At 61.1% G+C, this 51,592-nt stretch carries 42 protein-coding genes and 1 pseudogene (1 of these 43 running past the window's edge); 19 read left to right on the top strand and 24 right to left on the bottom strand.

Features of this window, described 5'->3' with window-relative positions; translation table 11 throughout:
* Nucleotides 1–387 precede the first annotated feature (387 nt).
* A complete protein-coding gene (locus CO671_RS19615; RefSeq protein WP_097607299.1) occupies nucleotides 388–2,427 on the top strand; it encodes a methyl-accepting chemotaxis protein in 2,040 nt (679 codons plus the stop codon).
* Nucleotides 2,428–2,537: 110 nt separating this feature from the next.
* On the opposite strand, the gene CO671_RS19610 is transcribed toward CO671_RS19615, so the two are convergent.
* Nucleotides 2,538–3,317 carry an alpha/beta hydrolase gene (locus CO671_RS19610; protein WP_097607298.1) on the bottom strand — a complete coding sequence of 260 codons (780 nt, stop codon included), beginning with the start codon at nucleotides 3,315–3,317 and terminating at the stop codon, nucleotides 2,538–2,540.
* Nucleotides 3,318–3,449: 132 nt separating this feature from the next.
* Between CO671_RS19610 and CO671_RS19605 the strand changes: the two genes are divergently transcribed.
* Nucleotides 3,450–4,337 carry a LysR substrate-binding domain-containing protein gene (locus CO671_RS19605; RefSeq protein ID WP_097607297.1) on the top strand — a complete coding sequence of 296 codons (888 nt, stop codon included), beginning with the start codon at nucleotides 3,450–3,452 and terminating at the stop codon, nucleotides 4,335–4,337.
* Nucleotides 4,338–4,352: 15 nt separating this feature from the next.
* Here CO671_RS19605 and CO671_RS19600 read toward each other — a convergent pair whose 3' ends face one another.
* Nucleotides 4,353–5,276 (bottom strand): LysR family transcriptional regulator, encoded by a 924-nt coding sequence (locus CO671_RS19600; protein ID WP_097607307.1) that lies wholly within the window; start codon nucleotides 5,274–5,276, stop codon nucleotides 4,353–4,355.
* A gap of 126 nt (nucleotides 5,277–5,402) precedes the next feature.
* Here CO671_RS19600 and CO671_RS19595 point away from each other — a divergent pair, with 126 nt between their 5' ends.
* The gene (locus CO671_RS19595; RefSeq protein ID WP_097607296.1) at nucleotides 5,403–6,287 is read left to right on the top strand and encodes an alpha/beta fold hydrolase; all 885 of its coding nucleotides are present in this window, start codon (nucleotides 5,403–5,405) and stop codon (nucleotides 6,285–6,287) included.
* Nucleotides 6,288–6,370: 83 nt separating this feature from the next.
* On the opposite strand, the gene CO671_RS19590 is transcribed toward CO671_RS19595, so the two are convergent.
* Nucleotides 6,371–7,366, bottom strand: a complete 996-nt coding sequence (locus CO671_RS19590; RefSeq protein WP_097607295.1) for a LacI family DNA-binding transcriptional regulator — start codon at nucleotides 7,364–7,366, stop codon at nucleotides 6,371–6,373.
* Between the two features lie 173 nt (nucleotides 7,367–7,539).
* Between CO671_RS19590 and CO671_RS19585 the strand changes: the two genes are divergently transcribed.
* The 6 genes from CO671_RS19585 (at nucleotide 7,540) to CO671_RS19560 (ending at nucleotide 12,885) form a co-directional block, all read left to right on the top strand.
* A complete protein-coding gene (locus CO671_RS19585) occupies nucleotides 7,540–8,481 on the top strand; it encodes a sugar ABC transporter substrate-binding protein (RefSeq protein ID WP_097607294.1) in 942 nt (313 codons plus the stop codon).
* Nucleotides 8,482–8,603: 122 nt separating this feature from the next.
* Nucleotides 8,604–9,725 (top strand): ABC transporter permease, encoded by a 1,122-nt coding sequence (locus CO671_RS19580; protein WP_097607293.1) that lies wholly within the window; start codon nucleotides 8,604–8,606, stop codon nucleotides 9,723–9,725.
* Nucleotides 9,726–9,727: 2 nt separating this feature from the next.
* Nucleotides 9,728–10,522, top strand: a complete 795-nt coding sequence (locus tag CO671_RS19575) for an ATP-binding cassette domain-containing protein (protein ID WP_097607292.1) — start codon at nucleotides 9,728–9,730, stop codon at nucleotides 10,520–10,522.
* Between the two features lie 81 nt (nucleotides 10,523–10,603).
* The gene (locus CO671_RS19570) at nucleotides 10,604–11,407 is read left to right on the top strand and encodes a TIM barrel protein (RefSeq protein WP_097607291.1); all 804 of its coding nucleotides are present in this window, start codon (nucleotides 10,604–10,606) and stop codon (nucleotides 11,405–11,407) included.
* Between the two features lie 42 nt (nucleotides 11,408–11,449).
* Nucleotides 11,450–12,442: an inositol 2-dehydrogenase gene (gene iolG, locus CO671_RS19565; protein WP_097607290.1), complete on the top strand. Its 993-nt coding sequence runs from the start codon at nucleotides 11,450–11,452 to the stop codon at nucleotides 12,440–12,442.
* A gap of 107 nt (nucleotides 12,443–12,549) precedes the next feature.
* Nucleotides 12,550–12,885 (top strand): hypothetical protein, encoded by a 336-nt coding sequence (locus tag CO671_RS19560; protein WP_097607289.1) that lies wholly within the window; start codon nucleotides 12,550–12,552, stop codon nucleotides 12,883–12,885.
* A 124-nt stretch (nucleotides 12,886–13,009) separates the two neighbouring features.
* On the opposite strand, the gene CO671_RS19555 is transcribed toward CO671_RS19560, so the two are convergent.
* Nucleotides 13,010–13,639 (bottom strand): TetR/AcrR family transcriptional regulator, encoded by a 630-nt coding sequence (locus CO671_RS19555; RefSeq protein WP_097607288.1) that lies wholly within the window; start codon nucleotides 13,637–13,639, stop codon nucleotides 13,010–13,012.
* A gap of 187 nt (nucleotides 13,640–13,826) precedes the next feature.
* Between CO671_RS19555 and CO671_RS19550 the strand changes: the two genes are divergently transcribed.
* On the top strand, nucleotides 13,827–16,286 hold the full coding sequence (locus tag CO671_RS19550) for a beta-glucosidase (RefSeq protein WP_097607287.1): 2,460 nt from the start codon (nucleotides 13,827–13,829) through the stop codon (nucleotides 16,284–16,286).
* Nucleotides 16,287–16,347: 61 nt separating this feature from the next.
* Here CO671_RS19550 and CO671_RS19545 read toward each other — a convergent pair whose 3' ends face one another.
* From CO671_RS19545 to CO671_RS19505, 9 genes are all read right to left on the bottom strand, one after another.
* On the bottom strand, nucleotides 16,348–16,884 hold the full coding sequence (locus CO671_RS19545) for an OmpA family protein (protein ID WP_010031899.1): 537 nt from the start codon (nucleotides 16,882–16,884) through the stop codon (nucleotides 16,348–16,350).
* 13 nt (nucleotides 16,885–16,897) lie between these two features.
* On the bottom strand, nucleotides 16,898–17,572 hold the full coding sequence (locus tag CO671_RS19540; protein ID WP_097607286.1) for a L,D-transpeptidase: 675 nt from the start codon (nucleotides 17,570–17,572) through the stop codon (nucleotides 16,898–16,900).
* Between the two features lie 282 nt (nucleotides 17,573–17,854).
* Entirely contained in the window at nucleotides 17,855–18,859 is a 1,005-nt protein-coding gene (locus tag CO671_RS19535) for an ABC transporter ATP-binding protein (protein WP_097607306.1), read from the bottom strand.
* Nucleotides 18,859–19,836, bottom strand: coding sequence for an ABC transporter ATP-binding protein (locus CO671_RS19530; protein ID WP_097607285.1), 978 nt, complete (start codon nucleotides 19,834–19,836; stop codon nucleotides 18,859–18,861). Before CO671_RS19530 ends, CO671_RS19535 begins: the two co-directional genes overlap by 1 nt.
* Nucleotides 19,833–20,747 (bottom strand): ABC transporter permease, encoded by a 915-nt coding sequence (locus tag CO671_RS19525; RefSeq protein ID WP_097607284.1) that lies wholly within the window; start codon nucleotides 20,745–20,747, stop codon nucleotides 19,833–19,835. Before CO671_RS19525 ends, CO671_RS19530 begins: the two co-directional genes overlap by 4 nt.
* A 4-nt stretch (nucleotides 20,748–20,751) precedes the next feature.
* Nucleotides 20,752–21,726, bottom strand: a complete 975-nt coding sequence (locus CO671_RS19520; RefSeq protein ID WP_097607283.1) for an ABC transporter permease — start codon at nucleotides 21,724–21,726, stop codon at nucleotides 20,752–20,754.
* An 11-nt stretch (nucleotides 21,727–21,737) separates the two neighbouring features.
* Nucleotides 21,738–23,348: a gamma-glutamyltransferase gene (gene ggt, locus CO671_RS19515; RefSeq protein ID WP_097607282.1), complete on the bottom strand. Its 1,611-nt coding sequence runs from the start codon at nucleotides 23,346–23,348 to the stop codon at nucleotides 21,738–21,740.
* Entirely contained in the window at nucleotides 23,345–24,199 is an 855-nt protein-coding gene (locus CO671_RS19510; RefSeq protein WP_097607281.1) for a hydrolase, read from the bottom strand. The genes ggt and CO671_RS19510 overlap by 4 nt, the downstream gene beginning before the upstream one ends.
* 143 nt (nucleotides 24,200–24,342) lie before the next feature.
* Entirely contained in the window at nucleotides 24,343–25,917 is a 1,575-nt protein-coding gene (locus CO671_RS19505) for an ABC transporter substrate-binding protein (protein WP_097607280.1), read from the bottom strand.
* 192 nt (nucleotides 25,918–26,109) lie between these two features.
* On the opposite strand from CO671_RS19505, the gene CO671_RS19500 reads away from it, so the two are divergent.
* The 3 genes from CO671_RS19500 (at nucleotide 26,110) to fhuF (ending at nucleotide 30,328) form a co-directional block, all read left to right on the top strand.
* Nucleotides 26,110–26,874, top strand: a complete 765-nt coding sequence (locus tag CO671_RS19500; protein WP_010033788.1) for an IclR family transcriptional regulator — start codon at nucleotides 26,110–26,112, stop codon at nucleotides 26,872–26,874.
* Nucleotides 26,875–27,366: 492 nt separating this feature from the next.
* Nucleotides 27,367–29,538, top strand: coding sequence for a TonB-dependent siderophore receptor (locus CO671_RS19490; RefSeq protein ID WP_097607278.1), 2,172 nt, complete (start codon nucleotides 27,367–27,369; stop codon nucleotides 29,536–29,538).
* Between the two features lie 4 nt (nucleotides 29,539–29,542).
* Nucleotides 29,543–30,328, top strand: coding sequence for a siderophore-iron reductase FhuF (fhuF, locus tag CO671_RS19485; protein ID WP_097607277.1), 786 nt, complete (start codon nucleotides 29,543–29,545; stop codon nucleotides 30,326–30,328).
* A gap of 33 nt (nucleotides 30,329–30,361) precedes the next feature.
* Here fhuF and fhuB read toward each other — a convergent pair whose 3' ends face one another.
* The 3 genes from fhuB to CO671_RS19470 are packed head-to-tail and all read right to left on the bottom strand — an operon-like array spanning nucleotide 30,362 to nucleotide 33,680.
* Nucleotides 30,362–32,326 (bottom strand): Fe(3+)-hydroxamate ABC transporter permease FhuB, encoded by a 1,965-nt coding sequence (gene fhuB, locus CO671_RS19480; protein ID WP_097607276.1) that lies wholly within the window; start codon nucleotides 32,324–32,326, stop codon nucleotides 30,362–30,364.
* Nucleotides 32,326–33,156 (bottom strand): iron-siderophore ABC transporter substrate-binding protein, encoded by an 831-nt coding sequence (locus tag CO671_RS19475; RefSeq protein WP_097607275.1) that lies wholly within the window; start codon nucleotides 33,154–33,156, stop codon nucleotides 32,326–32,328. The genes fhuB and CO671_RS19475 overlap by 1 nt, the downstream gene beginning before the upstream one ends.
* A gap of 32 nt (nucleotides 33,157–33,188) precedes the next feature.
* Nucleotides 33,189–33,680 (bottom strand): GNAT family N-acetyltransferase, encoded by a 492-nt coding sequence (locus tag CO671_RS19470; RefSeq protein WP_097607274.1) that lies wholly within the window; start codon nucleotides 33,678–33,680, stop codon nucleotides 33,189–33,191.
* Nucleotides 33,681–33,844: 164 nt separating this feature from the next.
* Here CO671_RS19470 and CO671_RS19465 point away from each other — a divergent pair, with 164 nt between their 5' ends.
* Nucleotides 33,845–34,501, top strand: coding sequence for a sigma-70 family RNA polymerase sigma factor (locus CO671_RS19465; protein WP_096764119.1), 657 nt, complete (start codon nucleotides 33,845–33,847; stop codon nucleotides 34,499–34,501).
* Here the strand turns inward: CO671_RS19465 and CO671_RS19460 are convergent.
* From CO671_RS19460 to CO671_RS19450, 3 genes are read right to left on the bottom strand one after another with little or no spacing between them, the layout of a single operon-like run.
* Nucleotides 34,392–35,579, bottom strand: coding sequence for a PLP-dependent transferase (locus CO671_RS19460; protein ID WP_097607273.1), 1,188 nt, complete (start codon nucleotides 35,577–35,579; stop codon nucleotides 34,392–34,394). The genes CO671_RS19465 and CO671_RS19460 overlap by 110 nt on opposite strands.
* Nucleotides 35,580–35,589: 10 nt before the next feature.
* Nucleotides 35,590–37,008, bottom strand: a complete 1,419-nt coding sequence (locus CO671_RS19455) for an MATE family efflux transporter (RefSeq protein WP_097607272.1) — start codon at nucleotides 37,006–37,008, stop codon at nucleotides 35,590–35,592.
* On the bottom strand, nucleotides 37,005–37,991 hold the full coding sequence (locus CO671_RS19450; RefSeq protein WP_170965012.1) for a GNAT family N-acetyltransferase: 987 nt from the start codon (nucleotides 37,989–37,991) through the stop codon (nucleotides 37,005–37,007). Before CO671_RS19450 ends, CO671_RS19455 begins: the two co-directional genes overlap by 4 nt.
* 194 nt (nucleotides 37,992–38,185) lie before the next feature.
* On the opposite strand from CO671_RS19450, the gene CO671_RS19445 reads away from it, so the two are divergent.
* Genes CO671_RS19445 through CO671_RS19435 form a run of 3 tightly spaced genes read left to right on the top strand, consistent with a single transcriptional unit; the run spans nucleotide 38,186 to nucleotide 43,770 of the window.
* Nucleotides 38,186–38,404: an MbtH family NRPS accessory protein gene (locus tag CO671_RS19445; RefSeq protein ID WP_096764123.1), complete on the top strand. Its 219-nt coding sequence runs from the start codon at nucleotides 38,186–38,188 to the stop codon at nucleotides 38,402–38,404.
* Nucleotides 38,405–38,422: 18 nt separating this feature from the next.
* Entirely contained in the window at nucleotides 38,423–42,415 is a 3,993-nt protein-coding gene (locus tag CO671_RS19440) for a non-ribosomal peptide synthetase (protein ID WP_097607271.1), read from the top strand.
* Nucleotides 42,412–43,770, top strand: a complete 1,359-nt coding sequence (locus tag CO671_RS19435; RefSeq protein WP_097607270.1) for a SidA/IucD/PvdA family monooxygenase — start codon at nucleotides 42,412–42,414, stop codon at nucleotides 43,768–43,770. Before CO671_RS19440 ends, CO671_RS19435 begins: the two co-directional genes overlap by 4 nt.
* Here CO671_RS19435 and CO671_RS19430 read toward each other — a convergent pair.
* Genes CO671_RS19430 through CO671_RS19415 form a run of 4 tightly spaced genes read right to left on the bottom strand, consistent with a single transcriptional unit; the run spans nucleotide 43,743 to nucleotide 47,581 of the window.
* Complete coding sequence (locus CO671_RS19430; protein WP_097607269.1) at nucleotides 43,743–44,462, bottom strand: 4'-phosphopantetheinyl transferase superfamily protein; 720 nt, start codon at nucleotides 44,460–44,462, stop codon at nucleotides 43,743–43,745. The genes CO671_RS19435 and CO671_RS19430 overlap by 28 nt on opposite strands.
* Before the next feature lie 46 nt (nucleotides 44,463–44,508).
* A complete protein-coding gene (locus tag CO671_RS19425; protein WP_097607268.1) occupies nucleotides 44,509–45,306 on the bottom strand; it encodes an ABC transporter ATP-binding protein in 798 nt (265 codons plus the stop codon).
* An 11-nt stretch (nucleotides 45,307–45,317) separates the two neighbouring features.
* Nucleotides 45,318–46,211, bottom strand: coding sequence for a nitrate ABC transporter permease (gene ntrB, locus CO671_RS19420; RefSeq protein WP_097607267.1), 894 nt, complete (start codon nucleotides 46,209–46,211; stop codon nucleotides 45,318–45,320).
* A 56-nt stretch (nucleotides 46,212–46,267) separates the two neighbouring features.
* Complete coding sequence (locus CO671_RS19415) at nucleotides 46,268–47,581, bottom strand: CmpA/NrtA family ABC transporter substrate-binding protein (RefSeq protein WP_097607266.1); 1,314 nt, start codon at nucleotides 47,579–47,581, stop codon at nucleotides 46,268–46,270.
* A gap of 625 nt (nucleotides 47,582–48,206) precedes the next feature.
* Here CO671_RS19415 and CO671_RS19410 point away from each other — a divergent pair.
* Nucleotides 48,207–48,856 (top strand): annotated as a pseudogene (locus CO671_RS19410) (alpha/beta fold hydrolase).
* 100 nt (nucleotides 48,857–48,956) lie between these two features.
* Entirely contained in the window at nucleotides 48,957–50,723 is a 1,767-nt protein-coding gene (locus tag CO671_RS19405) for an EAL domain-containing protein (RefSeq protein ID WP_097607265.1), read from the top strand.
* 70 nt (nucleotides 50,724–50,793) lie between these two features.
* Here the strand turns inward: CO671_RS19405 and CO671_RS19400 are convergent, their stop codons facing one another.
* On the bottom strand, nucleotides 50,794–51,592 hold the end of the coding sequence (locus tag CO671_RS19400) for a thiamine pyrophosphate-dependent enzyme (protein ID WP_097607264.1). The gene runs 857 nt beyond the window's last position; the window shows 799 of its 1,656 coding nt (coding positions 858–1,656); its start codon lies off the right edge, out of view; it ends in the stop codon at nucleotides 50,794–50,796.

Below are 51,592 nucleotides of genomic sequence, written 5' to 3'. Positions count from 1 at the left end.
CTAAATTAAAGAGTTAGAGCATGATGTCGTCCGAAAACCGCTCACACTTTTCGGCATCATGCTCTAGCCGATGCTGGCGTTCACGTCTTCCGATCCGCCCCGTCACTCAAACCAGCCCGTCCGATCGGGCTGGTTCCCAGGCCTATCCGTTTCCGGCGCTTGATATCCCGATCGCGCATCCAAGTTCCCGGCGCGGTGAAGGTGGAACTTTTTATTATATGTTCATCGACTGTTAGTGGACCCAGGCCACGGCAAAAGGGCAGCCTTCGAAAGCGAAGGTGCTCTCAAAAGCCGGGCGCACAAACGGCGGTCGAATGAAGTCGATCACCCATTCCGTGGCGGGCAGGGGATATGAGGACTCCTGCTGCGCTCAGCAGGAACCGACACATGCCCGCAAGCATCTTTTCGTGCATCAGCACCAAACTGGCCACGCTTTCCGCCATCGGCATTTTCCTGGTGGCTGTCATGCTTCTTACCGTCTGGCAGGGCGGCCAGCATGTATACGAAAGCGCGAAATATCAGGAGGGCCAGCTGGTCGTTTCCCGTGATCTGGTCGATGCCAAGGCGTCATGGCGCGGCATGCAGATCGGGGTGCGCGATCTGCGTCTCGCCGCCTCCGCCGACGAGATTGCCAAGGCCGCCGATTATCTTGCGGCCCGCCACCACTCGGTGATCAGATACCTCGACGATGCCATGGGCGGGCTGCGACTGCAGGTCAACAGGGACCGGATCGTGAAGCTCAAAACGCTGGCCGAGAGCCTTTTCAACGCCACCGGCGACATGGTCGACATCGCCAAGGCGAAGCTCGCCCTCAAAGCTGGTGACACGTCCCTCGACGCAAAGGAGAGGGACGCTCAGGCAAGGCTGACGGCGCTTTCGGATGAGGCGGCCAAGCTGATCGACGAAGGAGTGGATTCGGCAAAGGCGATGGCAACAAAGTCTGGCGAGGAGGCGGATACCGCCGCCGTTCTGGTTCTCTTTCTCAATCTCGGCATCGGCCTTTTGACCATCGCCACGCTGATCGGTGCTGCCGTCTTCGGCGCCCGGGTGATCGCAAGGCCGATCGGCCGGATCACCGCGAGCATGAACGATCTCGCCGGCGGCAATCTCGACGCCGACATTCCCTTCGCCGACCGAGGCGATGAAATCGGGCAGATGGCCCGTGCCGTCGAAGTCTTCAAACAGAACGGCGCCAAGGTGCGCGAACTCGATGCCGCCGGCGCGAACAAGCGGGCCAAGGTCATCGAAATGCAGAAGAGCGTCGACGCGGTCATCACGGCGGCGGCAGCAGGCGACTTCACCCAGCGCGCGCCTGAAGAGTTCGGCTATCCCGATCTCAATCGCATCGTCATCGGCCTCAATCAACTCGTCGCCTCGGTCGACCGCGGCGTTGCGGAAACCGGCCGGGTCGTTTCGGCGCTCGCAAATGGCGACCTGACCGAGAATATGCGCGGCGAGTTCCAGGGTTCTTTCGCGGGGCTGCAGAATAACGTCAACACAACGATGACCAACCTGCGCTCCGTTCTTGGCGAAGTGCGGGCGGCCGTCGACCTGATCAATGGGGGCGCCGGCGAGATGCGGACCGCTTCCGGAGATCTGTCACAGCGCACCGAGCAACAGGCGGCGTCGCTGGAGGAAACCTCGTCCGCTTTGGAGGAGATCACCGTCGCCGTGAAGCATTCGACCGCGCGGGCATTGGAAGCCAGCCACATGGTCGATGAAGCGAAGAAAGGCACCGGCCAGTCGAGCGACGTCGTCAGCCAGGCGGTTTCGGCGATGGGCCGGATCGAGCAGGCCTCGGGTGAAATCAGCAAGATCATCAGCGTTATCGACGAGATCGCCTTCCAGACCAATCTTCTGGCGCTGAATGCCGGTGTCGAGGCGGCGCGTGCCGGTGAAGCCGGCAAGGGCTTTGCCGTCGTGGCGCAGGAGGTGCGTGAACTGGCGCAGCGCTCGGCCAACGCCGCCAAGGACATCAAAGTGCTGATCAACCGTTCCAGCGACGAAGTCCATTCCGGCGTGAAGCTGGTGACGGCGACGGGCGAGGCGCTTGGCCACATCCAGGATCATGTGGTGAAGATCGACGAGCATGTCCGCTCCATCGCAACGGCCGCCAGAGAGCAATCGACCGGTCTTTCCGAGGTCTCGACCGCCGTCAATCAGATGGATCAGGTGACGCAGCAGAACGCGGCGATGGTCGAGGAATCGACTGCCGCGGCCAACCGGCTGGCGGAAGAGGCGGCTAAGCTCGCCCGACTGATCGCCCGTTTCAAGCTGGATGCCGCGCAGATGGCGCCACGCGCCGCCACCCCGCAAAGCAGACCCGTCGTCTCGCCGGCGCGCGCGCTCGGCCAGAAGCTCGCCGGCGCCTTTGGCGGCCGCGCCGCGACGGCGACGGCCGCGGCTGCTTCATGGGAGGAGTTTTGATAGCTGGATCCTGCTCCAGCCGACGAGCGCAGGCAGCCTTTTGTGCCTGCGCTCGTTCCGGTAATATGATTGGAAAGCGGCGCGCCCAGTGCTGAGCGCAGCAGGTGCTGCTACTTCGACAGGTCTGCCGTTGCCGCGAGAATAACTTTCGCAACGTCGGCCGGCTGCGACAGTTGCGGCGTGTGTCCTGCCGGCAAGCTCACGACGTGAGCCGAGATTTTCTTTGCCATCGCCTTCTGCAGGTCGGGCTGAATCATGTGGTCCTGCTCGCTGACGATGTACCATGAAGGCTTCGTCTTCCAGGCGGCATCGCTGACGTTCTCCTCGAAGTTCCTGCCGCGCACGGGACCTTGCGTCGCCGCCATCAGCCTCGTCTCATCGGCCGGAAGATCCTGGGCGAGGTGCTTTGCGACCCCTTCGAGACTGAGCGTCAGGAAACCCTCCTTGTCTGCGATGATGTGGGCAAAGCCCGAGGGAGCCGGATAATCCTTCGTCAGATCCGCAACCGATTGCCCTTCGGACGGAGCGAACGCGGCAACATAGACCAGCGATTTGACATGCTCGTGCCCGCCGGCTTCCGAAATCACGACGCCGCCCCAGGAATGGCCGACCAGAACGACGGGGCCGGTTTGCGTGTCGAGTGCGCGCCGTGTCGCGGCGACGTCATCGGCCAGTGAAGTCAGTGGATTCTGCACGGAAACGACCGTCAGTCCTTCCGCTTGAAGAAGTGGAATAACCTTGTTCCAAGCCGAACCATCGGCAAATGCGCCATGCACAAGCACGACGGTCGGCCTTTGGCTCTCCGACGTACCGACGGGTGCGGCGTTTGAGGCTAAAGCGGTGCTGCCCAAAGCAGCGGCCAGAACTGCTTTTTTCGCTAGAGATGACATCAAATACTCCTGTGACGTTGAGCCAACCGCAGGTTCTGCGGAGGATGGCGGTGAGATGGGAGCATCTGTACGTCTGAAATAAATTGGGATAAATAGTCATATAAAATCTATATTCCAAACGAATTGGCTCAAATGGACAGATTGGCTTCCATGCAGGTTTTCATAAAAGCCGTTGAAACCGGCTCCATATCGGCGGCCGCTGAACTACTCAATTTGTCATCGCAGCTGGCGGGCAAGCAGCTGAGGGCGCTGGAGGATGGTTTGGGGATCAAGCTGTTGAACCGCACCACGCGCAGGCAAAGCCTCACCGACAGCGGTCGCATATTCTATGAACACGCGAAGAACATCCTGGCGGAGATGGAGGCAGCCGAGGCGCTGATCGCTGAAACCCGCTCGATCCCGCGAGGACGGCTTCGCATCAGCGCACCGATCACCTTCGGCAGCCACGCGTTGGCACCTGAACTACCGGAATATCTGAAACAGCACCCCGAAGTGTCGTTGGACCTCAGCCTCACCAACCGGACAGTAGATCTTGTGGAGGAGGGTTTCGATGTCGCCTTCCGGACCGGTGAGCTCCCGGACAGCCGATTGCTGGCGAGAGGCCTTTCACCTCTTCGCCTGGTTCTGTGCGCGGCGCCGGCCTATCTCAAATCGGCGGAAAAACTGAACAGACCGGAGGATCTGCAACGGCATGAATGCCTGGTGTTCTCGCACACCTCACTTCGCACGCAATGGTCGTTCGAGGGGCCACATGGTCTTGTGTCGGTGCCGATCACAGGCCGATTTTCGACAGACAGTGGTGAGGCCCTTCGTGCCGCCGCAGTGGCAGGTATGGGCGTGCTCCTGCAGCCGCACGAACTCGTGGTCCGAGAGATCGAAGCTGGACGGTTGGTGAGGCTCTTGCCGGACTACGAGCCGCCCGCTCGACCTTTGCACGCGCTGTATGCTCCCGACAGACGAATGACACCGAAGCTACGGAGTTTTATAGATTTTGCGCTGAAGAAATTCGGCGCGGGGTAGCGGAGGACATCCGGATCACCGTGACCAGTGTGCTGCCGGGCGAAAAGCCTCGGGCCGGGCGGCAAAATTCTCGACGACGAAATCCACGAAAGCGCGGACTTTCGGCGAAAGCTGGCGATTGGAAGGCCAGACGAGCGAGAGCGAACCGAAGGGCGCCATGAAGGCGGTGAGGACGGGAACCAAGTTACCCGCTCGGATATGGGGCTGCGCGACATAGACGGGCAGATGCGCGAGCCCGAGGCCGTCCTGTGCCGCCCGCAGCCCGGCATCCGTATTGTTGAACGTCAGGCTTTTCGGCAAAAGCAGCCGCTCGTATGGGTCGCGGAATGACCATGGCGCGATGCGGCCGCTGGATGGATATTTGAAGTGAATGCAGGCGTGCCCTGAGAGGTCGTTCGGCGTCTGCGGCCGTCCGCGACGATCGAGATAATCGGCACTTCCGCAAACGACGAAATGCTGCTCGCCGAGATGGCGGGCGATCAATCGGGCATCGGCAAGTTCGCCGCTGCGCACGACGGCATCCAGGCCCTCGGCGACCAAGTCTACGACCCTGTCTTCGAAATCGATGTCCAGTTCGATCTCCGGAAATCGCGCGGCGAACATCGGCAGGATCGGCATCAGCAGGTGGTGTCCGACGATATGCGGGACGCTGACCCGGAGGCGTCCTGTCGGCCGCTGCCGGCTTCGCAGGATACCTGCCTCTGCGTCTTGCATATCGTCGATGATGCGCTTGTAGCGCTCGTAGAGGACCGCCCCTTCCTCGGTCAGGCTGATGCTGCGCGTCGTGCGGTTGAAGAGCCGCACCCCCAAGCGGCCTTCGAGGCGCGCGATCGATTTTCCGATCGCCGACGGCGAAATTCCGGCGACGCGCGCGGCTCCGACATAACTCTGCTGTTCGGCAGCGTAGACAAGAGCGAAAAGGCCCGCGAGACCATCCATGGCAAACACCTGATTGGAGACATTTTGTCCGGTATCTAATTCCATGAGCCGACGTTGATCAATATTGCGTAGGAAATATCCTTTGTCCGTGAGTGACGTCTGGCCTGATCGACAGGAGTTAACGGCATGCGGGACTACGCAAAAGAACGACCGGAGCACACGGCGAGATACATCGGGGAAATCGACTTGTTTCTGGAAATATTTCGTGGAAGCGCCGGTTCGGAGCGGCCCGCTCGGCCGCCTTTGCTCTTCGTCCACGGCGCCTTCACCGGCAGCTGGATGTGGAGCAAGTACGTTCCTCACTTCATGTCAGCCGGATGGAGCGCCTACTGTATCAACCTGCGCGGCCACTACAAAAGCCGATCGGTCGATTTTACCAAAGTCACCTTCGAGGACTATCTGGACGACATCCGGCAGGCCATTTCCGAAATCGTTGAAGAATGCGCGGTCCCGCCTGTTGTAATCGGCTTCAGCATGGGAGGAATCCTCAGCCAGAAACTGGCGGAAAGCGTGGAGATTGCCGGGCTGGTGTTGATCGATTCCAGCATTTGCAGGCAGGTGCATGACGAGGTGCCCTATCAGGAGCTTGCGCCACGAATGCCTGGCCTTGTCGTGCCGGCGCCCGCGCGCGACGACCAAGGCAGCGCCGATGAAACGCTCGAAGATATCGCGTTCCAGCGGAAATATCTGTCCATGGAATCCGGCAAGGCATTCGCTGCATTTTCCTTTCATTTCGGAGCGAAGGGAATTTCCATCGAAGGCGGCGAGATCACCTGCCCGGCCCTGGTGATCTCAGCCGTCAACAATGAAGCCGACGATCGTCGGGGCCGGGCGATGGCACGGCTTATTGGCGGTGAGTATCTGGGTCTTCGGGGGACGACGCATACCGGCTTGCTCGTCGGGCAAAGGTATCGCGAAGCTGTAAGCCACATCATCGAATGGTTGGCACGCTTGGAAGATTGTTCCAGTCAGCCCTCCAAGCCAAGGCCCGCCGGTAGCCAGCCGACATAGGCTTCCAGGCGCGACAATACCGGAGCTTCGGGCCGTTCATGCTCCGATAAGTCGTATCTGGCGCGGCTCCCGTCAACCGCCGATCAGGCGGATAGTCTGGGAACGAGATGCCCTGGCAAGGTGACTGTTTCGACGGCGCGGGCTCCGATAATCATCTCTACGATCGTGTTGATCATTTCATAAGTGGGCTGCTCGTAAGTCGTCAGGCCATAGGCGGGCGCCGCGCCGAGCTCGATATTGTCGAAGCCGACCACCGCAAGGTCTTGCGGAACGCGGCAACCAAATTCACTGCGGGCCGTGGCCATGGCTCCTAACGCCAGAATGTCATTTTCACACATCAATACATCGACCCGTGAGGACGAGGGGGTCGCGCTTAGATAGGCTCGCACCGCCTCGGCGCCCGCATCGGCACTGTACCGGTCTGCGTTCAGCTCTACCACGCTCCCCACGCCCTTCCGTCGCCAGAAATTCGCGTAGTGATGGCGCCTGCCGAGTGCCGTCGACAGGGTTCTTGCTCCCGTCATAAAACCCGGACGGCGATACCCCTTGTCGAACAGGTAATCGACCATTTGGCTGAGGGCGAGTTCAGCATCGCAGGCGACTGCAGGGACACCGGGAATCTGGCTGTCTCTTGCAAGAACGAACATCGGCGGAAAACCTGGGCCGAGGCGTCGATCGCCGAGAGTTTCCTCGCGAAATGCCGTACCGAACAGAATCACGGCGTCGAATTGCCGTTGGTCGGCATTGATCAGCGCGTGAACGTGATCGAAATGCCGATTGATATTGATCAGTACCGTCAATAGTCCCTCCGCCTGCAAGCGCTCGGTGAGCATTTCCAGAACCGGAAGCTTGTGCGGATTGGCGAAGTCGTCGACGAAAACCGCCACTTGATGCGTGATGTTTGTCGCGAGGCTGCGGGCAAGAAGGTTCGGCGAATAGTTCAGCGCCTCGGCGGCCTGAAGCACTTTTTGCCGGCTGGCGTCGGTGATGGATGCACCTGGTGTAAACGCACGGATAACTGTCCATTTCGATACGCCGGCGGCTTCCGCCACCTCTTTCGCTGTCGCCCGTTTGCGCATGCCTATCTCCTGCCGACTGGAATGAATATTCCACAAAAAAATAAAAATGGAATGGATGCTTGATTTTTGCCGACAATAAAGTAACTTGTTGGAGTTTGCTACCGGTAGCAAAGGAGTTGCAACCGGTAGCAATCGCGGGTCCGCATGACGCGGACTGTTTTTGGGAGGGTTAAATGAAATTTGGTTTGAAATCGCTTCTCGCGGGGGCCGCGGTCGCGTTCATGTGCTCTTCAGCAATCGTCAACGCAGCGGACATTCGCATCGTTGCCGTCACCCATGGCCAGGCCAATGATCCGTTCTGGTCCGTGGTTAAGAACGGGGTCAACGCAGCTGCCAAGGATATCGGCGTCGGCGTCGACTATCGGGCGCCGGAAACCTTCGACATGGTGTCAATGGGGCAGCTCATCGATGCGGCCATCAATCAGAAGCCTGACGGCCTTATCGTCTCCATCCCGGACGCCTCGGCGCTCGGCCCGTCCATCAAGAAGGCCGTGGCCGCCGGCATTCCGGTTATTTCGATCAACTCCGGATCCGACGTCTCGAAGGAATTGGGGGCGCTTCTGCATGTCGGCCAGGACGAATACACCGCCGGCAAGGCCGCCGGTGCAAAGCTGCATGAGTTGGGCGGCAAAGAAGGTTTGTGCGTCAATCAGGAGGTCGGCAATGTCGCGCTCGATCTGCGCTGCAAGGGCTTCGCAGACGGTTTTGGCGGCAAGGTTACGGTTCTGCCCGTCAGCAACGATCCGGCCGACGTCCGGGCAAAGGTCAAAGCGGCACTGAGTTCCAATGCCGCTGTCGATACCGTCATGGCGCTCGGCGCCGGCACCGCCGGCGAGCCGTCTCTGGCGGCTGTCGAGGATGTCGGAATGACCGGCAAGGTCAACGTTGCGACCTTCGACCTTTCGGCAGATTTCCTGAAGGCAGTGGCCGACGGCAAGGCAGCCTTCGCGATCGATCAGCAGCAGTTCCTGCAGGGCTATCTGCCTGTCGTGTTTCTGGCCAACTCCGCCAAATACGGGCTGATCCCTGGAGGTAATGTGCCATCCGGCCCCAATCTTATCACCAAGGAAAAGGCCGCCCAGGTCGTCGATCTTTCCGCCAAGGGCATTCGCTGACCAGAACTGACGGAAGGCATTCTCTCAGAATCTCCTCCCCCTCAAGGGGAGGGGGTTCGTTGACAGAGCGCTGCCGAGCAGCGCCGCCGCTACCTCAAAACAAAGATTCCACGGGAGGAGTTATGGCTTCGCTTGAGCAGAACACGGCGGCCGCGCCGACGGTCGATGAGCGCGTCAAACAAGTGAGTTTTTTAACACATATGATGCGGCGGCCCGAATTGGGCGCCGTGGCGGGCCTTGTTCTCGTCATCGTCTTTTTCTTTCTCACTGCAGATTCGACGATGTTTTCTCTTTCGGGCCTGATGACCATCATGGCGCCGGCATCGCAATTGGGAATCCTCGCCATTGCGGCGGCACTGCTCATGATCGGCGGAGAGTTTGATCTCTCGATCGGCTCGATGGTGGCTTTTGCAGGACTGATCTTCGGCGTCATCCTGACCAATTTTGGTCAACCGCTTTCGGTTGCCATCGTCATGACAATGCTGTTTGCGGCGTTCATGGGCGCGATCAATGGGCAGATCGTCATTCACACCAGGCTGCCGTCGTTCATCGTGACCCTGGCATTTCTCTTCATACTGCGCGGCTTGACCCTCGTTGGTCTGAAATGGGCCACCGGCGGCTCCACGCAGCTTCGCGGCATCGGCGACCATGTGAAGGACAGTCCGCTGCTCGGGCTCTTTTCCGGCGATGCGCTGAGGGGCGTATTCGTCTGGCTCGCAGATCACGACCTGATCGACAAGTTCCCGAACGGCCTGCCGAAGGTCACGGGCATCCCCGTGTCGGTCCTGTGGTTCGTCGTGCTTGCCCTGGCTGCAACATGGGTCCTGCTGCGCACCCGCATGGGCAACTGGATCTTCGCAGCCGGTGGCGATCCGAATGCAGCAAGAAACTCAGGTGTCCCGGTCCATAGGGTGAAAACCGGCCTGTTCGCGTTGACGGCGTGTGCTGCCGCGCTGGTCGCCATCATCACCGTGCTTGACGCCGGCTCAACCGACGCCCGGCGCGGTTTTCAGAAAGAGTTCGAGGCGATCATCGCCGCCGTCATTGGCGGGTGCCTGCTCACAGGCGGTTATGGTTCGGCGATCGGCGCCTTCTTCGGAGCCATCATCTTCGGCTCGGTTTCCATCGGCCTGACTTATACCAGGTTCGACTCCGACTGGTTTCAGGTCTTCCTCGGCTCGATGCTGCTGCTGGCTGTTCTCTTCAACAATTTCATCCGCCGCAAGGTTACCGGGGAGCGCTGATCATGCCAGACGTCAACAACCGAACACCGATCATCGAAGTAACCGATATCGTCAAGCACTACGGCTCCGTGATCGCTCTCAACGGCGTGTCGATGCAAGTGTCGGCCGGAGAGGTGCTTTGTCTCCTCGGAGACAATGGCGCGGGCAAATCCACCTTGATCAAGACGCTGTCCGGTGTCGTCCGACCAAGCGGAGGTGTCTTTCTGGTCGAAGGCAAGCCGGTCAATTTCCGTAGCCCGCGCGATGCCCTCGATGCAGGGATTGCGACGGTCTATCAGGATCTCGCCATGATTCCGCTGATGTCGATCACCCGTAATTTCTTCATGGGGCGGGAGCCGCGCAAAGGCATCTTCCCATTCCGTCACTTCGACCTCGCGCACTGCAACGATGTCACCCGTGAAGAGATGAGCAAAATCGGCATCGATATCCGCGATCCCAATCAGGCGGTGGGCACCTTGTCCGGTGGCGAACGCCAATGCGTTGCGATTGCGCGCGCGGTCTATTTCGGCGCAAAGATCCTTATTCTCGACGAGCCCACATCGGCGCTCGGCGTGGCACAAACCTCGATGGTGCTGAAATACATCCACCAGGTCCGACAGAACGGACTGGGCGTGATTTTCATCACCCATAACGTTCGGCATGCCTATGCCGTGGCGGACCGCTTCACTATCCTCAATCGCGGCCAGACGCTCGGCACTTTTGCCAAGGCGGATATCGCGATGGACGAGCTTCAGAACCTCATGGCCGGCGGCAAGGAACTGCAGCAACTGTCCGAAGAGCTCGGCGGTACCATCTAGCGCCTTGGCTTTACCCGGAGGCGGCGACCATTGGCTTTCAAAGGCTGCCCGCTTTCTCAGTCATCAAACATGGAAACGGTCATGAACGACGGTTCGTCGAATATCTCATCCCCCTTCACGCTCGCGGTCTGCGCCGAGATGGTTTTCAAGTCGCTTCCTGTTGTCGACAGGCTGAAGCGGATCACCGAACTCGGCTTCCAGGCCGAGATCTGGGACTGGACGAAGCATGACATCGCAGCCCTTGCGAGATCCGGGGCGGTCTTCTCGTCGATGACTGGCTATGTGACCGGCACGCTCGCCGACGACGATGGCGCAGAAGAATTGCTGCGAACCGCGAAGCAATCGATCCCGATTGCCCGGGAGCTGAACTGCCCACGTCTCAACCTGCACGGTACGGGTCTCGACGGCAATGGACTGCCGGTCGTCAAGGCTGACGAAGTGACTGGTTCCATGTGGCTCAGGGCGCGCGATACGCTGAACCGCATCGCCGACCTCGGGGAGCAGGAGGGTGTGACCTTCGTGCTCGAAAACCTCAATCAGGCAGTCGATCACCCCGGGACGCCGTTTGCCAAGGCCGAGGGTACGCTCGCGCTCGTCTCGTCCGTTAACCGGCCGGCGTTGAAGCTCAATCTGGACCTCTATCATGCCCAGATCGGCGAAGGAAACCTGATCGAGCTATGCCGGCGCGCGCTGCCCTATATCGGCGAGATCCAGGTGGCGGATGTGCCCGGTCGCATGGAACCGGGCACCGGCGAGATCAACTACAAGGCAATTGCCCGCGCGCTCAAGGACATGGGCTATCGCGGCACGATCGGCATGGAGGCATGGGCGTCCGGAGACGATGAGACGGCGCTTGCCCGCTTCCGCGACGCCTTCACCGTTTGAATGTTTCGATAGTCAAGATTTACATATCATGGAGGGACATCAATGATCAGATTTGGAGTGATCGGCGCCGGCCGGATCGGCAAAGTGCATGCAACAACGATCGCGGCGAACCCCAATGCGAAGCTTGCCTATGTCGCGGATGCCTTCAAGGCATCAGCAGAAGAGCTTGCCGCACGGACGGGCGCCGAGGTTGCCGAGGCGGAGGATGTCATCAACTCCTCGAACGTCGATGCGATCCTCATCGCGACGCCGACCCCGAGCCACGCCGATCTCATCGAGGCGGCGGCGCGCGCCGGCAAGGCCATCCTCTGCGAAAAGCCGGTATCCCTGTCGGTCGACCGCATCAATGCCTGCCTCGAGATTGTCGAGAAAAACAGGTCGACCTTGATGATCGGCTTCAATCGCCGGTTTGACCCGAACTTCGCAAGTTTGGAGGCCCGCCTGCGCCGCGGTGATATCGGCGCGATCGAGATCGTGACGATCACCAGCCGGGATCCGGCGCCGCCGCCTGCCGACTACGTCAAATCCTCCGGTGGCCTGTTCCGCGACATGATGATCCACGACTTCGATATGGCCCGCTTCCTCATGGGCGAGGAATTCGTGGTCGTGAACGCACTCGGATCCTCGCTCGTCGACAAGGCGATCGGGGCCGAGGGTGATGTGGATACCGCCGCCGTCCAGATGCAGACGGCTTCGGGCCGCATTGCTGTCATCACCAATTCGCGCCGGGCGACTTATGGATACGACCAGCGCATCGAAGTCCATGGTGCTGCCGGTATGCTTGCAGCGAAGAATATCGCCGCGACGAGCGTCGAGCTTTCCAATGCGAACGGCATCAGCGGCGATCCCGTTCAACATTTCTTTCTCGAACGCTACGCGCAGGCTTATGCCAACGAGATCAATGCCTTCATCGAAGCGATCGACAGCGGCAACCCATCGCCGAGGCCAGGTGGATTGGATGGGCTTCAGGCTCAAAAACTAGCGGAGGCCGCCACAGTGAGCTGGCAGACAGGCAGGCCAGTTGCCGTCGATTGACGTCAAGGCGGTGCAGTTCGCTCCTCGTGGCTCGCCTGCATCGCCCGACTCCACGAATGCATAATCGACTTGTCCTGCGCGAAATGCATCTGCCACGGAGGCGCCAAATGTCAGCCACGCGTCCTATGAAAGATCAACGTCCTCAAACCTTTCAGGAACTAAAGCAGTCCATTGCCGAAGGAAGGATCTTTTTCCCTAACCAGGTGGAACAGGTTGCAAGGCGGATGCTTGAGCATCCGGAGATGGTGGCCTTCGAAAGTGCTGCTTCAGTCGCAAAAAAATGCGGCGTCTCGCAAACGACAGTTATACGGCTGAGCAGCTTTCTGGGAATTGGATCATACCGCGGTCTGAAGGATCTCTGTGCCTGCTATATTCGAGAACGCTCCAAAGGCATGTCGCCGCCTTACCAAGTCCCTCAGCCGCCACCGCGCAATGTCGGGTAGGATGTCCGTTGCTTGAAGTCGCCGCCGGCAAGGAATGAGTAACCGCCAGGGGACGCATGAGGGGAGCAGGCAACCGCCGGCAGGCGACAAATGCCAGGCCCTCCGATCTGCACCCCATCCTCGTTCAGCCATCCAGACCGAGGCTCGTCTGCAGGCGGCTGACATAGGCTTCGAGCCCGCCGACCATATCGAAGCGATCGGGGTCGCGCAGCCAGAGCATCTGCAGGCCGTCCATTACGGCGATCAGTTCGGCCGCCATCGCCTTGCTATCGATGTTCTTGGCGAACGAGCCATCGGCGGCGGCGCGTTCGAAGGTCGCGGCGATATGCTTCTGCATCTGCGTGGCGCGATCGAGAAACCAGGCCTTGGCGGGGTGGTCCTTCATCAGGCTTTCGGCATTGAGGATGGCGAAAGCCCTGGTGACCTCGACCATTTCGGCGTTGCGACGGAAGACGGCGACCATGCCTTTAAGTAGGCCCCGAAGGTCCAAACGATAGTGGTCGATGAAATCTGCGCTTTCCAAATCGCGCTTGTCCAGAATGGCGAGCAGGAGATCGACCTTGGTCGGGAAATGGTGCAACAGGCCGGGCAGCGACAGGCCGACATCTTGGGCGATATCCCCAATGGCGGCATTCTGATAGCCGTCTTCGGCGAAGCGGCGCATCGCCGCCGCAAGGATTTCCGCTCGGCGCGCCTCCCCCTTGCTGGATTTGCGCCGCTGCTTTTCCCTCGGGCCGGTCCCTTGTTCTGCCATCGTCTCTTTCCGTTTGCCTCCTTTTAACGGCGACGCGCCAATCGGCAAGCCTGCAGCCCTGCAAGCTCTCTACCCATACATCAGACAGTGGCAGTTGACATCTTAAAAATACCGAGTAATCGGTAGGTTTAATGATCAAAGCGCCCGGATCGCGTCTTGGATCCGGAGTCGTAGCAGGGAGGTTTGCATGATCGATTCCATTCTCGACCAGATGACGCTCGAAGAGCAGGTCTCCCTTCTGTCCGGCGCCGATTTCTGGACGACGGTTCCGATCGAACGCCTCGGCGTGCCGAAGATCAAGGTGACGGATGGACCGAACGGGGCGCGCGGCGCCGGCTCGCTGGTTGCCGGCGTCAAGGCGACCTGCTTTCCCGTCGCCATCGCGCTCGGCGCCAGCTGGAATCCCGAACTTATCCATCAGATGGGCGCAGCCCTTGCGCGCCAGGCAAAGAGCAAGGGTGCCGCAGTGCTGCTGGCGCCCACGGTGAACATCCATCGCTCCGGCCTCAATGGACGCAATTTCGAATGTTACTCCGAAGACCCGATGCTGACCGCCGAGCTGGCCGTTGCCTATATCGAGGGCGTGCAGGGTGAAGGCGTCGCAGCGACGATCAAGCATTTCGCCGGCAATGAATCCGAGATCGAGCGGCAGACCATGTCTTCCGATATTGACGAGCGGACGTTGCGCGAAATCTACCTGCCGCCCTTCGAACAGGCTGTGCGTCGCGCCGGCGTCATGGCCGTCATGTCCTCCTATAACCGCCTGAACGGCACCTATACGAGCGAGCATCAGTGGCTGCTGACCAAGCTGCTCCGCGAGGAGTGGGGGTTCGACGGCATCGTCATGTCCGACTGGTTCGGTTCGCATTCGACTGAAGCGACGATCAATGCCGGCCTCGATCTCGAAATGCCGGGTCCGGCGCGCGACCGCGGCGACAAACTGGTCGCGGCCGTGCGCGAGGGCAAGGTCGAGGCCGAAACAGTACGCGCTGCGGCGCGGCGCATGCTGCTTCTGCTCGAGCGGGTTGGCGCGTTCGAGAAGAAACCCGATCTGAGCGAGCGGGCGGTCGACCTGCCGGAAGACCGGGCGCTGATCCGGCGTCTCGGCGCGGAAGGCGCCGTGCTCCTCAGGAATGACGGCATCCTGCCGCTTGCCAAAACCTCCCTCGATCGCATCGCCGTCATCGGCCCCAATGCCGCAAGCGCGCGCGTGATGGGCGGCGGCAGCGCGCAGATCGCCGCGCATTATACGGTAAGCCCGCTCGACGGCATCCGCGCCGCCCTCTCCAACGCCAACAGCATCAGCCACGCGGTCGGCTGCCGCCACAACCGCCTGATCGACGTGTTCAAGGGCAAGATCTCGGTCGAATATTTCAAGGGCCGCGGCTGCAAGGGCGAGCCGCTGCATGTCGAAACGGTCGACAAGGGCGAATTCTTCTGGTTCGAGCTGCCGTCGGGCGATCTCGACCCTGCCGATTTTTCGGCCCGGATGACGATGCAATTCGTGCCGGAGGAGAGCGGCGAGCATGTCTTCGGCATGACCAATGCCGGCCTGGCGCGGCTCTTCGTCGATGGCGCACTGATGGTTGACGGCCGCGACGGCTGGACGCGCGGCGAGAACTATTTCGGCACGGCCAATGACGAACAGCGCGGGGCAGTGCCGCTCGAGGCCGGCCGGTCATACAAAATCATCGTCGAATATGAGCCGTCCACTGCGACCGAGGAGGGCATTAACCTCATCGCCGTGCGCTTCGGTGTGGAAAAGCCGCTCGGCGAGGCCGATATCGAGGCGGCCGTCGAGACGGCGCGGAATGCCGATGTGGCGCTGCTCTTTGTCGGCCGCGACGGCGAATGGGATACGGAAGGGTTGGACCTGCCCGACATGCGGCTGCCCGGCCGACAGGAGGAACTGATCGAGCGGGTTGCCGCCGCCAACGCCAACACGGTGGTCGTGCTGCAGACCGGCGGTCCGGTGGAAATGCCCTGGCTCGGCAAGGTTCGCGCCGTGCTGCACATCTGGTATCCGGGGCAGGAACTCGGCAATGCCGTCGCCGACGTGCTGTTCGGCGATGTCGAGCCCGGCGGACGCCTGCCGCAGACCTTCCCGAAGACGCTTGCCGACAATTCGGCCATGACAGGCGATCCCGCCGTCTATCCCGGCCGGGATGGGCATGTGCGCTACGCCGAAGGCGTCTTCGTCGGCTATCGTCATCACGATACACACGCCGTCGAGCCGCTCTTCCCCTTCGGCTTCGGCCTCGGCTATACCCGTTTCCGCTGGAGCGAGCCGCGGCTGTCGGCCGGCGAAATGGGTTCCGATGGCGTCACCGTCAGCGTCGACCTGACCAATATCGGCGACCGGGCCGGCTCAGAACTGGTGCAGCTCTATGTGCGTTCGCCGAAGACCAAAGTGGCGCGGCCGTACAAGGAGCTGCGCGCCTTCGCCAAGTTATCGCTGCAGCCCGGCGAGAGCGGCACGGCCGTAATGCAAATCCGGCCGCGCGATCTCGCTTATTTCGACGTCGAAGCCGGCGCTTTCCGTGCCGAAGCCGGCAATTACCAGCTGGTCGTGGCTGCGAATGCTGCGGATATCAGGTTCGTGCGCGATCTGCCGTCACCATCCAGCTACGAATTGCCGCCCTCTTAGAATAGGAGGCCCGGGATACGGTTGGCGCGTCTACGCGAGCGTCGAGTGGTCCAATCTGCGATCAAGCCGCGTCCGGCTGGGCACGAAGGTTGGTGACGACACGCCGGTTCTGCACCTTGCAGGAGCGGTCCGTGCAGTCGCGAACTTCTCGATCGTTGCCATAGCCCTTGGCCCACATGCGCTTCGGGTCGACGCCCTTCGAGGCGAGATAGGCCATCGCCGCGTCGGCGCGCTTCTGCGACAGCGTTTCCATCTGGGAGGCAGAACCGGAATCGTCGGCAAATCCCTGCAGCTTGAGCAGCCAGGTCGGGTTTCTGTTGAGCCAGGCGGCCTGGTTATCCAACGTTGCCATGGCGACGGAATCGAGGGTGGCGGAGTCCTGCTTGAAGTAGATCCGCCGGCCGACATTGAGGATGAAATCCTCTTCGCTGCCGGCCGCGACGTTTTCGAACCCCGGCGCCGGATCATTGGTCTGGCCGGTCATCGGCGCCGCAGTCGGTTCTTCCAGGGAGGCGATCTCGGTGGTGGAGCAGGCGGCAAGCGCCAGGAGCATGGCCGCGGCGAGAAGGCGGCTCGTGTATCCGGTCGTAGCAGACATCAGGTGATATTCCTTATTCGACCGGCGTTGTTTGGCTGACCTGCGTGGTGCTTTCGGCCTGGTCGGCGATATGCGGCAGAACCTGTACCGCGGTGCCGATGGGGCAACGCTGGTAGAGGTCGATGGCATCTTCGTTGAACATGCGGATACAGCCGCTGGAGGCGTCCTTGCCGATGCTCCATGGCTCCAGCGTGCCGTGGAAGCGATAGCCGGTATCGACGCCGTCACGATGCAGATACATGGCGCGAGGCCCGAGCGGATTCTTCGGTGAGCCGCCCGCGACGAATTCGGGCAGTTCAGGATGGCGCTTGCGCATCTCCGGCGGCGGCGTCCAGCGCGGCCACAGCGATTTGGCGTCGATCGTGGCGCGGCCGAACCATTTGAACCCCTCGCGGCCGACGCCGACGCCGTAGCGAATGGCGGTCTTGTTCTCCATGATTACGTAGAGAAAATGGTGTCTTGTATCGACGACGACGGTGCCGATCGGCTCGCTGCTGAAATATTTGACGACCTGGCGGTGCCACTTCCTGTCGATCTTGGCGAAGTTGGTCCTTCGGAACGTCACGCCATTGTCGACGAGGGTGCCGTCAAAATAGGACGACGCCGCGGCGAATGCCGGTTTCCGAACTGCAGCAGCGCCAAGTAACGCCAAACCACCAAGCAAAATTTCCCTGCGTGTCCCCAGCATCGGCAATATCCCCCTTAAAGCCAAGCAGCGGAATATCAGTAAATCAGATTTTTCATTGGGGACAACAGAAAATTATTCTCCTTCCTAAAGACCGGGATCGAGTTGCGGTCTTCTGGATAGATTTGCTTCGATCGTTACCCGGGAGGAGAACGCTACACCCTGCAAACCCGCAGACCATTTGAACGGATGGATACTTGTCAGCAGTCCTGACACCGCTTCGAAAATATCTGCGTATGCGGTCGACCGCGCTCGCGGTTCCAGGAGCGAGTGCCGTTGTTCGGGTTATGCATCGTTGAGATGGCAAGCCGACAGGTGCCCCGGTGCAATTTCCTTTTTCACCGGCGCTTCCAGACGGCAGCGATCCATCGCAAACGGGCATCTCGGATGGAAGTGACAGCCTTCCGGCGGGTTTATCGGGCTGGGGAGTTCGCCATCGACGGGCTTGAACCGTCGCTTGCCGGGTTCAATGCGCGGCACCTCGGCCAAGAGCGCTGTCGTGTAAGGATGATTGGGCCGGCTGAAGACCTCCTCGACCGGCGCCTCTTCGACGATCCGGCCGAGATACATGATCGCAACGCGGTCGGAAATATGTTCGACGACGCCGAGATCATGGCTGACGAACAAATAGGTCAGGTCAAGCTTGTCGCGAAGTTCCATGAACAGGTTGATGACCTGAGCCTGGATGGAGACGTCGAGCGCTGCGACGCTTTCGTCACAGACGAGGAACTTCGGCTGCACGGCGAGCGCGCGCGCAATATTGACGCGCTGCCGCTGGCCACCGGAAAACTGATGCGGGTATCGCTTTTTCATGGCCGGGTCGAAACCGGCCAGCATCAAATATCTGTCGACATAGGCGTCGCGTTCCGTCGAGCGGGCAAGTCCATGCGTTCGAGGCGCTTCCCAGATAAGCTCCTCGACGGTCATGCGCGGATTGAGAGCCGCCATCGGGTTCTGGAAGATCATCTGGCTGGCGAGACCGAACTGATGCTGTTCGCCTTTCGACATGGCGCTTCGGTCGATCCCCTTCCAGAGAATGTGGCCCTGGCTCGGCGACGTGATCCCTGCAATGGCGCGGCCGAGCGTCGACTTTCCGCAGCCGCTCTCGCCGACAAGGCCGACAACCTCTCCGGGTCGAATGCTCAGGCTGACATTATCGAGCGCATGAACGATAGGTGCCGGTTTGGCCAGCCTGAGCTTGAGCGCGATCTTGGCGGCGAGGTCGGGCTTGGCTCCGAAGCGCTGCGACACGTTCCTCGCTTCGATCAGGGGCGTGGCGATCGCCGTCATCATGCTATCTCTTTCGTAACGGGATGAATGCAGCGGAAGGAGCGGTCGCCTTCCTGCATGAGCGCCGGCATGACCAGACAGCCGTCGGTCGTCCGGTCACAGCGCGTACGAAAACTGCATCCTTGTGGAAGGCGGTTGATTGCCGGCGTCATGCCACGAATCTGGTGGAGGGGCTCTCCGCGTCTGTTTTGCGAAGGAACGGACGCGATCAGACCGGCAGTGTAGGGATGGTGAGGATCGGTCAGAACCTTGCCCACCGGTCCGGTCTCGACGAGACGGCCGGCATACATGACGGCGATCTCGTCGGCCAATCTCGAGACGATCGCCAGATCGTGGGTGATCCAGATCACCGCCGTATTTCCCTCTTCCGTGAGCCTCTGGAATTCGGAAATGATCTGGCTCTGGATCGTCACATCAAGCGCCGTTGTCGGTTCGTCGGCGATGATAAGGTCCGGCTTGTGAAGAAGCGCAATGGCAATCGCCACGCGCTGGCGCATTCCGCCGGAAAACTGATGAGGATAGGCGGCAAGCCTTTCTTCGGGGCTTGGTATGCCGACCAGCGCCAAAGCATCCCGCGCCCGCTGCCGGGCTGCATCCTTCGAGACGCGGTCGTGCGCCTGGACGGCTTCCACCATCTGCGTACCGACGGTCAGGACCGGGTTGAGCGTCATCATCGGATCCTGGAATACCATGGCGATCCGCTTGCCGCGCAGCTGCCGCATCTCCTCGTCCGAATATTTCGCGATGTCGGCGCCGTCGAAGATGATCTGGCCGCCGGCCACCCGGCCGGGCCTATCGAGGAGCCGCATGATCGAGAAGCCGGTCACCGACTTTCCGGATCCGGATTCTCCCACAAGACCCAGAACCCTGCCGCGCTCCACCGTGAACGACACGTCGTTGACGGCGCAAAGGCTGGGGCGTCCCCTGCCGCCGCCGAATTCGGTGACAAGATTGCTCACTTGCAGCAATGGGGTCATGACATGTTCCTCGGGTTGAGCACATCACGCAGCCGGTCACCGACGAGATTGATCGCCGCGATCGTGACCAGAAGGGCAATGCCAGGAAAGAAGCTGATCCAGTAGAGGCCCGTCAGAAGATACTGGTAGCCTGTCGAGATCAGCATGCCGAGCGAGGGCTCGGTCACGGATGCACCGAGACCGAGGAAGGACAAGGTTGCTTCGAGACCGATTGCCCTGGCGATCTGCATGGTGGCGATGACGATGACCGGCGCAAGACAGTTCGGCAGCAGGTGCCTGAAGAGGATGCGCCATCCGGGCAGGCGCAGCATCCGGGCCGCCTCGATATATTCCTTCTCGCGCTCGACCAGAGCGGTGCCGCGGACCGTGCGGGCATAGGTCGCCCACTCGGCGATGATCAGTGCGATCACGACATTGGGCACGCCCTTGCCGAGCACGGCGAGCATCATCAGCGCCATCAATATGGTGGGAAAAGAGAGCTGCAGGTCGACGAGCCGCATCATCGCGGTTTCCGTGCGTCCTCCCATGTAAGCCGCGAACAATCCGGCGGAGGTTCCGATGATGGCAGCGGCGAAAGCCGACAGAACACCCACCAGCAAAGAGGTGCGCAGCCCATAGAGGATGCCGGACAGGATATCGCGGCCCTGGCTGTCGGTACCGAGGTGATAGACGAGCCCGGTCATGGATTCCGACCCCGGCGGCAGTCGTCCATCCATGATGTCGAGCTGCATCAAATCATAGGGATTTTGTGGAGAGATCCATGGCGCAAACAGCGCCAGGCAACAGATGATCAGCAGCGTGAGGAAGGCGATCGCGGCTGCCGGAGAGCTGAAGAAATCCGCGACCCCTTTCGACAGACGACTGGGTTCGGGCGTTGGAGCGCTTGTGTCTTGCGTGTGTGGTTCGGCCATGGGGTCAAGCCTTTCCTTCCAGCCGGACCCGCGGATCCAGAAGGGTATAACAGATGTCGATGATGAAGTTGAGGACGACGAAGAGCAGCACCATCATCATCAGGTAGGCGACGATGACGGGGCGATCGAGAAGGTTGATCGAGTCGATGATCAGCTTGCCCATGCCCGGCCACGCAAAGATGCTTTCGGTGACGACCGAAAAGGCGATGAGTGACCCGAACTCGAGACCGATGATGGTCACCACCGGGATCATCAGGTTCTTGAGAACGTGCACGGAAATGATCCGCCGCTCTCGCAATCCCTTGGCGCGGGCAAACTTCACATAGTCCTGGGGCAGCACCTCTTGCACGCCGGCACGGGTCAGCCGCAGAATGAGCGACGTCTTGAACAGAGCCAGGTTGAAGGCCGGCAATAAAAGGTGCCGGATGCCGTCCCCGGTCAGAAACGACCATTGTGCACCAAGCAGTTCCTGCGTCGGGCCGCGGCCATTCGTCGGCAACCAGCCGAGCTCGACGGAAAACACCATGATCAGCATGAGGCCGACCCAGAAGGTCGGGAGCGAGAAGCCCAGAATCGAGCCGCTCATGATGAGCTTGGAGGAAATCCGATTGGGGTAGAGCCCCGCATACAGCCCAAGCGGCAAGCCGAACAAGAGCGCGATGCCGAGAGCCGTGATCGCCAGTTCGAGCGTTGCCGGGAGACGTTCGAGGATCAGACCCAGCGCCGGCCGCCCATAAACGAAGCTGTTGCCGAAGTCCCCGTGCAGAAGTCCTTGGAGAAAGAGCAGATACTGTTTCCACAGCGGCTGATCGAGACCGTAATGCGCGATAACGCGTGCCCGCTCCGCCTGATTGGCGTCGGGGTTGATGAGGATGTCGACCGGATTGCCGATCACATTGACGCCGATGAAGACAATGATCGTCATCGCGACAACGACGAAGAGCGCCTGTATCAATCGCCTGATAATGGATGTGATCATCGAACCTCTCCTTAGGCGACGGAGATCGCCATTCCGTCGCGCTGCGGATCGGCGGCGCCTTTGGAGACACCGCCTTCAATCTTGATCGCGTGGACTGCGGCGAATGCGTATGTCTGCGGCGACCGCGCCACCTGGTAGCCCTGCGTCCGCAGCTCGTCCTCGACAGAGTGTCGAATACGATTGCAGATGTCGATCGTGTTTGACACCCCTACGATCCTCGGCGCCGAGACGGCTTCGAGCACGGACATGTCGAAATCGATCATGTTCATCAGGCATTGCGCAACGGCGGGCGCTATATAGCTGCCGCCCGGCGCTCCGATGACGATGCTGGGCTCGTCACCCTTGAAGACGATCGTCGGTGCCGCCGAGCTTGGACGCCGCTTGCCGGGCGCGATGGAGCCGGGTTTGCCCGGAACCGGATTAAAGCGGCTCATCGTGCCATTATACATGAAGCCGAGGCCATCGGTGATCGCGCCCGAGGGACTGCCGAGGGTGTGGGTCATCGCGACGGCGTTGCCGTCCTTGTCTATCACCGAGATGTGGGTGGTGTCGCGCTGCGAGCCATCAAGACGCGAAACGCTGGCGACCTCGCCTGCCTTGATCGCGTGGGCATGCGCCTGCGCATGCTCTTTCGACAGCAGCCTTTCATAAGGCACGTCGACATAGGCGGGATCGCCCATATGCGCGTCCTTGTCGATCGTCATTCGCTTCATGGCTTCGAACAGGATGCGGACATGCTCGGCGCTGCCATGCTGCAGCGAGCCGACGTCGAACTGCTCCATGATATGCAGGAGTTCCAGCATCGGGAAACCTGAGCCCGGGGGCGGTGAGGTGGCAATGCGGTTGTGGCGATAGTCGCCCCAAACGGGTTTTACCTTCGACAATTCGTAGCGCGCCAGATCTTCCCGATCGATCAAACCGCCATTTGCCTTGAAATCGTCGGCGATCTGTTCGGCCAGGTCGCCGTGATAGAAAATGTCCGACCCGCCGCTTTGCGCGATGCGTTCGAGGGTTTGCGCCATATCCTTGTTGACGAGCAGGTCGCCGACGTTCTTGAGCATGCCGTCGGCGTCGAAGTAGGTTTTCCGCCCCGTTGCGGAAAAGCGCAGCTTGTCGATCGTGTTGGCGAAACCGTCGTTCGCCTGGTCCTTGGCCCAATACCAATGCATGTGGTTTCGGATCATGAAACCGTTGCGGGCCAGCCGGATGGCCGGCTTGATGAGATCGGCCCACTCGAAGGTGCCGTAGTCGCGCAGCGCGGTCTCATAGCCCTTCAGCGAGCCGGGGGTGCAGACGGCAAGGTAGCCGATATCGGAGATATTGCCTTCAAGAACGTAGCCGAAGCCGTCGCGGCTCTGGTGCTTGATCTTGTCGAGCCACATGTCCGGCGCAGCCTTCAGCGGCGCGCGCGCATAAAATTCGAGGATCTCGTGCACGCCCTTTTTCGGCATGTAGACATGCATGGAGCCGAAGCCGCCAATGCCCGCCATTTGCGGGTCGACCACGCCCTGGACGAAGGCACAGGCGAGTGCTGCGTCGATGGCATTGCCGCCGCGCTCGAGAATTTCCGCGCCGGCTTCGACTGCCTCCGGCTGAGGCGCCACGATCGTAGCATTTCTCATTTCGCGCGCCGATCTTTCAGCACCTTTGCCAGGAAGGCCTTGACGTTACCGAGAACTTTCATCCGGTCGTGAGAGACACCCGGAACACGATCGAACGTCACAACGACACCCGCTTCGCGGAATGAGCTCGCCAGGGCGGCAAGCCGCTCGGGCCGCGTTTTGCCGGCATCGTTTGCGCCATCCATATAGTATTTGCCGCCCGGCTTATGGGTGATTTCCCAAGTCTCCAGATCGGCGTCGCCGACGATCATATGCACCGGCAGCTTGGCGAGCTCTTCCGGCCGGAAGGACTTGCCGAAGCGCGCCTCCAGATCCCGGATGCCGACCCACCAGTCGCGCGTCGGATCCAGAAGGGTGACGGAACCAGGTGCGCCGATCGATGCCGCCCAGAGCTTTTCCGGATGGAGGATGGCGAAACGGTGCACGAAATGGCCGCCGCCGGAGAAGCCGAACATGGCGAATTTAGACCAGTCCTGACGGTATTTTTCGGCCACTTCCTCGACCATGGCAAGGACGACGCGATCGTAGCGGATGTCGCCTTCCTCGAGAAACTTGTAGCCCGAACGCGCACCATCACCGAGAACGCCAACCGGGAAGATCGGGCAAAGGATGGCACAGTCGTTGTAGAGCCCGAATTCGGCAAAACCGTCGCGGAAGTCGATGGCCGACGTGCGCCCGGTGCCGTGGACCGCGACCAGGAGGTCGAGCTTGCGGCCGTCCGCCGCCGTCGGCGGCACATAAAGCACCATATGGAGGCGGGGATCGGCCTGAGAGGCGAAGATGGCCGTCTGGCCATAGTCATAGATGGCCTTCGCCCGGGCGACGGCTTCGCCCGTTCCAAGTTCCTGCATGAATGTCTCCTGGGAGATGAAGAAAGGGCGGCCTCGGCGGCCCATGCTGCTGTTTTAAACCGCGCCGCATCGATTGGATCGATGCGACGCACTTCAAATCTTTATTTGTCCCAAAACCGCGGCACGCGTTTGGACGACATGCATTAGTCCGCCGGCTTCACGTCGTAAGCGAGCGTATATTTATCGCCGCGCGGGGTGTAGGACACGGTCTTCTTGGCACCCAGCACGACGTTTTCGTAGTGCATCGGGAGGAGCCAGAGGTTGTTGAAGGTCTCGGTCGACAGTTCCTCGAGAAGGGGCGTGCGTTCGGCTTGATCGAGCGTCGAACTGGCCTTGGCCAGCACCTCGTCGATCTTCGGATCGGACACGCCGCCGCCGTTATATCTGCCGGTCCCCTTTTTCTCGTCGCGCGTCGCGACGAGCGCAACAGTCGGATTGGTGGTTTCGCCGGTGTTCACACCCCAGGAGCCGAAATAGGTGCTGTAGGTGCCTTTTGAATAGGCTTCCGAATACATCGACCAGGGCAGGACCTCGACTTTCGATTTGATGCCGATGCGCGTGAACATCTGGCCGACCGCCTGCAGAACTTCGGCATCCTTGACGTAACGGCCAGAGGGACCATGCAGGGTCAGGCTGAAGCCATTCGGATAGCCGGCCTCGGCCAGAAGCGCCTTGGCGGCGGCGGGATCATAGCTCACCTTCTCGACTTTTTCGGAATAGCCCGCATAGCCTTGGGCGACGAATTGGTCGGCCATCGTGCCGTTCTTCTGCATGACGCGGTCGACGATTGCCGGCCGGTTGATCGACATCAGCATTGCGCGACGCACCCGTTCGTCCTTGAGCGGGTTCTTGTCGAGATCGGAACCATCCGCAGCCTTCACGAAAGGCGAAACATCACGGCTGACATCCAGGCCAAGATAAACGAAGCGGGAAGACAGGCCGTTGATGATCTGCAGATTATCGCTCGCTTCCACGCGTGCCATTCCATCGGCAGGAAGGGTTTCGACAATGTCGATCTCGTTGGAAAGAAGCGATGCCAGACGGGCGCCGTCATCGGGCAGGAAGCGGAGCGTGACGTTCGACCAGTGCGAGGGGCCGGCGAAATAGCTGTCATTGCGCTTCAAGGTCAGGTTGCTGCCTGGCGAATAGGAGACGAAGGAATATGCCCCGGTTCCGATTGCACACTTGCCGTTGTCGAAATCCTGGACCGGCGCCTCCTTGCAATCGGCGCTGATAATGCGAATTCGGCTGACGGAATTCAGCAGGATCGGATCCGGAACCTTGGTCTCGACGACGATGGTATAGGGATCCGTGGCCGTAACATCGACAATATTGCGGGTGTAGGAAGCAAAGCTCTGGCTGGGCTTGTCGCGGGCACGCAGAAGCGAAGCAATGACGTCATCGGCGTTGAACTCGCTGCCGTCATGGAATTTCACGCCCTTCCGCAGCTTGAATTCCCAGTGGGTAGGGTCGACGACCTTCCATTCGGTGGCGAGTTCCGGCGCATTTGCCGACGTTCCCGTGAGGTTTATGAGGCTGTCCCAGATATGGCGCGAGGTCGCATTGTTTGGCGCCGAACTGTCTTCATGGGGATCCAGCGTCGTCGGCGTCGTCGACATCCCGATCGTCAGCGGGGCCTCCTGTGCTGCGACCATTGCAGGAACAGCGATCGTTCCGAGCAGCCCGATCGCTGCCCGCGTCAATGTTTTTGCGGCCATTTCTTCCATCCCGGTTTAGCGTTTTTAGGCCGACCTAATTTGGTCGGTGCGAGCAGGTTCCCGTCTACTCTCGACACAAATTGGTAAGGAGGCCTCAAGGGGCTGTCAAACGCAAAACAAGCGCGTTACGATAGGCGTAATTCGAGAAGCCGCCATTTATTCGGAATTCCTCACGGAGAAAACTTTGATCCCATGGACAAAACACCACCGTCGAAAAGCGATATCGTGCAATCTGTTGATGTCTGCATCGAGGTATTGCTGAATGTCGCCAAAAACCCGGATATCAGACTGACCGAGGTGGCGCAGAACCTCAGTGAAACCAAGCCGAGAATTTTGCGTATGTTACGCACACTGGAACGGCGCGGCCTGGTGCGGAAGAGCGATACCGGCACTTACCGGCTGGGGACAACTGCGATCATTATCGGAACCGCGGCGTCGACGCAGGTTGATCTGGTGCGAATAGCCAATCCTGTTCTTGAAGAAGTAGGCCAGAAGGCGAATGAAACGACCCAGCTCAGGATCATCGACAATGGGGAATCCCTGTGTATTGCAAAGTTCGAACCGATGCGCGACTTGCGGGTGCAGGCAATGATCGGTCGAAGACGGCCGCTCACGGCAGGCTCGTACAAGGTGCTTCTCGCCTATCTCCAGCCCCAGGTGCAGATGCAAATGATCCCCGAGACCTTGCCGCGGCTGACCAAGCGTACGATTACGGATCGAAGCAAGTTGGTCGCTGAATTGGATAAGATCCGCCGCCAGGGATTTTGCGTGAGTTACGGTGAAGTGAGCGAGCAGCTCGTCTCCGTCTCAGTGCCGGTTCTGGCATTCGACGGATCCGTGATCGCCGCGGTGAATGTCGGCGCACCGGCCTTCCGCACGCAAAAAAGCGACGTCGACCGCTTTATCGTTCTGCTGAAGGAGGCCGCCAGCAAGATATCGGCCCGACTGGGATGGTAGAGGTTTTCGGTTCGACGCCCCTCTGGCGAACCAAAGCTCAGCTCGTTTGTTAAGCAAACTTAGGCAGCGTCTCCCGGCGGCAACTGTCAGGTCGATATCATTGACCGCCGTAAAGCAGTGCGCGCGTGAGCGGCTTCATCGATTTCAATGTCAATGCCGGGTCGCTTTCTCGCATCGCCGATAAAGGCTGACCGTAGGATATCTGTCAAATGGTCAGGCTGGTGGTGGCGCGTCGGGCACCGGCTTCGTAGCCATATCCCTCGCGAAAAACGGCGTCCCCGGCGAGCGCATTGTCCACTTCCAATTTGGTGTTTGTGCGGTTGAACCCAAGGCAGAGACCGGGCCGAGCCTCGAAGACGCGTGCAACCTGTTCGGGAACGCCGCACATGCAAAAATCATCGATTAAAAGATGACAAAAATAATCATCTTATGTTGACAAGGCTTTCTTCGCTCCATAGGTTCCGCGCGCATCTATGACGTAGGGACCAAGCAATGGCGCGTGTTTTTTTGAACGTTTCTAATAATGTATCACGAATTTATAGAGATACCCTATTTGCCACGACGGCGATCGTCCTGACCGGCATCGCGGCATCGCCGGCTTCCGCCCAGAGCGCCACCACCGGCGACACGGCGACGACGCTGGAACCGATCGTCATCCAAGGTGCAGCCTCTGATAGCAAGACCGACCGGACGTCGGTCACCGCCAAAAACAGCGCCGGCGCGACCAAGATCAGCACGCCGCTCGTCGAGACGCCGCGTTCCGTGTCGGTCACCACCGAGAAGGAAATCGTGCAGCGCGGCGCGCAGACGGTCATCGAGGCGGTGCGCTACACCGCCGGCGTGACGACGGGAACGAGCGGCTTCGACCCGCGTTTCGACCAGATCTACATTCGCGGCTACAACGCCACGACGGTCGGTGACTATCGTGACGGATTGCGTCAGCCCTACATCAATTATGGGATGTTCCGCACCGATCCCTATCAGCTGCAGCGCGTCGAGGTGATCAAGGGACCGGTTTCCGTTCTTTACGGTTCCGGTTCACCGGGCGGCCTCGTCAACAAGATATCGAAGCTTCCGACCGAGGAGCCGATCCGCGAAGTCGGCATTACCTACGGCACCAAGGACCGGGTGCAGGGGATGTTCGATTTCGGTGGGCCGATCAGCGAGGGCAACGACGATTTTCTCTATCGCATCGTTGGTGTCGCCCGCCGCGGCGACACGAATTTCGATATTGCCGACGACCGCTATTTGTTCGCGCCGTCCTTCACCTGGAAGCCTGACGAAGGCACGACTTTCACGGTGTATGGTCTGGCGCAGTCCGACGAGATCGACGCCAATGTCGGCGCGATCACAACGGTGGACGGCAGGATTCTCGATCTCAGGGCGAGCGATCCCGACTATGACTATCAAAAGGTCAAGCAGCAGCAAGTCGGCTATCAATTCGAGCATGAATTCGACAACGGCCTGACCTTCCGGCAGAACCTGCGTTATTCGCATCTCGATCTGGAGGCTCGCTACCTGGGTGTTACCAGCTGGACCGGGACCGTCGCGCATCGCGGCACCAACGCGATCCGGGACGAAATGAACGTTTTCCAGGTCGACAATCAGCTCGAGGCGAAGTTCGATACAGGCCCGCTTGCGCATACGATGCTGTTCGGGCTCGACTACACCAATCTCCAGTCGAGCTTTGGCTACGGCGCCGGAGCCGCAGATCCGGCATTCGACTTCGATATCGCCAATCCGACCTATGGAGTCTCGGGCGCTACGCCGGATTATAATATATTGGCGTCCGATGCCGACATGCGGCAGCTCGGCATTTATGTCATGGACCAGATCGAGGCCGGAAACTGGCGCTTCAACCTCGGCGGCCGGCAGACCTGGGTGAACCAGACGCGAGATTCGACCTTGCCCACGGTCAGCTCGGAGGACGTCGACAAAAATGCCTTCTCCGTGCAGGCTGGCGCGCTTTACCTCTTCGACAACGGCATCGCGCCCTTTGCTTCCTACGCTACCTCCTTCGATCCGGTCACCAACCGGTCGGCAACCAACACGATTCTTCCGCCGACGAAGGGCGAGCAATTCGAACTCGGGGTGAAATACCAGCCGCCCGGCTCCGACATCCTGCTCTCGGCTGTCGCCTATCACATCGTCGAGCAAAACAAGCCGAGGCTCGCCAACCCGCTGACCTTCGCCTACGACTCGCAGGGCGAGGTGACGGGAAAAGGTATCGAGCTTGAAGCCCGCGCGGCAATCGCCGACGGCCTCGATATTATTGCCGCATACACCTACAACGACTCGGAAATAACCGGGGGCGACAACGTCGGAAATACGCCCGCCATCACCCCGACCCATGTTGCGAGCCTTTGGGCGAATTATACCTTCCAGGAAAGCAACCCCTTCAACGGTCTGTCGATGGGCGCCGGCGTACGCTACATCAGCGAGACCTGGACGGATGTCGCCAACACCTCGAAGAATCCCGCAACTTTCTATGTTGACGCAGCCCTCGCCTATGATTTTGGGGCCGTCGACAAGAAATATGAAGGACTTACGGCAGCCTTCAACATCCGCAACATCGGTGATGAGCGCGAAACAGTCTGCGAAGAGGGCTTCTGCTACCTCGGCCAGGGTCGCAACATGACCGGCACCCTGAAGTATCGGTGGTAGCACCATGGCGGCAGAAATGAACGGGGCAGTCTCGCGCCCTTCGATCGCCGATCATCCTGTCGCCCACCAGGCCGTCGACCTCGACGGCCTGGTGGGCGATGGCCCGTTCGCCTATTGCCGCGGCAAGCTGCTTGCCTCTGCGCCACCGACCGGGATTGTCATTCCCTGCAGGGATCTCGGCGATCGAGACATGTTTGACGGCATCATCGCCCGCTATGCCGAAAAATTTCCTGGCAGCGATCGCCGCGCGATCGTCTCCATGTGGACGCTCTATTATTTCAGCATGCTGACGATCGCTCCGAGCGTCCATATGTTCGTGAACCGCATCGCGCTGCCGCTGGAGATGGACCGGCTGTCACTGGTCTGCAATGAGCAGACAGGCGAGCCGGAAGCATTCGTGATGTCCGATCGGCCGGAGGCTGCGGCCGATCCGGCAGCCGAGCTTCACCGGCTGATGCTCGGCCATGCCGAACCTGTCATTGCGGCGATCGCTGCCAATGCCGGCGTCGCGCCGAAGCTTCTCTGGAACAACGCCGCAGCCTATCTCTCCTGGATCCTGAAAGAGATCGCTCACCGCCACGAGCCCGCCCTTGTCGAGGGCGGCCTGGCGCTGCTGAACGATGCCGAGTGGCCGGGCGGCGGGCGCAACCCGATGTTCGGCATGATCCGCATGGCGCGCCAGCAATGCGGGCTGGAATTCGCCCGCCGCAAAGTCTGCTGCCTGCGCTACAATCTGCCGGGTGTCGGCGGCTGCGGCGAAGCCTGTCCGCTGCCGGACGGGCGGCATTGACGCAGATGCCGGCCGTCTCGGAGACGGCCGCGATCACGACCTTCGTCTGAGAATGATGAGCAACATCGGGGCTCCCACGAGAGCCGAGATCAATCCTGCCGGGAGCTGATAGGGGAAGGCGATCATGCGCCCGGTCCAGTCGGCGATGACGAGCAGGATCGCCCCGATCAGGGCGGCCGCGAGAAGCTGGCCGGAGGGCCGGCGAAGACCGAGCCCTTGGGCAAAGTGAGGCGCCATCAATCCGATGAAGCTCAAGGGGCCGACGACCAGCGTGGATGCGGCCGTCATGAGCGCGCAAAGCGCAAACAACGTGCCGCGTGCGGGAGCGATCCTGAGCCCGAGTTCGCTCGCCGTCTCCGATCCGAGTTGCAGAAGGGCAAGCCATCTACTGGCGAGGAAGGCTGCGGCCAGGCAGGCGAGCGCGACCAGCAGGGCGCTTGCGGCAACGGTGTTGTCGACGAAATAGGTCGAGCCCGACATCCAACGGATGAGCGCCAGTCCGCGCGGGTCGCCGCTGGCGGCAAGAACGCCGATCCCGGCGTCGAGGATCGCGCCGAAGGCAATCCCGGCGAGCAGCACACGGATCGGGCCGAAGCCCGAACGCGCGCCGAGGAGGAAGATCAAGGTCAGCACGAGGAGAGCCCCGCCGCCGGCAAAGGAAAGCTGAATAGTCAGTCCCGGTGCAGCAAAGACGAACATGGAGGCGGCAACGCCGAGTGTTGCTCCCGCTGATACGCCGAGCACCTCGGGGCTTGCCATTTCGTTTCCGGTCAGCCGCTGCAGAATGAGGCCGGTGACGCCAAGCACGGCTCCCGCGCCGAAGGCGGCGGCGACTCGCGGTAGCCGAAGAGGAAGGATGTCATCCCATGAGGCTGCGGGCAGCCATGTCCAGGCTCCATCAGGCGTGCGGCCGAAGAAGATTGCGGCAATCGCCAATGTGACGACCAGGGCAAACAGCAGAGCAAAGCTTGCCGCTCCGTTGCTGGCCACATGCCGTGGGGAGGCCAACTCGGGCAGCGCGCGCGTTGTTGTCGCCAGACGCGGCAGCAGAGCGATCAGGATCGGTCCGCCGAGCAGCGCGGTTACTGCCCCCGTCGGCACGAAGTCGCCGGGAGCAAGGAGCTTGATCGCCTCATCCGTCAGAAGAAGAAGGCCGGCGCCGGCAATGGGCGACCAGATCAATTGGCTGACGACGCGGCGTGCGCCGGCCAGCCGGACGATCTGCGGGGCGACCAGCCCGATGAAGCCGATGACGCCGACGGCACTGGTGACCAGGGCGCTCAGCGCAATTGCGATCGCCAGGATGAAGCCGCGCGACCATTTGATCGGCAGACCGAGGCTCGTCGCGCCAGCATCGCCGAGTTGGCTCAGCGCCAGCGGCCTCGCGGCGAGAAAGGCAAGGCCGGCGAGCAGGGCGACCTTAGGCAGCAGCGATATCGGGATCGCCCAGCTTTGCTGCGAGAGCGATCCGGCGCCCCAGATGAAGATCCCGGAGAGATACTGATCGTTCATCAGAATGAGAATGGCCGCCGCCGCGCCGCACCACAGGCCGATGATCATGCCCGACAGGATGAGGGAAAAGGGCGAAAATCCGTGCCGGGCGCTGATCGAGAAGATGGCGAATGCAGCAACAGCACTTCCGGCAAGCGCGACCGCATCGCGGCCCCATCCCGTCAGCGACGGAAAGGCGAGCATGACGGATACCAGCGCCAGATTGGCGCCGGCCGAGACGCCGAGCGTCGTCGGCGAAGCGAGCGGATTGCGCAGCACTTGCTGCAGGATCGTGCCCGACAGCGCGAGGGCGGCGCCGGTGATCAGGGCCGTCGCCATGCGCGGAAGCGTCGAATAGAGAAGGAGAAGGTGCTGGGCGTCGTATCCGCCGGCTGCCTCCAGATGCGGCAGCGCCGGGAGCAGGTCGAGGAGAGCTAGGCCGAGGCCTGAGAACAGCAGCAGCGCCGTGAGGGCGGGCGCGCCAAAGCCGGAAATTTGCGCTTTCATCAGGCGGCAGTCTCCAGAACGTCGACCATCAAAGTCGAAAAGCGCAGGGCTTCCTGGACCATTCCAAACATCAGCACGCCTGGAACGACCGAGATCCGCTGCCGCCGGACGAAGGGAAGGCTGGTCCAGAGCGGGCTTTCGGAAAGCCGGGTCAGGATATCGGGCGGAAGCAGTGGCGAAACGACGACAAGATGCGCCTCTTCATCGAGTTCGGCGAGCTGTTCAAGGCCGATCGTCTGAAATCCCCAGTAGCTCGCCTCGCCCTTCCAGGCGTTCTCGAGGCCGATCCGGCGCATCGCGCCGCCGTAAAGTCCGGGGCCGCCATAGATGCGCGCATGCCTCTGGTCGATGAAGTTGATGACGGCGACCGGCGGCGCGGACAGGCTCTTCATCCGGTCGCGCAGCCGGCCGAACGTGGCGTCGGCGCGGGACAGAAATGCCTCCGCTTCCCTCTGCCGCCCGATCATGGCGCCGAGACGCAGTGTTTCGGCGTAGGAGCGGTCGAGCGCGTCGCCATTCTCGGCATAGACGGTGAAGGTTTCGACCGGCGCGATCCGGGACAGTTTTTCGTCCAGCGCCGCAAGGAAGGGCGTGCTGAGGATGAGTGATGGCCGCAGACTTGTCAGGACTTCGAGATTGATCTCGGCAGTGGTGCCGATATCGACGACGCCTGAGGGCATCGCCGGCTCGACCACCCATTCCGGCCAGTTCCTGAGGGAAGCGATCGCGCGCGGCACGCTGCCGAGTGCCAGCATCGTCGATGCCAGCCCATAATCGAGCGAAACGATGTTGGCATCGCCGGCGCGTGCGATGGTGGGCGCGCCGGTCATTGCCAGCGCGCCAAGAAGAAAGTCACGTCGTCTCAAAGCGCGGTCCTGCCCGGCTGCGTCTCCGTGAGCGGTTTGACCATGAACAGGCACGGATGGTCCTCATGCCAGAGTTTTGGAAAGACCTCGGCCCTGACGAAGCCGGTCCGGTCATAGAAGCGCCGCGTCGCCTCGAATTGCGGCTCGTCGCGGCCGCGCGGCGCCAGCGTCTTGACCGTCAGCAGCCGGGCGCCGGAGTCATGGGCGAAGCGCTCGGCCGCATCGACGAGATGGCGCCCGGCGCCGCGGCCATGATATTCGGGCCGCGTCGCGATCAGCGCAATCTCGACGGCGCCGGGCAGGTGCGGCTTCAGGGCGATCAAGGCGGTGACGACATCCGCTTCGATATATCCAAACACCGGCAGGTCCTCGACCGCAAGGGCGCTTGCCTCGATCACTTCCGGCTCTGAAAACCAGTCGGGCAGGGCCCCCATGATCGATCGGCAGAGCTCTGCCTTGCCCGTCAGGATCTCAACTGTTCGTCCCATTTTTTCTCGCCTTCGTTCGGTCGATTTAAACTTGACTCCTGTTATCACCTTAAAATAGACACTGCAATCACATCGTGTAGCTTCCTTCGAGAAAGGAACGCCAAGACCGCACTCACCAGCAACGACAGAGCCTGATTTTCCATTTGTAAAAAGGGTACAGGACAATGCGAGCATCGCATCGTGATGTGAATGGAAATGCCGTGGTCAACGCCATGATCGAAAACAAGGATAAACTCCTTAAAACGATTGAAAGCGTTGTCAAATCAAGGTCATATTCTGAGGATATATTTCAGGACGGAGTGATAAAAGCTTACGGGGTCAAAACCGACGACATCCGTTGCCCGATCGGTTACGCATTTCGGATGGTGTATAATCTCGCCCTCGACGAGAGCCGCCGACGACGCCAGCAGGTGAACAACTATAGGTCGATTGACCAGGTTCAAGAAATGACGGCGCCCATCCCCACCGTTCTCGATCAACTGGTCGCCGCAGAGACCCTGCGCGATGTACTTGCCTCGCTCGAGGCGCTGCCGAAGCGCACCAACGACGCCTTCATCCGTCATCGTTTGAACGGTGTGCCGCAGAAGGATATCGCCGCCGAACTCGGCGTCTCCAGAACCCTCGTCAACTTCATGATCAAGGCGGCGGAGCAGCATTGCCACCTGGCAATCGCCGAGCCCGGCCGCCCCGATCACGAGCGCCTGCGGGATATTACCGCTTCGCGGCGTGCAGCGCCTGCTGCAAATCGCTCCACAGCAATTCCGGTTCTTCCAGCCCAACGGCGAAACGGATCGTCTGCTCGCTCACGCCGAACCGGATGAAGGTGGTCATCCGGTCAGGGATCTGCAGTGCGACCTTGGCCGGAACGACCAGCGTTTCCGGCCCTCCCCAGCTGACCCCGAGGCGGATTTCGCGAAGCGCGTTGACGAAGCGCGCGACATCGATATCGGGCGTCAGGTCGAAGGCGAAGAGGCCGGCATAACCTGACAGCGTCGCCCGCCCGGGATGATCCTGAAAGGCCGGATGGCGGACGCGGGCGATGTCGGGATGCTGCTTCAGCCGATCGGCGAGCAGAAGCCCGCTGCGCTCGTGCTCCTTGAGGCGCACACGCAGGGTGCGCATGCCACGCAGCAGCAGCCAGGCCTCGAAGGGCGAGAGCTTGGCGCCGACATAGGGATAGGAAGTCGAATTGATCTTCGCGATCGCCTCCTTCGTGCCGACGACGACGCCGGCGACCGTATCGCTGTGGCCGCCGAGATATTTCGAGGCGGCGTGAATGACGATATCGACGCCATGCTGGATCGGCTTCTGGAAGAGCGGCGTCGCCCAGGAATTATCAATGATGGTCGTGACACCGGCCTCTTTCGCCATGGCTGACAGCGCCACGATGTCCTGAAGCTCGAAGATGAAGGAAGACGGATTTTCGAGATAGAGCAGCTTGGCGCCCGGCAGCGCCTTGCGCACCTCGTCATGATCGGAGGGATCGACGAAATCGACGGTGACGCCGAGCCTGCCGAGCAGCTTCACCAGAAGGCGGTAGACGTCATTATAGAGGTGGCGGACGGCAACGACCCGGTCGCCCGCTTCCACCAGGCTGAGAATGGTCGCGGTGATGGCGGCCGTTCCGCTGGAAAAGGCGCGCCCGTCTTCGGCGCCCTCGAGGCGGACAACCAGCAGTTCGAACTCGCGGACGGTCGGATTGTCGCCGCGCGAATAGATGAAGTTGCGCGTCCGGCCGGCGAAGACATCCTCCATCGCCTCGTAGCTGTCATAGGTGAAGAGCGAGGTCTGGAAGATCGGCGGCGAGACGGCGTTGAATGCCGCCGGATCGACGGGGGTGAAGAGATCGTCGGCGGCCGCATGGGCGCCAAGGTCGCGGGGGCTGAACGACTGGTTCATGATAATCCTCTCATGGGCAAAAGCTGGGATAGGGATTGAGGGCGGCGAGATCGTCGGCCGAGCGCTGCCGGAGCGCGCTGAGCGATCTCGCCAGGCAGAAACATGACAGCAGACCGGTCAGCGCCGAGGCCAGGAACATGGCCGCGAGCAGACCGGAAAAGCCGAAGAAAGGCGGCAGGAGTGCAAGCAGCGGAAAGAGAAGATACCCGTTTTGCGCCAGGCCGACGGCAAGCGCGGCTTTCGGCCTGCCCTGAGCCTGGAAGAGGATCAGCACGGTCTGCCGCAGGCCGAACAGCAGGAAGGGAAGATGGGTTGCAATGATCGCCTGGCCGGCGATCGTAAGCACGGAAGCTTCGTCGGTGAAGAACGAGGCAAGACGCTCGGAAAAGATGATCGCCGTCAGTCCATAGACGCCGCCGACCGCGCTCGTGACCACGGAAAGCATGCGGGCTGCCGCCAGCACCCGGGATATATCCCCGCGGCCCCAGGCAAAGCTCAGGATCGACTGCGCCCCGAGTGAAATGCCGATGACCGGGAGTGCGCCGACCGCGAGCAGCCGCAAGGCGATGCCGACACCGGCGATGCCGTCTTCGCCGTGATAAGTGCCGGCGACCGACAGCATCGCAGCAATCGCGCCAGCCGTTGCGAGGCTCGTCAGCGTCGTCGGCGCGCCGACCGCAAGGACCGGCTTGAGATGGCTGATATCGGCGAACCGCCAGCCGAGCGTCAGCCGGATCGTCCCGAGCCGCCTCGCATGATAGGCGCCGTAGATTGAGAGCGCCACGAGCTGGGAGAGGATGGTTGCCATCGCCACGCCCTGCAGGCCGAGACCGAAGCCGAAGATCATGATCGGGTCGAGAATGATGTTCAGCGCGAAGCAGGCGACCAGCGTCCACATGCTGAAGCGAGCATTGCCCTCGGCGATCGCCAGGAAATCGAGAATGATCTGCGCCATCGTCAGCGGTATCGAGACCGCGATGATGAGGAGATAATGCTGCGCGAGCGGCTCGATCGCGGCCGTGGCGCCGAACAGCAGGACCGAGGGAAAGGCGACGATCGCAACCGCGCTCGCCGCGCCGAAGACGATGCCGGCGGCAAGGCTGACCGAGGCAAGGGTGCTGGCTCTCGACCGGTTGCCGGCGCCGAGCGCGCGCCCGACCTCCGTCGCCACACCGACGCCGATGCCTTCGCCGAAGGCGGCGACGAGCATGAGGATCGGCAGCACGATCATGATCGCGGCGATCTGGTCTTCGCCGATCATGCCGACGAAGATCATGTTGATCGTGTGATGCGCGGCGTTGATCGACAGGCCGAACATGGCGGGCAGCCCGAGCCGCAACAGCAACCTGAACAGCTGCGGGCTGGCAAGATCTTCCGGCGCAAGCCGCCGCTTCCGCAGGCTGCCGCTCATTTCGCTCATGTCGTTCATGATGCGGGCACCCAGAGATGATCGCCGAAGAAGCGCTCGCGGGTCAGCATGACGAGAAGCGCCCGCTTATGCGGAAAATCGAAATGCTTGACCTTGGCGAAGCCCGAGCGGTCGAGATTGCGGATCTGCTGCTCGTGGCTGGCGCGCGGCTCGCCGACGATGCGTTGGGTGCGGGGATCGTCGAGGAAGATGAAATGCATCAGCGAGGGAAGCCAGGCGCTGATCCATTTCTTGCCGCGATAATCGGGTTCGCCGATCGCCACGTGCCAGCCGCGATCATAATCGTCGGCATCGTAGAAGGGACCGAGGCGGTTCTCCTTGGCCCAGTAGATCTCGAAATAGCCGAAGGGGATATCGGCGAAACTGCCGATCAGCGGCAGCACATGCGGATCGGCGAGCCGTTCTTCCAGGATCTCCCGGTGCTTGTCGAGCGAGCCCGCATCCTCCCAGATCGTGTTGACTTGTTCGTCGTTCATCCAGCGGTGAAAGGCGGCAAGATCGGTCTCGGGATCGGCCACCCGGAAGGCGATGTCCCGCTCCAGCCAGGGAATGAACCGCTGGTAGACGGTGCCCTTCGGCTTTGCCGGCCGGCGCGGATGATAGCGGCCCGCGGTCATCTCGCGTACGGGCGGCAGCGGATAGGAGAGCTGCGGCAGCCATAGCGACGGCCATTGCCAGAGGATCGCGGAATCGAGCTTTCCCGCGCTCGAAATATGTCTGGGAAGACTTGCCTGATGGCCTTCGAAGGCGACCGACTTGATCGAGCGATCCTCCGCCGTCACCGCTTCGGCGGCGGCCATCAGAAGCTCCGCCGATTGCGGCGGCTCGCCGTGGTAGAAGGTAATCGTTGCGACGCCGGCCTCGACCTCGAAGGCGGCTTCGTGGTGTCCGTGCGCGGCTTTCAGATGGACGAGATTAGGGGCGAGTTTAATGTAGCTCCGCGACTGCAGAGCCCGCCTTTGTTTGGCGGCGTCGAAATCCATGATGTTCTCCTTGATCGACAGGGCTTTTGACGCTGCGAGCATGAAGCCCGCTCCTGTGTCGATTTGGTAGAATGACGATCCATCTCTGGCCAGATTTAGGGTTAAGCGAAGAAAAATATTCTCATCAATTTTCTAAACTGCAACCTGCCCGATCCGTCATTTGCGCATGACGTCAATCTCAGCAGGAGCTTCGAATGGACAATCTTGAGCCCCGCGACGATCTCTGGATCGTCGTCTACGACACCGAGCGCCACTACTCGGTCTGGCCGCAGGACAAGCGGATTCCGGTGAGCTGGGAGGCCGCGGGCTTTGCCGGTTCGCGCCAGGAATGCCTGGCCCATATCCGCGAAATCTGGACCGATCCCCGCCCGCTCTCCCTGCGCTCGGCAATGGCCGCTGACGCACGTCTCTGAAACCGTCTGGATGGCAAGATGAACAAGCAGATCACCAATTTCGCCGATGCCCGCCCGACCGACGCAGTGGATGCCGTCTTCGAGAGTTTTCCGCTGACCATTGCGCAGAAGCGCATCTGGTCGCTGGAGCAGATCGGCAATTACACCGTCTTTCCCGACCAGGTCATCGGGCTGCGACTGAGCGCAGCAATCGACGTCGAGACGATTGCCGGGGCCTGCCGGGCGCTCGTGGCGCAGAATCCGTCACTTGCCTCACGTTTCCGCCGGCTGGCGGGCGGCCGCATCGAGCAATATCGCGGCGCGTCGAACGCGGTGCCGATCGAGATCCTCGGCAAAGATGGCGCGGCCGTTTCCGAGCCCGATGCAGCGGCCGCACGGAAGGCTTTCCGCGACAAGCGCTTCGATCTCTTGGAAGGTCCCGGTGCGCGTATCCAGATCATCCGGCTTGCCGAGGGCCAGTCGCTGCTGACGATCGTGCTGCATCCGATCATCTGCGACGACCGCGAAAAATCCGTTCTTGCCGGCTCGCTGGCCCGCATTCTCGATGGCGAACCCGCCGGCGACATGCATCCGGTGGAAATCGCCGCCGGGGCGCGGGAGGCCGATTGGCTGGAGACGGATGAGGCGCGGCAAGCGCTTGCCTATTGGCGCGATGCGATCGGCCTCGACTATGCGGCCTCCACCTTCCCGACCCGCTTCAACAGCGGCGGCCTGGCCGGCGTGGCACGCGCCGAACATCGGTTTTCGATCGAGCCCGACCTCTGGGATAAACTCGAACGGCATGCGAGGGGGAAGGGCGTTCAGGTCGAGCGCGTGCTTCATGCCGCTTTCTGCGCTCTGCTGGCGCGCTACAGCGGCAACTACGCCTTGCTGACCGGCCTCCTCGTCGCGCGGCCCCGCACCGAACATTTCGCCAGCCGCGGCCGCGCCGAGCAGGTTCTTCCCCTCGTGCTTTCGCTGACCTCCAGGCATTCTCTCGACGATGTCGTCGCGGCGATCTCGTCAGTGACGGAGGAGGGGCTTGCCCGCCTCGTGCCGCTGGAGCGCATCACGCAGGAGCTGGTCGTCGACGAGGCCGCCGCCCAGGAGGCCGTGGTCAAGGCCTTGTTCGAATTCCGCGAGCCCTACCCCGTCGCAAGGCAGGCGACGAACCTGGAGCCTTCAGGCGCACGCGCCGACAGCGAGCTTTCCCTCGTGATCGAGGCGCGAGCCGATGGCGCCGCGCACGGGCTGATCGACTATGCCGGGGATCTCTATGACGGCGCCCTGATTGCCCGTGTCTCCCGGCATTTTTGCCTGGTGCTGGAGCAGATCGTCGCTCAGCCGGATCTCAGGATCAAGGATATCGAACTCATGGGCAGCGACGAGCTCGACTGGCTGTCGGCGCCCTATGAGGATGACGTCGTCAACGACGACAGGCCGGTGCACGAGCTGATCTCGGCCCATTCGCGCCGCACGCCCGACAAGACCGCGATCGTCTATGGCGACGAGGAATGGAGCCATGGCTGGCTGGAGGCGAGCACCAACCGCCTCGGACATCGGCTGCGGCGGCTCGGCGTTCGCGCCGAAGTGACGGTCGCGATCTTCATCAAGCGCTCGCCGGAGGCGGTCGTCGGCATCCTCGCGACGCTGAAGGCCGGCGGCGCCTATATTCCGGTCGAGCCAGACCATCCGCCGGTGCGCAACCACCACATCCTGCGCGATGGCGGCGTCAAAATCGTGCTTACCCATAGCTGGCTGCGCCATCGCCTGCCGGAGGAGCTCGATGCCATCGTCCTCGATCTCGACAAGCTCGATCTCGACGGCGAGCCGGATACGCCGCTTTATGTCCCCACGCACAAGGACCAGCTCGCCTATGTCATGTACACGTCGGGATCGACGGGATTGCCGAAGGGCGTCGCCGTCGAGCACGGGCCGCTGACGCATCATCTGCAGAATACTTCGCGCGTTTATGGCATGAGCTCGGAATCGCGCGAGCTGCCCTTCCTGCCCTTCAGTTCGGACGGCGGCCATGAGCGGTGGATGAACCCGCTGATGGAAGGCGGCAGCATCATTCTTCCCGACCAGCCGCTGTGGACGCCGGAAGAGACGCTGACAGCGATGCGCAAGCATGGCGCCAACAATGCGAGCATCCCCACAACCTATCTGCAGCAACTGGCGGAATGGGCCGATATCACCGACGGCGCGCCGCCGATGCGGCTCTATTCCTTCGGCGGCGAAGGACTGGCGCAGTCGACCTTCGATCTTCTGTCGCGGGCGCTGAAATCGGAGTGGCTGATCAACGGTTACGGACCGACCGAAACGATCATGACGCCGATGGTCTGGAAGGTCAGGGCCGGCACGAAGTTCCAGGGCGTCTATGCCCCGCTCGGCCGCGCCGTCGGGCTGCGGCGTGTCTATGTGCTCGACCCCGACCTCAACCTGTGCCCGATCGGCGTGACCGGCGAACTCTATATCGGCGGCGAGGGCATTGCGCGCGGTTATCTCGGCAAAGCGGACACGACGGCGGACCGCTTCGTCCCCGACCCGTTCTCCAACGAAGGCGGCCGGCTCTATCGCTCCGGCGATCTGACGCGTTGGCGTGAGGACGGAACGGTCGAATTCGTCGGCCGCGTCGACCATCAGGTCAAGCTGCGCGGCTATCGCATCGAACTCGGCGAGATCGAAGCCGCACTCCTCCAGCAGCCCGGCGTCGGCGAGGCCCTGGTCGTGCTGCGCGATGACGATGCCGGCGGCGAAAAGGCGCTTGTCGCCTATGTCGTTCCGAAGAAGGACGAGAGGCTGGACGTCGAGACGGTCCGCGCCGGACTCGAACGCAGCCTGCCATCCTATATGGTGCCGGCCGCCGTGGTCGAACTCGAGAAAATGCCGACCAATCCGAACAGCAAGCTCGATCGCTTCGCGCTGCCGGCACCCCAGCCGGTTAAACGCGCCATTGTCGAGCCGGCGACTGCGCTCGAAGAAGAAGTGCTGGATGTGTGGCGCCAGGTTCTCAAGCTGGAAGCGATCAGCGTCGAGGACAATTTTTTCACGATCGGCGGCAATTCGCTGGGCGCGATCCGCATCCTTTCGCTGCTCCGGCAGCGCCGGCCGAAGGTTCCGCTGACGGTCGCCGATATCTTCAACAACCCGACCATTCGCGCCTTCGCCGGCGTGATGGAGCAGGGGGAAGAGCGGGATCTTTCCGAGGTGATCGTGCTGCGCGCCTCCGGCGCCAAGCCGCGGCTCTATTGCTTCCCGGGGCTTCTGGTCAGCACCCGAGAATATGTGAAGCTCGTCGATTATCTCGGCGCCGACCAGCCGGCGACCGGCTTCATTTGCCATTCGCTTTCCGAAAAGAAAGAAGTCGGCGCACCGATCGAAGAGATCATCGAGAGCTATGTCGATTATATCAGGACGCATAGCAAAGGTGCGCCCTGCTATTTCCTCGGCTGGTCCTGGGGCGGGCTTCTCGCCTATGAGGCTGCCCGCACTCTCGGCAACGAGGTCGACGTCAGGATGATGGCGATGGTCGACGTTTGCGATCTCGGCTCGGAATTCGCGATCGGCGCCAAGCCGCGCTTCCGCCCCGGCGAACGCGACGCGCTGCATCGGGACGTGCAGGCATGGCTGCAGAAAACGGCGATGCGCCCCGAATGGGACCGGCTGCTTTCGACCATGGACGCGGATACCTACGAGCAGTTCCTGCGCTTCGTCGGCGATGAGAAGGATCCGCTTCCGACCGACGGGCCTGATATCAGCAGCCGCGAACATACGTTCTGGGTGCTGATCGACAATGCCCTGATCTTCCGCAAGCATCGGCTCGTTCCCCATGACGTGCCGATCTATCCCTGGGCGGCCGACGACAGCCTCAACCGCGGCCTCAACCTGATCGATTGGCGCCGCCTGTCGCCGCGGGCGCGTGCGGCCGAAATCATCACCGGCACCAACCATCTGCACATGATCGGGTCTTCCGCCTTCCACTCAAGGCTTGCCCTGCGTCTCAAGGAAACAGAGAAGGATAACGCATGACTGTCGCTTTTACCCGCAGGGATGCCCTCAACGAGCCGCTCGATCTTGCCGGCATCGGCATCGGTCCCTCCAATCTGAGCCTTGCCTGCCTGCTGGAATCCGTGCCCGAAGTGCGCAGCCGCTTCTTCGAGCGGCGAGCCTCGTTCGATTGGCATCCCGGCATGATGATGCCCGGCGTCGAGCTGCAATCGTCCTTCCTGAAGGACCTCGTCACCCCGGTCCTACCGACAAGCCGCTGGTCCTTCGTCTCCTATCTGGTGGCGCATAAGCGGCTCTATGCCTTCCTGAACGCCAATTACGAGGCCGTTCCCCGGCAGGAATTTGCGCGCTATCTCGCCTGGGTCGCCAATGGCGTTGACGGCTTGCGTTACGGAACGGAGATCCGCGACGTGGAGCACCGCGACGACCGTTTCGTCCTGCGCTTCGACAACGGCCAGGAAGAAGCGAAGAACCTGGTGATCGGTACGGGATCTTCGCCCTTCGTGCCCGATTGGGCGAAACCCTTCCTTGGGTCCGATTGCTTCCACAACAGCGAGGCCAAGTCGCGTCTCAAGGATCTTCGCGCCGCCCGCATCGTCGTGGTCGGCGGCGGCCAGAGCGGCGGGGAGGTGGTCGAAGCGCTGCTTGGGGATGCCAGCTCGATGAAGGAGCTGACCTGGATCAGCCGGCGCCACAATTTCGAGCCGATCAACGACACGCCGTTTTCGAACCAGGTCTTCTCGCCGGAATATGTGCAGGCCTATCTGAAGCTCAGCGGCGAGCAGAAGCAGGCGGCGCTGAAGAACTCGATCCTGACCAGCGACGGCCTGTCGATCTCGACGATCCACTCGATCTACCGCCGCCTCTACGCGCTGCGTTATCTCGAGCCGAACACGCTGAATGCATCTCTGTCGCCGAACCGCGATGTGATCCAGATGGAGCGGAACGGCAATGCCTATCGGCTGATCGTCCGCAACCACTTCGACGGCGGGATCGAGGTGCTGCATGCCGATGCGGTGGTGCTGGCAACCGGCTACAGGTTCCGTTTGCCGGATGCGCTCGGATCGCTCAGCGAAAGGATCAGCCTCGACAGAAACGGCTATCCCACCTTGAACGACGACTACACGATGCAGTGGACAGGTCCGAGGACCAACCGGCTGTTCGCACAGAATGCCGGCCGATACTCCCACGGCATCGCCGACTCTCAGCTCAGCCTGATGGCGTGGCGCAGTGCAAGCATCGTCAACGCGCTTCTCGGCCGGCAGCATTTCGATGCCGAACCCGACAATGCACAGCTAGTCTGGGCGACGGAGGCAGCTTCGGCCATGCCGCATCAGCTCCGGGCCGGCTATTCGGACGGCATGCTGTCATCCTGAAACGTCAGGACATGAATGCCGGGGGAGCCTGATTGGGAGCGGACGGCCAGCGCGACGACGTGCTGGCCGCTGCCCTCGATCAGGCGGTGATGCCATTGCCGGTCCGGTTCACCGCTCTGAACCATGACAGGGATGCCGTCCTGCCAGGAAAAGGCGACGCTGCTGGGATCTTCGCGCAGGCCCACCCCGAGTGCCTTGAGATGGCTCTCCTTGAGCGTCCAAAGGGCAACGGCTGCCCGCGGCCCTTCGCCCGCAGGCATATGATCGAGCCAACGCCGTTCGTCCGGACTGCAGTAGCTTCCCAACGCCGCCGCTTCGATTTCGGCGTCGGCGCGTTCACAGTCGATGCCGATGCGCTCGCATCCTGAAGCGATGGCGACCGCCACCAGCCCGTCGGCATTGGAAAGGCTGAATTGCAGCCCATCATGACCGGCGACTTTCAGCTTGCCGTATGCGTCCGCCACCAACACGAGCTTGTCAGGCGGAGTTTGCGTATGCACGCCCAGCCGTTGCCGCAGCAGATACCGGCCGGCAATGAACGAGGTCCGGTCCCGTTCGAACCGGTAGGTCGTGGCGCGCTCCCGCTCATTCGATGAAAGCGACCGCATCCAGCGCTTCTCATCGCCTTCGTTCTGCGGATATTGCCAGAGCGCGACGTCGATGGCGGCTGGTTGATCGTCTGATTGCTGCATCAGGCCAGTATGCGTACCGCGGACCGATTGGCAATCGCCGCGGGGTCTACTCCGCGGCTTCGATGAAGCGGTGGCGCTCGTAAAGGAACTTGAGCACGGCCTCGCGGCATTTGAGATATGTCCGGTCGGAGGCGAGTTCGATGCGATTGCGGGGGCGGGGCATGGTCACGTCGAGCACTTCGCCGATGCGGGCCGCCGGGCCGTTGGTCATCATCACGATGCGGTCGGAGAGCAGCACGGCTTCATCGACATCATGGGTGATCATCACCATCGTATTGCCAAGCCGGGCGTGAATTTCCATCACCGCATCCTGAAGATGGGCGCGCGTCAGCGCATCGAGCGCGCCGAAGGGTTCATCGAGGAGCAGGATCTTCGGCTCCATGGCAAGCGCGCGGGCAATGCCGACGCGCTGCTTCATGCCTCCCGATATTTCCGCGGGCCGCTTGTCTTTGGCATGCGCCATCTGCACGAGGTCGAGATTGGTCATGACCCAGTCATGCCGCTCGGCCCTGGTCTTCGTTCGGCTGAAAACCTTGGAGACGGCGAGATTTACGTTCTCATAGACCGTCAGCCAGGGCAGCAGCGAATGGTTCTGAAAGACGACGGCGCGTTCCGGACCCGGTTCGTTGACCTCGCGATTTTCCAGGAGCACGGCGCCTGAAGACACCGGCGTCAGGCCGGCGATGAGATTGAGAAGTGTGGATTTGCCGCAGCCGGAATGGCCGATGATCGAGACGAATTCGCCCTCTGATATCGTCAGGTTGATATCCTTCAGGACTTCGGCGCGCGCGCCGCCGCGATCGAAATGCTTGTCGATATGGTCGAGCTTGAGATAGGCGTTCATCAGAATGGTCCTCAGTTGGCCATGGCGCCGCGGGTGACGAGTTTGCCGAGCGCGGCCACCAGCTTGTCGAGAACGAAACCGACGATGCCGATATAGGCGAGCGCGACGATGATGTCCGAAAGGCGCGAGGAGTTCCACGCGTCCCAGATGAAGAAGCCGATGCCGACGCCGCCGGTCAGCATCTCGGCCGCGACGATGGCGAGCCAGGAGAGGCCGACGCCGATCCTGAGGCCGGTGAAAATGTAGGGAGCTGCGGACGGCAGCATGATCTTCCAGAAGAATTCGAACTGGTTGAGCCGCAGCACTTCGGCGACGTTGCGATAATCCTGCGGAATATTGCGGACGCCGACGGCGGTGTTGATGATGACAGGCCAGATCGAGGTGATGAAGATGACGAAGATCGCCGAAGGGTTGGAATCCTGGAAGGCGGCGAGCGACAGCGGCAGCCAGGCGAGCGGCGGCACCGTGCGCAGCACCTGGAAGATCGGATCGAGGCCGCGCATCGCCCAGACCGATTGGCCGATGATCGCCCCGATGATGATGCCGGTAACTGCGGCAAGGCCGAAGCCATAGGCGACGCGTTGCAGCGAGACCAGCACGCGCCAGCCGAGCCCGATATCCTGGGAACCGTAGTTGAAGAACGGGTAGGCGATCAGATCGTAGCTATCCTGCCAGACCTGATGCGGCGACGGCAGAGAGGCATCCGCCGATGAACAGAGCACCTGCCAGAGAATGAGGACGAGTGCCAGCACGACGGCCGGCGGAACGACATTGTGAAGTGCGGTCAGCGCCGCACGGCGAAAATCGAACCGCGACCCTTGCTTGCCGGAGAATGACAGAACCTTCGCCGCCGGCTTGGCGGAGGCGACGATCGAGGGATTTTCTTTATTTGCCAGGGCGGACATCAGCGCGCTCCTCACGGGAATGGAAGGCCGGCGCGCCGCGCGCGCCGGAGGCGGGATCAGGAGACGGCCTTGATCGAAAGGCTGTCGAGATAGGCGGAGGGATTTTCAGGATCGAAGACTTTGCCGTCGAAGAAGGTCTCCGTGCCGCGCGACGAGGAGGCGGGAATGTCGGCCGCGGCGACGCCCAGATCCTTGGCGGCCTCGCGCCAGATGTCCTCGCGGTTCACCTGGTTGACCAGCGCCTTGATGTCGGTTGTACCAGGCAGATTTCCCCAGCGGACATTTTCCGTCATGAACCAGGTGTCGTGGCTCTTGAACGGATAGGAGGCGCCATCCTTCCAGAATTTCATATAGAGGTCGGTAGCCTTGGCCTCGCGGCCGTTGCCGTAGTTGATGTCGCCCTTGAGGCGGCCGAGCACGTCCTTGGTCGGAACGTTGAACCATTGGCGCTTGCCGAGGATCTCCGCCATCTCGGCCTTGTTCTCCATGCTTTCGCACCATTGCTGCGCCTCCATGACGGCCATCAGCAGGGCCTTGGCGGCATTGGGGTTCTTCTCGATCCACTCGGCGCGCAGGCCGAGCGCCTTTTCGGGATGGCCCTTCCAGAGTTCGCCGGTGGTCGCGGCGGTGAAGCCGATGCCCTGGTTGACGAGCTGCTCGTTCCACGGCTCGCCCACACAGAAGACGTCCATATTGCCGACCTTCATGTTGGCCACCATCTGCGGCGGCGGCACGACGATGGTCGAAACATCCTTGTTCGGATCGATGCCGCCGGCGGCGAGCCAGTAACGGATCCAGAGGTCGTGGGTGCCGCCCGGGAAGGTCATGGCGGCCTTGATCTCCTTGCCTTCCGCCTTCTTTTTCTCGAAGGCGGCCTTCAGCTTGGAAGCATCGAGCTGCACGCCGGTCTCGGCATATTCCTTGGCGACGGAGATGCCCTGGCTGTCGAGATTGAGCCGGGCAAGGATCGCCATCGGCACCGGCTTGTTGTTCTGCGTCACCTTGCCGGTCTGCATCAGGTAGGGAAGCGGCGAGAGAATGTGGGCGCCATCGATGCCGTTGGCCGCGCCACCGAGCACCAGATTGTCGCGGGTGGCACCCCAGGAGGCCTGCTTGGCGACATCCGTTTCCGGTAGGCCGTGTTTGTCGAAAAAGCCTTTCTCCTTGGCGATGATCAGAGGCGCGGAATCGGTGAGGGCGATGAAGCCGAGCTTGACGCCTTTCACTTCAGGGCCCGCTCCGGCTGCGAAGGCGCCGGAGGGAAAGGCGGTCTTGACGGCGCCGATGAGGGCGGCCGCGGCCGTCGTCTTCAGCATGCCGCGGCGGGTGATGCCGGTTGTCGAAATCCCAGTCGTCGAAATCTTTTTCATCTGCAGGTTCCCCTCTGCTTGGTGAATTCGGACGCAAAAAAACGCCGCCGGCATTTGCGTTCGGGATGGGAGATCCCGGACGGCAAAAACCTTGCGACGTCGGTGTCGAAGTCGGCGCCTATGCCGCGCCCATCTGCCCCAATCGCCGTTGACCGGGGCGTTTAGGAACCTGCAACTGGCATGCCAATTCTAACGAGGGTCAGTAACGGCATGAAACAAAACAAAAAAGTCGGAAATTTCAGACGTGATTATTTATTGTGCATGTCTAAAATGTGGTGATGATTTGTGCGATTGCGAATGTGGATGCATTCTTGACGCGCCATATTTGTGCAGCGCACATACGCAGCCACGTACATTTGGCCTTCCCCTTCGGAGGCTCACGCGCGCATTCATCCGCCGAAAGCGACAGCATCCAGTGGGGCCGTTGCATTCAAACGCTCTCGGTCTGAGGAGTTGCGATGCAGGGCAAGCCTGAACGCGCCCGCCGCAGCAATGTCCGCTCCTGGCAGAGTCGGTGCCAAAGACCTGTCGAAGCAGTTCGGTCGAGGAGGCTGCACGGTTGCACTTGCCGGACTTATCAGCAAAATCGACGCTTGATCGGTAGCGGCTGTTTTGCGGACACATGATGAACGACACGGTTATCCTTTTTCATGGTATTGCCCGTACGAAGAAGAGCATGGAGAAGCTCGCCGGGTTCCTGTCCGGCCACGGCTACCGCGTCGTGAATGTCGCCTACCCCTCCACCAAATTTTCGATCGAGGAGCTCGTCGGTTTCATCCGCCGGAGATAGAAGGGGCTTCGGCGGACGCGGGCGAGGGCCGTGTCCATTTTCTCGGCTATTCGATGGGTGGGCTGATCATTCGTGCTCTTCTCAAGGATTATCGCCCTCACAATCTGGGAAGGGTGGTCATGGTCGGAACACCGAACAACGGCAGTCAGGTTGCCGACTTCCTCAGGGACTGGCCCTTGTACCGCAAGCTCTATGGACCGGCCGGGCAGCAGCTGGTTACGGATCAAACCGCAATGATCGATCTCTTCGGTGTGGTGGATTACGAACTTGGCATCATCGCGGGAAATCGGACGATTGATCCGGTTTCTTCCCTTATCATTGGTCTTGGGGTCCCGAATGACGGAAAGGTTTCGGTCGACAGCACGCGTCTCGACGGCGCGACCGCCCATATCGTATTGCCGGCAAATCATACGTTTTTCCCGGTGAATAAAACAATGTGGCGCCAAGCCCTCTCGTTTTTCAGAGATGGGCGGTTTCTGAGCTGACACGGAGGCCCTGCTCCGGTTCCGACGTCAGTCACGGCGATTTGCGACGGTCGGATTGCCGCCGGCGGCTGCTCTCGATTAGCACTCTTTAAAATATTCAATGCGACATTCGGGCGAACGAAATAGCGAGATCGCCTTGAGCAGCAAACGATCCAGAACAAATGTCGAGCTTGAGAACCTGCTTCGTCAGCTTGGACTGGCTCTTGAAGCGTCCGGGATCGGGATCTGGCAGCACAACATCGCAAAAAACCAGACGCGATGGGATGAACAGCTCAAATTGATCTATGGCGTTCCGAAAGCGCCGCTCGATGTCATCTGGCTCGACAGTATCCACCCGGACGACCTCGTGCCGACCAATGAAATCTTTCTCCGCGCGATCGAAACCAAATCGGATTATGCATCCGAGTTTCGCATTATTCGGCCGGATGGAGCGACCCGCTATCTGCGTTCGCGTGCTCGTTATTTCGTCGACGCGGCCGGCGACCCGTGCTTTGTCGGCGCCGAATGGGATGTGACGGACGATGTGCTTCTCAACAAGGAGCTGGAGAGGAGCCGGGCGGAGGCGCGGTTCGCGGCCGATCACGATCACCTCACCGGCCTGTTGAATCGGCGCAGCTTCGATTTCGCTCTGTCCGAATTTGCCAGGCAGGAGAGCATCAAGGTTGCGCTTCTTCATATAGACGTCGACCATTTCAAGGAGATCAATGACCGCTTCGGACATGCGGTCGGCGACCTCGTTCTCTGTCACGTCAGCAAAATTCTGCTGGAGGCCATTTCCGCTGGTGACGTCGCGGCACGGCTCGGCGGCGACGAGTTCGCTGTCGTCATCACCGAGGACGAATGTGACAAGACGATTGCGGTGCTCGATCATATTCAGAGACGTCTGGAGAGCCCGCTTCCTGTCGGCGATCAGACGCTGATCGTGCGGTGTTCGATTGGCGTTGCGAGCGCCATGAGCGCCGATTTCGCCAGGCTGCTCTCCCAATCCGATCTGGCGCTGTACCATGCCAAACGCAACGGTCGGAATCGGGCCGAGATTTTTTCCGACGAAATGGCTTCGACGCTGGCGAATGAAAGGCAGCTCGCCCAGGATCTGCGGGCCGGACTGGCGCTCGGTCAGATCCGCCCATTCTACCAGGTGCAGGTCGACGCCAAATCTTTCCGGGTGAACGGTGTCGAAGCTCTGGCGCGGTGGCATCATCCCACCCGAGGAATCCTCGCCCCGGCGCATTTCCTGTCCATCGCCTCGTCGAATGGTTTGGTCGCAGAGCTTGACGATGTCGTTCTGAAGGCTGTTCTGTCGGACATGAAATCCTCCGCTTCCCCGCTGGAGGGCATCCGGGTGTCCGTCAATCTGTCCGCCGATCGTCTCGACGATCCGGAGCTGACGGCGAAGCTCGACGGCTATGACATCCCGCCCGGCCGGTTGAGCTTCGAGCTGATCGAGACGATATTCCTGGACAGCCTGAGTGACCAGGTGCGGCAGAACATCCAGGCGATCAAGTCTTTCGGTATCGACATCGAAATCGACGATCTCGGGTCCGGGCATGCTTCCTTGCTGGGTTTGCTCGAGCTGCGGCCGGATCGTGTCAAGATCGATCGCCAGCTTGTGACGCCGATCCTGCAATCGGTGCCCAGCCGCCGGCTGGTCGGCTCATTGGTCGACATAGCGCGGGCGCTGGATATGGAGGTGATCGCCGAAGGCGTGGAAACCCTCGAGCATGCCAACGTGCTTGCCGCTCTCGGCGTCCACACCCTCCAGGGTTATGCGTTCGGACGACCGCAGTCGTTTGCCGACCTGTCGGCGCGTCTGGAGCAGGAGATATTCGATTGCGAGCGGGCCGAAGTTGTTGGGGCCGGTCGATAACGTCGAAGCGATCAAGCGACGGCAGTTCAATGCCTGCCGGCCGAATGGACAACCTATTGGACGCTCACATCTAGCTTGCTTTCCAGTTCGCATTATTGGGGATTGACCGCTGAGGCACGACGACCTGGATGATGGACGGACTGTTCAGGTTTTCTTTGGCGCCATTTATGGCGTCCTGCAGTTCGCCATAGGTATCCACTTTCCAGCCCTGGCAGCCAAAGACCTCTGCCAACTTGCTGTAATTCCATCGGTGCAGGATGCATGAATTGTAGAACGGCTTGTTACCATGGAAAACCGATGCGTCGGCAAGCCATTGCTCCACGCCATAGATGCCGTTGTCCATCACGAAGATGATCGGGTTGAGATTGAAACGGGTTTGTGTCGAGAGGCATTGAGCGGTCATCTGAAACCCGCCATCCCCGGCAAAGACCAGCAGCCTCTGGTTAGCTTGCTTCGCCAGCGAAACCCCGGTCGCGGCCGGGCCGATATAACCGATCGCCGAATAAGATGACTGGACGATGAAACCGCGGCGAGCCCCCACTTCAAGAAGCAGGCTGCCGAAATAATTCAAACTGGCGTCGGCACCAACGATGGTATTGCCGTGGATCTGCTGCTGAATGAAATCGTAGAAGCCCTGATAGGTAATTTCGTCTGCCGGATTCACCACCGGCGCTTGCCGGGTCGTTTTCGCCGGAACAGTTTGGGCTTTGCATGTCAGCCTTTTGTCAATCAAGCCGTTGACGAGATCCGCCAGCGAAACCTGGGCGTTGAAGATCGTGCCGTATTTCACCGTATCCCAGGAGGCGAATGCGGTCTTGGCGAGATCGATAGGCCAGCCCAAATCGTTGATATCGGTCAACCAGACGCCC

This window comes from Rhizobium sp. M10 (genome assembly GCF_002531955.1).
GTDB classification, from domain to species: domain Bacteria; phylum Pseudomonadota; class Alphaproteobacteria; order Rhizobiales; family Rhizobiaceae; genus Rhizobium; species Rhizobium etli_C.
Note: the sequence above shows the minus strand (reverse complement) of the source record. Positions and strands in the feature narration are given on the sequence as shown.

Coding starts and splice junctions, on each gene's coding strand:
- CO671_RS19615 (WP_097607299.1), top strand. CDS start 388: ATGCCCGCAAGCATCTTTTCGTGCATCAGCACCAAACTGGCCACGCTT.
- CO671_RS19610 (WP_097607298.1), bottom strand. CDS start 3,317: ATGTCATCTCTAGCGAAAAAAGCAGTTCTGGCCGCTGCTTTGGGCAGC.
- CO671_RS19605 (WP_097607297.1), top strand. CDS start 3,450: ATGGACAGATTGGCTTCCATGCAGGTTTTCATAAAAGCCGTTGAAACC.
- CO671_RS19600 (WP_097607307.1), bottom strand. CDS start 5,276: ATGGATGGTCTCGCGGGCCTTTTCGCTCTTGTCTACGCTGCCGAACAG.
- CO671_RS19595 (WP_097607296.1), top strand. CDS start 5,403: ATGCGGGACTACGCAAAAGAACGACCGGAGCACACGGCGAGATACATC.
- CO671_RS19590 (WP_097607295.1), bottom strand. CDS start 7,366: ATGCGCAAACGGGCGACAGCGAAAGAGGTGGCGGAAGCCGCCGGCGTA.
- CO671_RS19585 (WP_097607294.1), top strand. CDS start 7,540: ATGAAATTTGGTTTGAAATCGCTTCTCGCGGGGGCCGCGGTCGCGTTC.
- CO671_RS19580 (WP_097607293.1), top strand. CDS start 8,604: ATGGCTTCGCTTGAGCAGAACACGGCGGCCGCGCCGACGGTCGATGAG.
- CO671_RS19575 (WP_097607292.1), top strand. CDS start 9,728: ATGCCAGACGTCAACAACCGAACACCGATCATCGAAGTAACCGATATC.
- CO671_RS19570 (WP_097607291.1), top strand. CDS start 10,604: ATGAACGACGGTTCGTCGAATATCTCATCCCCCTTCACGCTCGCGGTC.
- iolG (WP_097607290.1), top strand. CDS start 11,450: ATGATCAGATTTGGAGTGATCGGCGCCGGCCGGATCGGCAAAGTGCAT.
- CO671_RS19560 (WP_097607289.1), top strand. CDS start 12,550: ATGTCAGCCACGCGTCCTATGAAAGATCAACGTCCTCAAACCTTTCAG.
- CO671_RS19555 (WP_097607288.1), bottom strand. CDS start 13,639: ATGGCAGAACAAGGGACCGGCCCGAGGGAAAAGCAGCGGCGCAAATCC.
- CO671_RS19550 (WP_097607287.1), top strand. CDS start 13,827: ATGATCGATTCCATTCTCGACCAGATGACGCTCGAAGAGCAGGTCTCC.
- CO671_RS19545 (WP_010031899.1), bottom strand. CDS start 16,884: ATGTCTGCTACGACCGGATACACGAGCCGCCTTCTCGCCGCGGCCATG.
- CO671_RS19540 (WP_097607286.1), bottom strand. CDS start 17,572: ATGCTGGGGACACGCAGGGAAATTTTGCTTGGTGGTTTGGCGTTACTT.
- CO671_RS19535 (WP_097607306.1), bottom strand. CDS start 18,859: ATGACGGCGATCGCCACGCCCCTGATCGAAGCGAGGAACGTGTCGCAG.
- CO671_RS19530 (WP_097607285.1), bottom strand. CDS start 19,836: ATGACCCCATTGCTGCAAGTGAGCAATCTTGTCACCGAATTCGGCGGC.
- CO671_RS19525 (WP_097607284.1), bottom strand. CDS start 20,747: ATGGCCGAACCACACACGCAAGACACAAGCGCTCCAACGCCCGAACCC.
- CO671_RS19520 (WP_097607283.1), bottom strand. CDS start 21,726: ATGATCACATCCATTATCAGGCGATTGATACAGGCGCTCTTCGTCGTT.
- ggt (WP_097607282.1), bottom strand. CDS start 23,348: ATGAGAAATGCTACGATCGTGGCGCCTCAGCCGGAGGCAGTCGAAGCC.
- CO671_RS19510 (WP_097607281.1), bottom strand. CDS start 24,199: ATGCAGGAACTTGGAACGGGCGAAGCCGTCGCCCGGGCGAAGGCCATC.
- CO671_RS19505 (WP_097607280.1), bottom strand. CDS start 25,917: ATGGCCGCAAAAACATTGACGCGGGCAGCGATCGGGCTGCTCGGAACG.
- CO671_RS19500 (WP_010033788.1), top strand. CDS start 26,110: ATGGACAAAACACCACCGTCGAAAAGCGATATCGTGCAATCTGTTGAT.
- CO671_RS19490 (WP_097607278.1), top strand. CDS start 27,367: ATGGCGCGTGTTTTTTTGAACGTTTCTAATAATGTATCACGAATTTAT.
- fhuF (WP_097607277.1), top strand. CDS start 29,543: ATGGCGGCAGAAATGAACGGGGCAGTCTCGCGCCCTTCGATCGCCGAT.
- fhuB (WP_097607276.1), bottom strand. CDS start 32,326: ATGAAAGCGCAAATTTCCGGCTTTGGCGCGCCCGCCCTCACGGCGCTG.
- CO671_RS19475 (WP_097607275.1), bottom strand. CDS start 33,156: ATGACCGGCGCGCCCACCATCGCACGCGCCGGCGATGCCAACATCGTT.
- CO671_RS19470 (WP_097607274.1), bottom strand. CDS start 33,680: ATGGGACGAACAGTTGAGATCCTGACGGGCAAGGCAGAGCTCTGCCGA.
- CO671_RS19465 (WP_096764119.1), top strand. CDS start 33,845: ATGCGAGCATCGCATCGTGATGTGAATGGAAATGCCGTGGTCAACGCC.
- CO671_RS19460 (WP_097607273.1), bottom strand. CDS start 35,579: ATGAACCAGTCGTTCAGCCCCCGCGACCTTGGCGCCCATGCGGCCGCC.
- CO671_RS19455 (WP_097607272.1), bottom strand. CDS start 37,008: ATGAACGACATGAGCGAAATGAGCGGCAGCCTGCGGAAGCGGCGGCTT.
- CO671_RS19450 (WP_170965012.1), bottom strand. CDS start 37,991: ATGGATTTCGACGCCGCCAAACAAAGGCGGGCTCTGCAGTCGCGGAGC.
- CO671_RS19445 (WP_096764123.1), top strand. CDS start 38,186: ATGGACAATCTTGAGCCCCGCGACGATCTCTGGATCGTCGTCTACGAC.
- CO671_RS19440 (WP_097607271.1), top strand. CDS start 38,423: ATGAACAAGCAGATCACCAATTTCGCCGATGCCCGCCCGACCGACGCA.
- CO671_RS19435 (WP_097607270.1), top strand. CDS start 42,412: ATGACTGTCGCTTTTACCCGCAGGGATGCCCTCAACGAGCCGCTCGAT.
- CO671_RS19430 (WP_097607269.1), bottom strand. CDS start 44,462: ATGCAGCAATCAGACGATCAACCAGCCGCCATCGACGTCGCGCTCTGG.
- CO671_RS19425 (WP_097607268.1), bottom strand. CDS start 45,306: ATGAACGCCTATCTCAAGCTCGACCATATCGACAAGCATTTCGATCGC.
- ntrB (WP_097607267.1), bottom strand. CDS start 46,211: ATGTCCGCCCTGGCAAATAAAGAAAATCCCTCGATCGTCGCCTCCGCC.
- CO671_RS19415 (WP_097607266.1), bottom strand. CDS start 47,581: ATGAAAAAGATTTCGACGACTGGGATTTCGACAACCGGCATCACCCGC.
- CO671_RS19405 (WP_097607265.1), top strand. CDS start 48,957: ATGCGACATTCGGGCGAACGAAATAGCGAGATCGCCTTGAGCAGCAAA.